This is a genomic window from Pyxidicoccus sp. MSG2 (genome assembly GCF_026626705.1).
In the GTDB taxonomy this organism is placed as follows: Bacteria; Myxococcota; Myxococcia; order Myxococcales; family Myxococcaceae; genus Myxococcus.
Map to the genome: position 1 here is coordinate 4,134,135 of NZ_JAPNKC010000001.1, position 57,343 is coordinate 4,191,477.

Sequence of the window (57,343 nt, forward strand, 5' to 3'; positions counted from 1 at the left end):
GCTGCGCCACGCATAGGCGCCCTTCAGCCGCTCCGCGCCCAGCCGCGCCTGGGCCCACGTCATGTCGCTGGTGCAATGCGTGGGCTGCACGCTCGCCACCAGCCCCGCCGCGCCCAGCCGCTGGATGTCCTCGAGCGTCAGAATCTGCGCGTGCTCCACCCGGTGCCGCAGCGCCTGCGTGCCCGTCTCCGCCGACGCGCGCAGCAGCACGTCCACGACCAACGTATTGGCACGGTCTCCAATGGCGTGGATGCACACCTGGAAGCCCCTCGCCATGAAGGCCCTCGCGCGCGCCTCCAGCTCCTCGGGCGGCATCAGCAGCAGGCCGCGCTGCCCGGCCTCGTCGCAGTAGTCCTCGTGCAGCGCCGCGCCCCGGCTGCCCAGCGCGCCGTCCGCCAGGAACTTCACCGAGCGCATCGCCAGCATCCGCCCCTGCCACGGGCCCTGCTCCAGGTACACGTGCCGCTCGTCACCCTGTCCCGCCGCCATCGCGTACACGCGCAGGGGCAGCTTCCCGGCCGCGTCCCACTCCTGGAGCAGGCGGAAGGCGTCCAGGTCCATGCCCGCATCGTGCACGCCCGTCAGGCCCACCTGCGCGCAGCGCTCCAGCGCCGCCCCCAGCCGCGTCTCCAATTGCACCCGCGTGGGCGGCGGAATCACCGCGGCCACCACGTCCATCGCGTTGTCCACCAGCACGCCCGTGGGCTCGCCGCGCGCGTCCTTCAGGATGCGGCCTCCGGCGGGGTCCGGCGTGTCTCGCGTGATGCCCGCGCGCCGCAGCGCTTCACCATTCACCCACGCCGCGTGGTGGTCCACCCGCGTGAGGAACACCGGCGTCGTGGGGAAGCACGCGTCCAGTTCCGCCCGCCCGGGGAACGCGCCACCGGGCCACTCGTTCTGGTCCCACCCCTTCCCCAGCAGCCAGTCACCCTGGAAGCTGGAGGCCGGAGCCTGAGACAACCGGCGCACCACCTCGTCCACCGAGGGCGCCTTCTCCAGGCGCGCCGTCGTCAGACTGCGCCCCAGCCCGTGGATGTGCGCGTGCGCGTCCACCAGGCCCGGCACCACCGTGGCCGGCCCCAGGTCCACCTCGCGCGCGCCAGGCCCCGCCGCGGCCTGCACCTCCGCGCGCGTGCCCACCGCCAGGAGTTTCCCGTCGCGCACCGCCAGCGCGCGCGCCAGCGGCCGCTCCGCGTCCAACGTCCAGACCCGCTCCGCCAGGTAGACCGTGGTCTCCACCGTGCTCCCTCCGGTTGTCCTTCGGCGCACCCGTGCCCGGGCGCCGAGCGCGAACCGTGCCCGAGCCGGGCGGTGGTGTCACGAGCGCGGTTGGAGACGCGAGCCGGAGCGCTACTCCGTCTCCGACGGGCCGCCGCTGCCGCCGTCCACGTCGGGCAGGGGCCCGACGGGCCCGGCCGGTTCGGCCGGCACGTTCTGGATGGGCTCGCGCACCTCGGTCGGGCCCTGGATGGGCTCCTGGTTCTCCGCCCCGGGTGGCTGCGTCGTCTTGCAGGCAAGCGGGATGGCGGCCAGGCACAGTGCAATGAAAACGACGCGACGCATGGAGCCTCCAATATCAGGTGGAGGGCCGAACCCTGGGAAGCACGCCCTCCAGCCACAATCTGCGGCGTGGGCCCAACGTCCACCAGCGGATGCGCGTCCCGCCAGCCAGGCCCTCGCTCCGCGCGTCCGGCACCGACCCACCACCGGAAGAGTCCGGAAGCGCTTTCGCACCATGCGCACCGTTTCCTCGGAACGCACTTCCTCCCGGGGAGCAGGGTCCATGCTGGACGTCGTGGATGTCGGCAAACGCTCACTCGCGAACTACCGCGGCGTCGCTCCCGACTGGCAGCTCGATGAGGTGCAGCACCTCGCGGAGCGCCTGCGCGGCGCGCGCTGCATGCACCTCAACGCCACCTCCTACGGCGGCGGCGTCTCCGAAATCCTGCGCTCGCTGGTGCCCCTCTACAACGACCTGGGCATCACCACCGACTGGAAGCTCATCCACGGCGACGAGGCCTTCTTCCAGGTCACCAAGCGCATCCACAACGGACTCCAGGGCGCCCCCGGCGAGCTCACCGAGAAGGACAAGGCCATCTACCTGGCCAACGCGCAGCTCAACGCCAGCCGCCTCATCAGCGACTCCGAGGACTACGACTTCATCTTCGTCCACGACCCGCAGCCCGCCGTGCTCGCCGCCATGTCCTCCCTGCGCGATTCGCGGTGGATATGGCGCTGCCACATCGACACGTCCCATCCCAACCCCAGCTACTGGGACTTCCTCTCGCCGTACCTGCGCGCGTACGACGCCGCCGTCTTCACCCTCGACGACTTCATCCCCCCGGGGCTGCCCATCCAGGACGTGCACGTCTACGCGCCCTGCATCGACCCGCTCAGCCCCAAGAATCACCCGCTGCCGGAGGCGCTCGCCAAGGACGTGCTGGAGTGGATTGGCATCCGCACCCACCGGCCCCTCGTCACCCAGGTCGGCCGCTTCGACCGGTGGAAGGACCCGCTCGGCGTCGTGCGGGCGTACCAGCGCGTGCGCCCCCATGTGCCGGACCTGCAGCTCGCGCTCGTCGGCTCGCTCGCCCTGGACGACCCCGAGGGCTGGGACGTCTACGAGGAGGTCCGCGCCGTCACCGCGGGCGACAGCCTCATCCACGTCCTCACCAACCTCGTCGGCGTGGGCAACGTCGAGGTCAACGCGCTCCAGTCGTTCTCCAACGTCGTCATCCAGAAGTCGATACGCGAGGGCTTCGGCCTCGTCGTCTCCGAGGCCACGTGGAAGGGCACTCCCGTCATCGGAGGGCGCGTGGGCGGCATCCCCCTCCAGCTCCCCGAGGGAGTCGGCGGCGTCCTCGTGGACACGATTGAAGAGTGCGCCGAGCAGCTCCTGCGCCTGCTGCGCCAGCCGGAGGAGGCACGGCTGCTCGGTGGTCGCGGGCGCGAGCACGTCCGCGAGAACTTCCTCATGCCCCGGCTCCTGAGGGACCACCTGTTGCTGCTCGACCACCTGGCCACGGTGCGGCCCCTGCCCGCGCGCGAAATCATTCCCGCCGCCTTCGCCCCTGCGGCCCTGCAGGGGGTGTGACATGCGGACGCGCTCTCAACACAGACTCCACGGGGCGGCGCTGCTGGGCGCCCTCGCCCTGGCCCTGCTCGCGGCGGCGCCCCCTTCCGAGACGCCGGTGGCATCCGCGGGCGCGCGGCCCACCGTGGCCCGCTGCGAGCTGGATGGCGTGGTGGATGCGGGCTCCGGCGGCTACCTGAAGGACTGCGTGGCGCGCGCGGAGGCGGAAGGGCACGGCGCGCTGCTGGTGCGGCTGGACACGCCGGGCGGCTCGCTGGAGTCCACGCGCGTCATCGTCCGGGCCTTCCTCGCCTCGCGCGTGCCGGTGCTCGTCTGGGTGGGGCCCTCCGGCGCGCATGCCGGCAGCGCGGGCGTGTTCATCACCCTCGCGTCCAACCTCGCGGCCATGGCCCCGGGCACCAACATCGGCGCGGCGCACCCCGTCGTCGGAATCGAGGGGCAGGACCCGGAGGCGGCGGGCGGCAAGCAGATGGCGCGCAAGGTGGAGAACGACGCCGTGGCCTTCGCGGAGGGCATTGCCCGGCAGCGCGGGCGCAACGTGGCGTGGGCCGCGTCCTCCGTGCGCGACAGCGCCAGCGTTCCCGCGGAGAAGGCCCGCGAGCTGCGCGTGGTGGAGCACGTGGCCCCCACCGAGGCGGAGTTCCTCACGTGGGCCGACGGGCGGAGCGTGGAGGTGGCGGGCGGTGACAGCGTGCGGCTGGCCACCGCGAAGGCGTCCGTCGTCACCCTGACGCCGAGCCTCTCGCAGCGCACCGTGCATGCGCTCGCGCACCCGTCCGTCGTCTACCTGCTGTTCCTCGTGGCGGCGCTGGGGCTGGTGGTGGAGATGTCGCATCCGGGCGCCATCGCGCCGGGCCTCATCGGCGGAGTGGCGCTGGTGCTCGCGCTGGTGGCGTCCTCCGCGCTGCCGGTGCGCACCGGGGCACTGGTGCTGCTGCTGGTGGGCGCGGCCCTCATCGTCGCGGAGCTGTTCGTCACCAGCGGCCTGCTGGGCGCGACGGGCGTGGTGCTGCTGGCGCTGGGCGGCCTGTTCCTCGTGGACCGCTTCGACCCGGGCTGGTTCGTGGACCGCTCCTTCCACCTGGGATGGGAGTGGGTGGTGCCCACCACCGTGGTGCTCGCGGGGGCCGCCGCCTACGTGGCGTACCGGAGCGCGCAGACGCGCCGGCTGCCGCAGCAGGGCGGCGACGCGGGCCTCGTGGGCGAGCACGGCACCGCGCTGGCCTCCGTCAACCCCGAGCAGGGCGAGGTGTTCGTCCACGGCGAGCGCTGGCGCGCCACGTCCCCCGCCCCCATCCGCCCCGGCGCGCCCGTGGTGGTGCGGCGCGTGGAGGGGCTCATGCTGTTCGTCGACGAGGTGAAGACATGATCAACATCACCGGGCTCATCGGAACGCTCATCCCCGTCGCCATCGTCCTGCTGCTGTTCCTCTCCGGGGTGCGCATCGTCAACGAGTACCAGAACGGCGTGGTGTTCCGGCTCGGGCGCTTCGTGGGGCTCAAGCGCGCCGGCTTCCGCTGGCTCATCCCCTTCGTGGAGCGCATGGTCATCATCGACCTGCGCACGGTGGCGCGCGACGTGCCCCCGCAGGACGTCATCACCCGCGACAACGTCAGCGTGAAGGTCAGCGCCGTCGTCTACTTCCGCGTCATCCACGCCGACAAGGCCGTGCTCCAGGTGGAGGACTTCCTCTACGCCACCAGCCAGCTCGCCCAGACGACGCTGCGCGCGATTCTGGGCCAGGTGGAGCTGGACCAGCTCCTCAGCGAGAGGGACCGCGTCAACCGCGACATCCAGCGCGTGCTCGACGCGCACACAGACCCGTGGGGCATCAAGGTCTCCAACGTGGAGGTGAAGCACATCGACCTGCCGGTGGAGATGCAGCGGGCCATTGCACGACAGGCCGAGGCCGAGCGCGAGCGCCGCGCGAAAATCATCGCCGCCGAGGGCGAGCACCAGGCCGCCGAGAAGCTCGCCATGGCCGCCGACGTCATCAGCCGCAACCCGGCCACGCTCCAGCTGCGCTACCTCCAGACGCTGGTGGAAATCACCACCGGCGGCAACCACACCATCCTCCCCATCCCCCTGGACCTGCTGCACATGGTGGGCCTGCACCGGCCCGTAACGGGCATGGCCGGGCGTCCGGGTGACGGCCAGGGCGCCGAGGAGGAGGAAGGGCCTTCACTCGGGGGAATGTCCTCCTGAGCCCGGGCGCGGCGCTTCAGTCGGACGGGGGCGGCTCCGACTCCTTGAACAGCTCCCGCCGCTCCAGCGCAATCGCCCGCCGGCCCAGCCGCACCGACGCGAGCGCGAGCAGCGCCATGCCCCCGAGCAGCACCACGCCCACCGAGAAGGACACCATCGGCAGCATCTCCGGAACCTCGGTGTGACGCTTGGCGAGGTACAGCATCGACGTCACCACGAAGGACAGCAGCGCCCAATAGGTGATGCGAATGGCCCGCGAGAGGATGGCGTGGCGCCGGTCCAGGATGGCCACCTGCTCTCGCAACATGGCGCGCCTCGGGTCCCCTTCTGGCAGCAGCCGCCAATCGCGCACCATCTCCCGGACGAGCGAGGACATCCGCGCAATCTGGTTGTCCAGCCCCGACACCAGGGTGCCGCAGGCCGACACCATCACCGCCGGCGTCACCGCCATGCCGATGAGCCGGATGGACGAGAAGTCCAGGCCTTCCGAGCCGCCAGTCATGCCCTCCCCTGTTCCACCCCTCCCCCCGGCGGCGCAACCCCGCCCGCCGCCGGCTCGCGGCTTCTCGACAGTAGGAGGGGCCCCATCCCGACAGTAGGACTGGCGAGGCCCGGGACGGAAAGAGCTGGAAGACCACCTGCCAGCACGACCGACAAATAGACAGTGATAACTTGACACCAAAACTGTCACCTCTTACTGTCCAGGTTGTGAGCACGCCCAAGACACAGACCGAATGGAAGTTGGCGGAGCTGGCCGAGGCGGCGGGCGTCTCGCCGCGCACGGTTCGCTACTACGTCCAGCGGGGGCTGATTCCCGCACCGCCCTTCCGGGGGCCGGACACCGTGTACGGCGAGGAGCACCTGCTGCGGCTCAAGGCCATCCGCGTCCTCCAGGCGCGGTTCCTTCCCCTGGACGCCATCCAGGTGGAGCTGCAGCGCCTGTCCGCCGACGAGCTGCGCAGGCTCGCCGAATCGGACACCACCCCGACACCCCCGACGTACGGGCCCGCGACGCCCGGCGTCATCACCGACGTGCGGGTGCTGACGCCCCCGGTGGTGGGCTCACGACAGGCGGTCATGTCACGCTACCAGCGGTGGGAGCTGGCCCCGGGGCTGGAGCTGCACGTGTCGGAGGGGGCCGACGCGAAGGTCCGGGCGCTCGCCGAGAAGGTGCGCGCCCTCATCGAAGAGTTCCAGGAAAGGGAGAGGTCATGAAGACGACGGAGCAGGCCGGGCTGTACACGCGCGAGGGCGCGCAGGTTCCCCTCCAGGGCGTCGAAGTAACGGGTGAGCTGCTGGGAGGCCATGCGCGGGTGCGCGTGCGCCAGCGCTACCGCAACGATGAGAAGCGCCCGGTGGAGGCCGTCTATACCTTCCCGCTGCCTTCCGACGGCACCCTCTCCGCCTTCTCCATGACGTGCGCCGGGCGCCGCGTGGAGGGCGTGGTGAAGGAGCGCGAGGAGGCCTTCCGCACCTACGACGACGCCGTCACCGCCGGCCATGGCGCCGCGCTCCTGGACCAGGAGCGCCCCAACGTCTTCACCGCGCAGGTGGGCAACCTCCTCCCCGGCGAGGAGACGGTGGTGGAGGTGGAGTTCCTCCAGGCCGTCACCGCCGAGGAGGGCTCCGTGCGCTGGATGCTGCCCACGCTGGTGGCCCCCCGCTACATCCCCGGCACCCCTTCGGGGGACCGCACCGGCCACGGCGGCATGGACCCGACGAGCCGCGTGCCGGACGCGGACCGCATCACGCCGCCCATCGGCGAGGTGCACTACGGCCTGCGGATGGACCTGCTGGTGGACCTGGGCCGCGAGGTGGTGGTGGAGAGCCCGTCGCACACCATCACCGTCAACCGGGAGAGCGGCACGCGGATGCGCGTGGGCTTCTCGCGGGGCGAGGTGTCGCTGGACCGTGATCTGGTCCTGAGCCTGCGCAGCCCGGACTCGAGCGCGGTGTTCACCCCGCTCGTCACACACCGCAAGGATGGCGCGGAGGCGGGCACCTTCGCGCTCACGGTGATTCCGGACCTCTTGGCCATGGCGTCCGCGCCGCCGAAGCAGGAGGTGGTCTTCGTGGTGGACGTCTCCGGCTCCATGGCCGGTGAGTCGCTGCCCCAGGCCCAGGCCGCGCTGCGGCTGTGCCTGCGCCACCTGCGCGAGGGCGACCGCTTCAACGTCATCGCCTTCGAGAGCAGCTACCGCTCCTTCAAGCCGCAGCCGGTGCCCTTCACCCAGCGCACGCTGGAGGAGGCGGACCGGTGGGTGGCGGCGCTCCAGGCCGACGGCGGCACGGAGCTGCTCCAGCCCATGCAGGCCGCGGTGCGGACCGCGCCGGACGGCGTGGTGGTGCTGCTGACGGACGGGCAGGTGGGCAACGAGGACGAAATCCTCAAGGCCGTGCTGGCCGAGCGGAAGACGGCGCGCCTGTACTCGTTCGGCATCGGCACCAACGTGAGCGACGCGCTCTTGCGAGACCTGGCGAAGCAGACGGGCGGCGCGGTGGAGTTCATCCACCCGGGCGAGCGCATCGACGACAAGGTGGTGGCGCAGTTCTCCCGTGCGCTCGCGCCGCGCGTCACCGAATTGCAGGTGAGCTTCGACGGCGTGGAGGGCACGGAGCTGTCCCCGTCCGAGCTGCCGCCCATGGTTGACGGTGTGCCCTGGACGCTCTTCGGCCGCTACCCCACGCCGGGCACCGGCAAGGTGACGCTGCGCGGGCGCTCGGGCCGTGAGCCCTTCGCGCTCACCGTGCGCGTGGACTTCCCCGCGCTGTCGGACCGGCCGGCGGTGGAGAAGTTGTGGGCGGCGGAGCGCATCCGTGGCTGGGAGGCGGCGGGGCTCACCGGCCGCCGCGCCGAGTCCATGAAGAAGCGCATCGTCGACCTGGCCGTCGCGCACCAGATTGTCACCCGCTACACGTCCTTCGTCGTGGTGGAGGAGCGCACGGCGGAGCGCCGGGCGTCGGGACAGCCGGAGACGCGCGTCGTCCCGGTGAATGCGCCGGCTGGCTGGGACATGTTCGGCACGGCGAAGCAGGAGGAGGCCGCGGACGGCGGCGCCGTGAATGTGCGCCGCCGGGGCGGTCCCCTGGGCAGGACCCAGGGGGCTGCCATGCCCTCCAGGCCCGGGGGCAGGCCGATGCCCGCGCCCGCCTCGGCCGGGGCTGCCTTCGCGCCTCCGCCTCCGCCCGCCATGGCTCCGGCACCCTCCCCCGCGAGGGCGGCGGCCTCCGTCGCGCCCATGAAGGAGATGAAGGACCTGAGCAAGTCCGCCCCCGCGAAGAAGCGGAAGGGCGGCTTCCTCTCCGGCCTCTTCGGCGGCGACGCCGAGGCGGAGCAGGGCACCTCCCTGCGGCAGTCCGTGTCAGCCCCGGAGCCCATCATGATGGAATCGGCCTACAGCCAGGACGACGACGAGCGGGAGGACACCGGGAGCAGCCTGCCGATGCTCGACGGCCTCTATGCGGCGGAGGCGCCCGCGGCCCTGTCCCGCGACGAAGGCGGCGTGGGCGTGGAGGCGCTGCTGGGGCGGCAGCTCGCCAACGGCCTGTGGGACGGCGCCGGGGCGGGTCCGGAGCCGGTGCGCCAGGCGCGCGCCACGGCGCTGGCGCTGCTGGAGCTCTTGCGCGAGGGCATCACCAGCAGCCACCCGCTGCACGGCGCGCAGGTGAAGAAGGCGGTGGAGGCGCTGCTGTCGCTCGCCGCCAGCCTTACCGGTGAGCCGCAGGTGGCGGAGCTGGCGCTGGGGGTGGCGTGGCTGGCGGCGGCGGGCCCGCGCACCCGCGGCCGAATCGAGCAGGCCGCGAAGCCGCTGTCCGGCCTCAGCGGCCGCATGGGCAACGAGGTCGCCCTGCGGCAGCACGTGGACGCGCTCGCCGCGCGCTGAAGCACCGGGGCGCGGGGGGCCCTTCCGGGCCACCTGACGCCTCGCGTCCGCGGGCCCCGGCCCCTTCGCACGGAGTTGCGCGAGGGGGACGGGGTCCTCGCATAGAGTGCGCGCCCGATGACGCTCACCACGCTCCTGCTCGTCGCCCTCTCCGCCGCCCAGGCCACGCCCTCCACGGACGCGCCCCGGGACGCCGCCACCGTCACCGCGCCGCCCCTGGTCCCCACCCCCGAGGCGTGCCCCGCCACCGCCGAGGCCGACTACACGGAGGGCTTCGATGCGCTGGTGGATGGCAGGGACGAAGAGGCGCTGGAGGCCTTCCAGCGCACGCTGGCCGCGTGTCCCCAGCACCCGTATGCCACCGAGCTGGTGCGGCTCACGCGGGCGCGGCTCGCCCCGGGCGGACGGCTGGCGCAGGCGGCGGTGAGTGAGCTGGGCCCCGAGGGCCGCTCGGACGCCGGGCTCGCGGCGATGACGGTGGTGCAGACGCTGCACGGCGCGGCGCAGGGCGTCCTCCTGTGCGCCATCGCCGATTGTAGCGGGCAGGGCTACGCGGCCGCGTCGCTGCTGGGGGCGGGGGCGGGCGCCGCCGCCACGCTGCTGCTCGCCCGGGAGGACGGGGTGACGTCCGGGCAGGCGGCGGTCATCAACTCGGGCACCATCTGGGGCTTCTGGTTCGGCGTCTCCTCGCTGCTCGCATTGGATTTGGGGGGTGACGACGCCATCGGCGCGGCCATGCTGGGCGGCGCGGGCTTCACCGGCGTGGGCATCCTCCTGGCCACCACCGTGCGCCCCACCTCGGGCCAGGTGTCCATGGCCAACTCGGGCGGCCTGTGGACGGGCGTGGTGACGGCGCTGCTGCTCGCCACGTCCGACAGCGACGACTCGAAGACGTTCTTCGCGGTGGAGCTGGGCGCCACCGCCGTGGGCATCGCCTCGCTCGCGGCGCTGTCCACCCAGGTGCCGGTGTCGCGCGGCCGCATGCTCATCATCGACGCGGGCGGCATCCTCGGCGGGTTGCTGGGGGCGACGGCCACCTTCATCGTCGCGGGCGACGACGCGGGAGACTCCATCCTCGTGGGCAGCGCCGCCGGCGTCCTGAGTGGCCTGGGGCTCGCCACGTACCTCTCGCGCGACTTCGACGTGCGCGGGGCGCCCCAGGCGGTGCTCACCCCCACCCTCCTGGGCCGCGACGGCGCGGGCGTGGCGCTGCTCGGCCGGTTCTGACTCCACGCGAGCGCGGGCCGTGGCGGCGCTCAGTCCCGGGACAGGCCGTAGAGGGACATGACGAGCGCCTCGAAGGCGCGCGAGGGCAGCATCCACTTCGCCATCACCGCCGCGCGCTGCACCAGCTTGCCCACCGAGTAGCGCACGCGCACGGAGCCGTGCTCCAGCAACTCCAGCACCGTGCGCGCCACGTCCTCCGGGGGCACGCCGTCCCGCTCGTCGGCTTCGATGGTCTTCAGCGTGGTCTCGAAGGGCGCGCGGTACGCGGAGCCGGGGCCGGACTGGCTCGCGAGCACGCGGTTCTCCGTGATTCGCGTGTGCACGTCACCGGGCTGCACCAGGGTGGCCTGGATGCCGAAGGGGGCCACCTCCTGGCGGAGGCTCTCCGTCAGCCCCTCCAGCGCGAACTTGCTGGCGCTGTAGAGCCCCTGGAAGGGCAGCCCCACCGCGCCGCCCAGGGAGCTGATGTGGATGAGGAGGCCGGTGCGGCGCTCGCGCATGGACGGCAGCACCGCCTTGCACACGCGCAGCACGCCGAGCAGGTTGGTTTCGAACTGCTGCCTCGCCTCCTCGATGGAGGTGTCCTCCAGCGAGCCGGCGAGCGCGTAGCCCGCGTTGTTCACCACCACGTCGATGCGCCCCTCCGCCGCCAGCACCGCGTCCACCGCGCGCCGCACGGACTCGTCGCGGGTGACGTCCAGTTCCAGCCAGTGCCAGCCCTTCGGTGCCTCTGTCAGAGGCTGGCGGCTGGTGCCGTAGACGGTGTGCCCGCGCTCGCTCAGCAGCTGCGCGCAGGCCCTGCCAATTCCGGAAGAGGCCCCGGTGATGAGTACGACCCTGCCCTGGGATGCGACCATGTCATTGCTCCGCAATCCCCCCAGAGCCCCGCACAAACCATGGGCCTCGCGTGGGGACAAGGCACTGGAATGAACTGAAACGAGGACGCGGAGTATGGGTTCGCCAGCTGCGACAGGGCCGGGGGCTCGTCCGTTCGGTGGGTGGAAGGGTATAGAATTCCCAGGGCCCCCCTGTCCCGCCTGCTCCCGCTGTTGTGTCGGGTCCTGCTCGCAAGCCCGCGGGCCCGCGCGGAGGACACGTCCGCGTCGCGGCGCGGGTGAAGCCCTCCATCGTCCAATGGGAGGCACTGGGGCCGGCTTCCGGAGGAGTCCCGGAACCGAGGGCTACACGGACTTGCGCACGCTGGGAGGCAGGCGCGAGCGCCCCTCCTCGTCCAGCGGCAGGCCGTCCGTGGCCTTCCACGGCTGGTGGCGCTGCACCTCGCGCACCATGAAGAAGGCCGCGGCGGACAACACGCCGACGTCGTCCAGCCAGCCGAGCACCGGGATGAAGTCCGGGAGCGCGTCGATGGGCGACACGAAGTAGACCACCGCCAGCACGCCAGCGAGCTTCCGCCAGAGCGACACCCGCGGGTCGCGCACGTAGCTGAAGAAGCGGGTACTCATGCCACGAAGGCCTGCGATGTTCATGCCCACCTCTACGCGTGAGGGGCCCGGGTGATTGCAGCCCCGGCCCGTACCCAGCGTACGACGGTTGCTCGGCCGAAGGGCAGCCGGCCTCAGTCCGGACTGTCCTCCAGCACCACCGCGCGGCCCACGACTTCCAGCCGGGCCCGCGAACCCGGGCGCAGCGGCAATTCGGGTGAGCCGCGCACGGTGAGCTCCATGCCGCCGCAGGCCACGGTGTACTCGGCGCTGGCGCCCTGGAACTCGCGCGCGAGGACTTCCGCGCGCAGGGCGCCGCCCACCGCGACGGTGTCCGTGTCCGGCACCAGCCGCAGGGCTTCCGGCCGCAGCGACAACAGCACGTTGCCCTTCGCGTGGCCCGTCACGGGGAGGATGCCGAGCATCGTCCGCGCCCCGTTGCCGAAGCCCACGCCAGGCAGCAGGTTGGTGCCGCCGAGGAAGTACGCCACGAAGGCGGTGCGTGGCGTGGTGTAGACGGCCTCGGGCGTGCCCACCTGCTCCACCCTGCCGGCGCGCATCACCGCGAGCCGGTCCGCGAAGGCCATGGCCTCGCCCTGGTCATGCGTGACGAAGAGCACCGTGGTGCCCAGCGACTTCAGGGCCCGCCGCACCTCCACGCGCGTGGAGGCACGCAGGGTGATGTCCAGGCGGGAGAAGGGCTCGTCCAGGAGCAGCACCCGCGGCCCCGGCGCGAGCGCGCGCGCCAGGGCCACGCGCTGCTGCTGTCCGCCGGAGAGCGCGTGCGGCATGCGCGGCTCGAAGCCCTCCAGGCCGAACAGCTTCAGCAGGGCACGGGCGCGTGCGTGGGCCTCGGGACGCGGCAGCGCGGTGAGGCCGAAGGCCACGTTGTCGAGCACGGACAGGTGCGGGAAGAGGGCGGCGTCATGGAACACCATGCCCACGCCGCGCTGCTCCGGCGACACGAAGGTGCCCGGGCCCGCGAGGGTGCGGCCGTCCAAGGTGAGGGAGCCTGCGTCGGGGCGGTCGAAGCCGGCGACGAGGCGCAGTGCCGCCGTCTTGCCGCAGCCGGAGGGGCCGAGCAGCGCCACCACCTCGCCCGGCTCCACCGCCAGCGTGAGGCCATCCACGGCAGGGGCACCGCTGGAAGTGCGCAGGGAGAGGGCGTCGAGCGAGAGGAGGGACATGACGGAGCGCGGCGCACCCTACCGCGTTCCCTGATTCGAGCGTACCGGCGCGCGGCGGGATAGCCTCCGCGGCCGCAGCCCACCCGCCGTCGCGGAGACACGCCATGCTTCGCCCGCTCATCGCAGCCTGTGCCGCCGTCCTGCTCGTCGCCCCGCTTGCCTCGGCGCAGCAGCCCTCGCAGCCGCCGTCCGCGCAGCAGCCACCGCCGAAGCCGCAGGCCGCGCAGCCGCAAGCCGCGCAGCCGTCACCGCCGAAGTCGCAGGCCGCGCAGCAGCCGCCGCCCGCCGCGACGGACACCACGCGCCCCAACTCGATGAAGACCGCGGGCGAGCGCACCCAGGCCGCGCTCCAGCAGGCGCCCACCGCGAAGCCCGAGGACGTGCGCTCCGTCGCGAGCCTCATGGCCGCGCTCTACGACGTCATCAGCGGCCCGGCGGGCCAGGCGCGCGACTGGCAGCGCTTCCGCTCACTGTTCTATCCGGGCGCGAAGATGATTCCCGTCCGGCGCCCGAAGCCCGGCGCCGCGGGGCCCGGCATCTCTCCCATCACCCCGGATGACTACGCCACGTGGGGCGTGGACTTCTTCAACAAGCACGCCTTCTACGAGAAGGAGACGCACCGCGAGGTGTCCGGCTACGGCGACCTGGTCAACGTGCTCAGCGCCTACGAGACGCGCGAGGCCGCCAACGGCCCGACGACGTCCAAGGGCGTCAACAGCCTGCAGCTCGTCTTCGACGGCCAGCGGTGGTGGGTGCTGAACATCGCCTGGATTGACGAGAAGACGGCCGGGACGCCGGTGCCGAAGGACTTCGCGCGCAAGGAGTAGAACCCACCGCATGAGCCCTCGCGCCTCGTGTGACGTGCTCGTCGTGGGCAACTACTGCCACGACCTGCTGCGGCTCGGGCCGGGCCGGGAGACGCACGCGCTCGGGGGCTCGTCGGCGTACATCTCCTCGGTGCTGGAGGCCATGCGCGTGGACTACGCGGTGGCCGCCGTCGCGGGAGAGGACTTCCGGTACGCGGACCACGTCCGGCATCCCCCGCGAATCGTCCCGGGCACGCGCACCACGCAGTTCACCGCGGAGCTGGGCCAGGGCGAGCGGGTGCTGCGAGTGAGTGCTCGCGCGGAGCCCATCCGACCCGAGGACATCACCGTGGACGCGCGCGTGGCGCTGGCCTGCGGCGTCATGGGGGAACTGCTGCCGGAGACGCTGGTCCGCGTCTCCGAGCGCTCCCGGCACGTGGTGGCCGATGCCCAGGGGCTCCTCCGGGCACTGGATGGCGAAGGGCGCGTGCTCAACCAGCGCATCGAGGCGACGCCGTATGCCGCGCTCCTGGAGCGCATCCACGTGCTGAAGGCCAGTGAAGAAGAGGCGCGCGCGCTGGACGTCGAGCAGGTGCGGAGGCGGACGTGCCTCGTCATCACCCGGGGCGCGGACGGCTGCACGGTGCTCACCGAGAAGGAGCGCATCGACGTGCCCGCCCTTCCCGCCGAGGAGGTGGACCCCACGGGCGCGGGAGACTGCTTCCTCGCGGGCTTCGCGCTGGGCCTGCTGCGGGAGTTGCCACTCGCTCGGTGCGCGGAGCTGGCCAACTGGTTCGGAGCGCAGGCGGTGATGCAGGTGGGCGTGCCGAAGCTGGACGTGTCCGCGCTTCCGGCGTCGCTGCGCTGACGCGGCCGTCACGGTGAGCGGCGTACCGGGCTTTGCTGGTACAAATGCAACCCATGAACCTGGCCCGCCCCACCGTCCTCGCGCTGCTGCTGGTGTTCGTCCTCGTTCCCACCGTCTCCGCGCACGCCGCCACCGCCATCGTGAAGAGGGGTGACGGCTGGCAGCTCCAGGTGGATGGAAAGCCCTACCTCGCCAAGGGCGTCACCTTCAGCGGCAGCCGCTCCGCGGACTACGAGAAGGACTGCGCGCGGCTCGCGGCCCTCGGGGTGAACACACTGCGCACCTGGGGCACCGGGACGGAGACGCGCGTGCTGCTCGACGCCGCGCACAAGCACGGGCTCAAGGTGCTCGTCGGGCTCTGGCTGCGGCAGGGCCGCCCCGGCGCGGAGAGCGACGACTCCTTCGACTACCTCCACGACTCCAAGGGCATGAAGAAGCAGTTCGCGGACACGCTCGCCCAGGTCCGCGCCTTCAAGGACCACCCCGCCGTGCTCGCCTGGGGCATTGGCAACGAGGTGCTCCTCAACTCGCCCGATGACGCCTCCAAGGAGGCCTATGCCCGCTTCCTCGAGCAGGTCGTCCGCGAGGTGAAGAAGCTCGACCCGGGCCATCCCGTCATCTCCGTGGACGCGTGGACACTCGGCGTGCCGTGGTGGATGAAGTACACGCCGTCCCTCGACGCGTACGGCCTCAACGTCTACGGCGGCGGTATCCACGTCCTTCCTGGCGAGCTCCAGAAGGCCGGTGTCACCAAGCCCTGGCTCATCACCGAGTTCGGCGCCCAGGGCGAGTGGGACGCTCCCAAGGATGCGAATGGCATTCCCCGCGAGCCGGATGACACGCAGAAGTACGACGCCATCGTCGACGGCTGGAACAAGGCCCTCGCGCCGTACGTCCAGGAGGGCCGCTGCCTGGGCCTGTTCGTCTTCAACTACAGCGCGTCGTTCGACCACACCGGGCTGTGGCTCGGCATGATGTCGGGCACGTCCACCCGGCCCGCGTGGCACGCGGTGCGCGAGGCCTATACCGGCCAGAAGCCCGCCACGGCGCTGCCCGCCATCACCCGCATCACCGTGGGCGAGGTGAAGCGCGAGAAGTCCGGCACCTTCGCCCAGGTCCAGGTCGAGGCGAAGGACGCCGAGGGCACACCGCTCGACGTCTCCTTCGCCTACAACTTCCGGGGCGCCGCCACGCGCCACGAGCGAGACGAGGTGGTGCGGCTCCAGGCCACCCCCAGCCCCACGCCCGGCGCCTGGCTCGTGCGCCTGCCCGCCGTGAAGGGCCCCATCAAGCTCTACACGCTCGGCAAGGACCGCGCCGGCAACCTCGCCGTCGCCACCACCTCCGTCGCCCTGCCCTCCGTGCCCTGATTCGAGGCGCGGCGGCCCTGCGCGCTGCGCCGGAGGATTCGCGGAACGAACATTCCTTCCACTGCAGCCGGCGACCGGGCGGGCAGTCCGGGCCCGTGCATCCCGCATCTGCGGCATGACACCTCCTGCTGGGGATTCGCGGAAGGAGCATTCCTTCCACCGCGACCGGAGACCGGGAGGGGACGGCCCGGGTCGGTTCATCCCCCGCAGCCCGTCAATGCTGCCCGCCCCTTCGGGACGATTCGCGGAACGAACATTCCTTCCACCGAGACTGGCGGCCGGCAGGGAGGCCTGGGCGACTCACTCCGTGCATCCCGCCTCAGCGGCCTGCCTCTCCGTTCGGGAGGCTTCGCGGAAGGAGCATTCCTTCCACCGAGACTGGCGGCCGGGAGGCAGGCCCGGGTCCGTTCATTCCGCGCAGCCCGCCCCCGCGTCCGGGATGAGAACGCGGCTCGGCGCTCGACGCACGCGCACCCACGGATGGCCCACCCATCCCGGCCAAGGAAAAACGCCCCCTCCCAGGTGGGAGGAGGCGTCGTTCACTTCAGCCGTCCCGTCGCTCAGCCCTCTTCTTCGGGCGACTCGGGGCCAGCGGCGCCAGTGTCTTCCGGCGTCCCGGGCTCCTCCGACGAAGCAGGAGCCTCGGCCGCCTCACCCTCCGCCGAGGCACTGGCCTCGACCGGGGGCGCCGCTTCCACCGGGGACACCGTCTCCTCGTCCTCGGAGGCCTCGCCCTCGGGGAGCTTGGAGATGGCCATCACCTTCTCCTGCTCGTTCTCCAGCGCAATCAGCCGCACGCCCTGCGTGTTGCGGCCGATGACGGAGATTTCCTTCACCCGCATGCGGATGAGCATGCCGCCGTTGGTGACGAGCATCACCTCGTCCGAGTCCTTCACCTGGAGCAGGCCCACCACCTTGCCGTTCCGCTCGGTGGTCTTGATGTCGATGATGCCCTTGCCGCCGCGGCCCTGCTGCCGGTATTCGGTCTCCTGGGTGCGCTTGCCGTAGCCATTCTCCGTCACCGTGAGGATGGTCGTCTCCGGCTCCACCACGTCCGCGCCCACCACCTCGTCGCCGTCCTCCAGCGTGATTCCCTTCACGCCGTAGGCCTGACGCCCCATGGAGCGGACCTCCGTCTCCGGGAAGCGGATGCTCATGCCCGTGGCCGTCGACAGCAGGATGTCCTTGCTGCCGTCGGTAATCATCACCGACACCAGCTCGTCCCCGTCGTCGATGCCCAGCGCGATGATGCCGCTGGAGCGCACGTTGGCGAACGCGCTCAGGTCCGTGCGCTTCACCACGCCCTTCTTCGTCACGAAGAAGACGTACCGGTTCTCCGGGAAGTCGCGCGTCACCAGCACCTGCGCCAGCCGCTCGCCCTCGCCGAACTGCACCAGGTTCACCATGGCCTTGCCGCGCGACGTGCGGCTGGCCTGCGGAATCTGGTGCACCTTGAGCGAGTACAGCTTGCCCTTGGTCGTAATCGGCATCAGGAACGCGTGGGTGCTGGCCACGAAGAGCTTGCTGACGAAGTCGTCCTCCTTCGTCGCCGCCCCCGTCTTCCCACGCCCACCGCGCTTCTGCGCCCGGTACTCCGAAAGCGGCGAGCGCTTCACGTAGCCGGTGTGCGAGAGCGTCACCACCATCGTCTCCTCGGCGATGAGGTCCTCGCTCGTAATCTCATCCACCGCGCCGGTGATTTCGGTGCGGCGCTTGTCGCCGTAGCGCTCGCGAATCTCGAGCAGCTCCGCCTTGATGACGCTGAGCAGGCTGCGCTCGTTGGCGAGGATGTCCTGCAGCCGGGCGATGTCGCGGATGAGGTCGATGAGCTCGCGGAACAGCTCCTCGCGCTGCAGGCCGGTGAGGCGCTGCAGGCGCATCTCGAGGATGTTCTGCGCCTGCTCCTGGCTGAAGCCCGCGCCCTCGTACTTGTGCGCCAGGCCCTGGTAGGACGGCTCCTCGTTGCGGGCGCGCGAGACGAGCAGCTCCATCTGCGCCTTGGCCGCCGCATAGTCGATGCGGTCCAGCTTGCCGAAGCGCTCGTGCTCGTACAGCGCGGGCGACAGGATGTGCATCAGGCCCCAGCGCGCCTCGTCCGGGTCCTTCGACGCGCGGATGAGGCTGACCACCAGGTCGATGAGGTCCTGCGCGACGAGCAGGCCCTCGACGATGTGCATGCGAGCGAGCGCCTTGCGCAGCTCGTAGCGGCTGCGGCGCGTCACCACGTCGCGGCGGTGGGCGACGAAGCGGTCCAGCAGCTCCTTCAGGTTCAGCGTGCGCGGCTGGCCCCCGTCGATGGCGAGCATCACGGCGCCGAACGTCGTCTCCAGCGGCGTCATCTGGTACAGGTTGTTGAGCACCACCTGCGCAATCGCGTCACGCTTCAGCTCGATGACGATGCGCATGCCCTGACGGTCGCTCTCGTCACGGATGTCGCTGATGCCCTCCAGCTTCTTCTCGCGCACCAGCTCGGCGATCTTCTCGATGAGCCGCGCCTTGTTCACCTGGTACGGAATCTCCGTGAAGATGATGGCCTCACGGTCCGCCCGCTTCGACGTCTCGATCTCCGAGCGCGCGCGGATGGTAATCTGGCCGCGGCCCGTCTCGTAGGCGCGGACGATGCCCTCGCGGCCGGTGATGATGGCGGCGGTGGGGAAGTCCGGGCCGGTGATGAACTCCATCAAGTCCCGGACGGTGCAGTCCGGGTTGTCGATGAGGTGCAGCGTGCCGCTGACGACCTCGGTCAGGTTGTGCGGCGGGATGTTGGTGGTCATGCCCACCGCGATGCCGCTGCTGCCGTTGACCAGGAGGTTGGGGAACTTGGCGGGGAGGACGAGCGGCTCTTCGAGCGAGTCGTCGTAGTTGGGACCGAAGTCGACGGTCTCCTTCTCGATGTCCGCCAGCAGGTCCTCCGCCAGCCGCTCCATGCGCACTTCCGTGTAGCGCATGGCCGCGGGCGAGTCGCCGTCCACCGAGCCGAAGTTGCCCTGCCCGTCCACGAGCAGGTAGCGCAGGCTCCATTCCTGGGCCAGGCGCACCATGGCGTCGTACACGGACGCGTCGCCGTGCGGGTGGTACTTGCCGATGACGTCGCCGACGACGCGGGCGCTCTTCTTGTACGCGCGGTTGTGGGTGTTCCCGAGGTCGTTCATCGCGAACAGCACGCGGCGATGCACGGGCTTGAGGCCGTCGCGGACGTCGGGCAGCGCGCGCCCGATGATGACGGACATCGAGTAGTCGAGATACGAGCGGCGCATCTCGTCTTCGATGTTCACGGGGATGAGCTCCCCGGCGCTGCCAGGAGGCGGAGGCGCGGGGGGCGTTGCCGGCTTGTCGGTAGTGTCGTCAGCCATGAGCTCTGGAAGTGTCTGGGAGGGGCCCTCCGAGGGGCCGCCGTCCGGTGGGTGAGCGTTCGTAACCCCTGGATTTCCCTACGTCAACAAGGGAAACGAGGGGGTGTCGGCCTGGATGCCCGGATGGTTGGAAAGGGGGTCTGGAAAGGGCCTTCCGGCGCTCCATTCTGAACGCTCGGGAAGGCCGTTTTCAGCCCATGAAAACAGCTCAGGCGGAGCGTGCGGAGCCCTGGGGCCGCAGGGGGGCGGCCAGCCGTTCGGCCTCGATGCCGATGGCGCCTTCCGGGTCCTTTTCCCTTGCCTTCTCGAAGGCCGCCAGTGCGCCCTCGCGGTCGCCCTTGAGCTTCAGCGCCACGCCCACATTGAGGTGCGCGGAGGCGAGGTCGCGGTCCATGGACACGGCCTCGCGGAAGAGCGTGAGTGCCTGGTCCACGTCACCCGACAAGAGCGCCTCCTTGCCGGCCTGCACGCGCTTCTCCGCGTCGTTGACCAGCTCCACCTGGAAGACGCTGCCGCCCACCACGTTGGCGATGAGCATGCGGAGGATGCCGCCCCAGTAGAAGGTGAGCCCCTCCGCGGCCACCACGGCGGCCAGCGGCAAATCCGGCAGCAATTGCTTGCCGCGGAACTTGAAGCGCACCCGGGTGTAGCGGCCCTTGTTGGCCCAGTGGACCATCTCCCCCTGGAGCTTGCGCAGCCCCTCCTCCATGCGCTTCGGGTCGATTTCGAAGGGCAGGACGCGGCCCCCCGCGGGCTCTCCCGCCGGCAGGGCCTTGCGGGACCCGGCCATGGGCTCGGAAACGGGCTCGGTGTCGAGGACGGGCTCCGCCTCCAGCACGGGCGGGCGCGGCTCGGACTTCGGCGCGGGTGCCGGGGCCTGGCGCGCAGTGGGCGTCTTCGCCGGAGCGGCGGGCTTCTTCGCCTTCGCGGGGGCGGCGCGGGCCGCGGACTTCTTCGCCTTCGCCGGGGACTTGCGGGAGGAGCTCTTGGCCATGTCTCCACCTTAAACGAGCCACGGCGCTCGCGCTTGCATGACCCGGCCACTCCGGGCCTCCCGGAACACTTCTTCGCACTCGCACCACACGACTTCACGCCGGGGCCGTGCCCCGCGCGGGCGACCTCGGGGAAGATGGAGGCACCCTCCTCCCGAAAGGACCTTCCACCGCATGACGCGCGCCCGGCCCGTGGTGCTCTCCGCCCTGCTCTCCTCCGCCTGCCTCTGGGCACCGCTCGCGAGCGCCGCCGGTGGCGCCGACATCGCCAGCCCGGAGGCCTGGCCCCGCATCCGCAAGGAACGCATCCAGAAGCTGCTGCCCCAGGCCATGGCCCGCGCCAACGTGGACGCCTGGGTGCTCCTCTGCCGGGAGAACGACAACGACCCGCTGGCCGACCACGTGGGCGGTGAGAATGCGGGTGGCACCGCCGCCTTCCTGTTCTTCCGTCAGGGCGACGGAGTGCGCTCGCTCGCCCTGTCCCCCGCGGGCGAGGCCACGGCGCTCAGGGACGTGGGCCCCCTGGACGAAGTCGTCCCGCTGGAGCGAGGGACGGACCTCTACGCGCAGGTGGCGGCGCGGCTGGCGGCGGCGAAGCCCGCGCGCATCGCGGTGAATTCGTCGGACAACGTCACGGTGGCGGACGGGCTGTCCGCGTCGCAGCGCGCGGCACTGGAGAAGGCACTGTCGCCCGCGCTGCGAAAGAAGCTGGTGTCCTCCGAGGACCTCGTCTCCGAGTGGCTCTCCGTGAAGCTCCCCGAGGAGGTGGACATCCTCCGCAAGGCCGCCGCGCTGACGTCACAACTGGAGGTGGAGGCCTACCGCGCGGTGGTGCCGGGCAGGACGCGTGACGTGGATGTGGCTCGCTTCCTCAAGCGGCGCATGGCGGAATCGGGCGTGGAGGACGCGTGGGCGCCGGACCAGAACCCCAACGTGCAGAGCGGGCCCACGCGGGGCCACTCGCACGCCACCGAGCGAGTGATTCAGCCCGGGGACTTCATCCAGACGGACTTCGGCATCCGTGTGGGCGGCCGGTGGGTGACGGACATCCAGCGCTTCGCGTACGTACTGGCCCCGGGCGAGACGAAGCCCCCGAAGGAGGCGCTGGAGAGGTGGGAGAAGGGCAAGAAGGGCAGCCGCATCGCCCTGGCGGCGCTGAAGCCCGGTGCGCGCGGCTGGGACGTGGACAAGGCCCAGCGCGACTGGATGCGCGAGGCCGGCTCCGAGCCCGTCATGTGGGGCACCGGCCACCCCGTGGGCTACTGGGCGCACGACGTGGGCCCGGCGCTCTCGGGGGCCCAGAAGGACCAGCCCGCGAAGGGACAGGCGGCTCGCGTGGTCCGCCCCGGGCAGGTGTTCGCCTTCGACGGGTTCTTCGCGTGGAAGGACGGCGGGCCGGACCTGATGCGCATCGTCTCCGTGGAGGAGATGGCCGTCGTCACGGACACGGGCGCGGAGTACCTCATCCCACCGCAGGAGGACCTGGTGCTCATCCCCTCCCCGGCCCCGAGCGGGGGGCCGTCCGGACCCGGCCCTACGCGGTGAGTGGGGTGCCCCTGTCGGCAGCGCCCCGGGGGCTCGGCTAGGATGAACGATGAACGAGCTCTTCTGGAGAACCCCGCGATGCTGACTGTGCTCGTAATCGACGATGACCTCTTCGTGCTCACGATGGTGAGGGACATCCTCCAGAGCGCGGGCTATCGGGTCGTCACCATGCAGACGCCGGAAGAGGCGTTCAAGACGAGTGTGACGGACGTCTCCGCCATCCTCTGCGACTACAACATGCCGGGGATGACGGGCGCCGACGTGCTGACGGCCATGCGCGAGCTGCAGAACTGCCACGTGCCGTTCGTCTTCCTCACCGGGCACGAGGAGCTGGACGACATCCTCCCCGTCGCCATCCGCTACGGCGCGGAGCTGCTGCCCAAGCCGATTCAACCCGTCGAGCTGATACGGCTGCTCGTCAAGCAGCTCGGCACAGCGGCGGCCTGAGACTCAGCCCAGCAGCGCGAAGAGCTGGTGGCACTGCGCCAGCAGTTGGCCGTCCTCGGTCCAGAGCTGCTGGGAGTCTTCCGCGTAGCCACCGGCGGCATGGCGCGAGCGGCCGGTGCGAAGGAAGTGCGCATCCTCGCGCAGGCCCGGACGCGGCAGCGCGTGGAAGAAGTCCACCCGAAGGTCCACCGTCGCCGCCGCCTGGAAGCCGTCCACACGCGTGAGCGCCGACGGCGGGTACGCATCCATCAGCCCCACGCACAGCGGCGCGTCCAGCAGCAGGTGCTCGCGGGGGCGAATCCAGCCGCCCGTCTCCGCCACGGGCCCGCCGGAGTACGGGGCTCCGCCAAGGCAGAAGCGGTACTCGAAGAACTTGCAGAACGTCGGCATGGGCACGTCGTCCGGCACCACTGGCACGTCGTGCGGCGGAGGCACCTCCGGGCGCGGCACCTCGAAGTACTCCATCGTCCCGCCGCGTGCCGCGCCGAAGGTGGCGCTGGCCACGCACACCACGCCCGACGCGTTCTCCACCCGCGCCGTGGCATGCGTGACGAGCTTCCCCGCGCGCTCGATGCGCGTCTGGATTTCCGCCTCGCCTTCCACGGCGGGCGCGCAGAAGTGCGCGGTGAACGAGCGCACCGGCCTCCCCGCCGCGCCCACGTGGTGCTCCAGCGCACGCAGCGCCGCGCCCGCCACCACGCCTCCGAAGGCACCACGTCCCTGGTACCAGGGCGCGGTGAAGTGGATGCGATAGCGGCCAGGGGCGAGCGGCTCGGGCGAGGTGGCGGCGAGGAAAGCAGCGGTCATGTCGCGGCGCACCGTATCAAGTGGCCGGGCCTCGCGGACCCCACCGTGCGCACGGCCATCGTGCGGTGCTTTTCACTCAGCGCGAAGCGGCGGTGTCCGCGGCGAGTCCCACCGCGGAGAGGGCGACTTCGTACAGGTCTCCCTGGCCGTTGCCCGGAGCGCGCAGGCGGGCGTCGAACTCCTCGGTGGTGTACGGCGTGGCGCGCGGCTCCACCTGGAAGGGAAGGCGTGACGCGTACACGAGCACTCCGCGTGCCGGCACCACCACCGGTGTCAGCACGTCGCCCCGGTTGACGGCCGCGCCCAGGTTGCGCGGCGTGCGCCAATTCGTGCCCTCGCGGAAGGACACCCAGAGGTCGTACGTGCCCAGGCTGCCCGGCCGGCCCTCCGAGCTGAACAGGAGGTAGCGCTCGTCGGGGGCGATGAAGTGGTTGCCCGCGCCCTGCTCCGTGTTGATGGGCGCGGGCAGCTTCTCGCCCGGACCGTAATGGCCGTCCTTCCACGGGTAGCGATGGATGGCGCGCTTGCCCCCGGGCGTTGCCGGCATGCGCGTGACGTAGAGCGTGCCGTCCGCGGTGACGGAGGTGTTCGTCTCCGTGTCGTCCGTGCTGACCTCGGGCACGTGGCGCGGTGCACTCCAGCCCGGGCCTTCGCGCTCCACCATCCAGACGTCGAAGTCCTTCCGCACCGGCTCGCCTTCGTTCACGGGCCGGTTGGACGCGAAGAAGAGCCGCCGGCCGTCGGGGGACAGCGCCGGGTCGATGTCCCTCCAGCGTCCGGAGAAGGGGGCAACCTCCGGCTTCGTCCAGCGCCCGCCCCGGAAGTGGCTCACCATGATGAGCTGGAAGGTGTAGCGCGTGGGGTCCGCGCGGTTGAAGTAGACGGTGTTGCCGTCCGGCGAGAAGGCGGCGCCGAACTCCTCGTGCGCGGTGGACACGACGTCGGAGGCGAAGACGCGCGGCGCCTGGGGAGCGGCCGGCGCGGCGGACAGCGTGGCGAGCAGCGTGAGTGATGCGACGGCGGACATGGCTCTCCCGTGCGCCCCGTGTCCTCGGTGAGAGGCCACGGGCGCGAGTGTGGTGGTGCAGGGCTTCAGGAAGGACGGCGGCGCAGGCGCGATGCGGTACGAGCCGATGGCAGCGAGGGCATCAGACCCGGCACCGCATGAGCCCGGTGGCGGTGCGCCTGCTCAGGCCCGGCGCAGCACCAGCATGGGAGTGGACGCGAGCATCAGTCCCAGGCCCACGCCGATGACTCCGGACGCGCCATAGAGGACACAGGTGAGCGCGCCGCACAGCGTGGCCAGCACCCCGGCCGCGAGCACGAAGCGGGCGCGCCCCTCCACCGGTGCCGCGCGGGTGATGAGAACACCCGCCAGCACCCCACCGCCCACGCATGCCCAGAGACAGAAGGCCCGGCAGCCCGAGGCACATACGTGCCCGGAGGCCACCACCAGCGGGGGCACCAGCAGCGGCATCACCCCGCCCAGCACCCCCGGCACCACCGCGCGCCCCAGCACCCCGCCCCACCAGCCGTACCCGATGAGCAATGCCGTGAAGACCGCGCCCAGGGCCAGCGTCCCCGGGCCCACGTTGGAGCGCAGCACCACCGCGCACAGCACCAGCACCACGCCGTAGCCACCGAGCGGCAGCGCCCGCACCAGCCGGCCCTTCTCGTACGCCCACCTCGCGCGGCGGGCGAGCTCACTCGACTCCATGTCTCGTCCTCCAGGCGGCCCTCAGCCGCGTCATGGCCCGCTCCACCCGCTTGCGGAAGGTGGCCGGCGGCACCGCCGGGCGTTCCGCCTCCCCCATGGCCGCGGCGAGCGTGGCCACGTCCTCGGGCTTCAAGTCCTCCAGCACGTCCCGCAGCACCGCGGCGAGCTGCGCCCCCGCGAGCCGCGCCTCCGGCCCCTCCGCCGCGTCGGCGAAGTCCTCGTCCGGGGGCGCCTCCTCGCGCCGCCGCTGCCGCGCCTTGCGGTACGTACGGCACTCGTACGCCGCCAGGGCCAGCACCCAGGGCAGGGCCTCTCTCGAGGCATCGAAGTCCGACGCACGGGTGAACACCTTCAGCAGCGCCGCCTGCGTCGCGTCCTCCGCGTCCGCCCCGTCCGGCAACAGCCGCGCACAGAAGCGCGCCACGAGCGGGTGCAGCACCCCGAAGGCTGGAGCGAACGCACTCCGGTCGCCCCCGGCGAGCCTCGCCATCCACTGCTGCAACGCCTGTCGCGCCGCGGAGTCCACGTCCGTGTCCGCCTCGTCAGCCTGCCCTGTCAGCCTCCCACCCCGCCCGCTCCCTCATTAGGCGCGCGCCAGGAAAGCGTGACAGGGCCCCCCGATTTCGAGGCCCCGAGTCACCCGCCACCTCAGGCGGAGAGCTTCCAGTCCACGGGCGGGCGTCCCTTCTCCTCCAGCGCCTCGTTCACCGTCGAGAAGGGGCGGCTGCCGAAGAAGCCGTTGCTCGCGGACAGCGGCGAGGGGTGCGTGCCCTCAATGACCACATGCCGCTTCGCGTCGATGAGCTTCTTCTTCTTCTGCGCGTAGCGGCCCCACAGCAGGAACACCACCGGGTCCTGCTTCGCGCTCACCGCGCGGATGACCGCGTCCGTGAAGTCCTCCCAGCCGTGGCCCGCGTGGCTGTTGGGCTCGGCCTGCCGCACCGTCAGCACCGCGTTGAGCAGCAGCACTCCCTGCTTCGCCCAGGGAATCAGCGAGCCGCTTTTCGGGCGCGGCACCTTCAAGTCGCTCTCCAGCTCCTTGAACATGTTCACCAGCGAGGGCGGCGCCGGCACCCCGGGCTGCACCGAGAAGGCCAGCCCATGCGCCTGTCCCGGCCCGTGGTACGGGTCCTGCCCCAGCAGCAACACCTTCACGTCCCGGTACGGCGTCAGCCGGAACGCGGAGAAGAGGTCCTCCTCCGACGGGAAGACGGTGGCTGACTTCCGCTCCTTCTCGACGAAGCGCTCCAGCTCCAGGAACGACGGCGACGCGAGCGCCGCGCGCAGCTCGTGCTTCCAGTCCTCGGGCAACCTGTCCGCCAGCATGGCTTCCTCTCTCCCATCCGGGGGTGGGGGTATTGAAGCACCTACCCGGCGCGTAGGCCCACTGCTTTCGCGGCGAAGGGGGACGGCGATTGCGACCCGGGGGGGGGCCGGGCCCTCCCGCGAGGGGCCTCGTGGGGGGTGGAGGGTCTCCGCCAAGACGGGCGGCGGCCGGGCAGGCAGGGTGGGTTCTTGGGGCCCACCGGCCAGGCGCGCTAGCCTGGGGCCCGCCATGACGATGTACACCGAGTCACTCCGCGCCTTCCTCAAGCCCGTCCTCGCCTACCTGGACGACGAGGCGGTGTCGGAGATCATGATCAACGGTCCGACGGACATCTGGATTGAGCGCAAGGGCAAGCTCACGCGCACCGATGCCACCTTCACGGAAGAAGGTCTCCTCGGCGCCGCGCGAAACATGGCCCAGTTCGTCGGCCGCCCCCTCAACGACGAGCGCCCCCGCCTGGACGCGCGCCTGCCGGATGGAAGCCGCATCCACGTGGTGATTCCGCCCATCGCTCGCATGGGCACCACCATCTCCATCCGCAAGTTCTTCAAGGAGAAGCTGACCGTCCAGTCGCTCATGAAGTTCGGCTCGCTGACGCCGCAGATGGCGCGGCTCATCGAGGCGGGCATCGCCACCAAGCTCAACATGCTGGTGGCGGGCGGCACGGGCTCCGGCAAGACGACGCTGCTCAACATCGTCTCCTCCCTCATCCCCGACGAGGAGCGCATCCTCACCATCGAGGACTCGGCCGAGCTCCAGCTCAACCAGTCGCACGTCGTCGCCTTCGAGAGCCGGCCGCCCGACAAGTTCGGCAAGGGCGGCGTGGACATGGGCGACCTGCTGCACTCCGCCCTGCGTCTGCGTCCCGACCGCATCGTCGTCGGCGAGGTGCGCGGCGGCGAGGCCTTCCACCTCATGCAGGCCATGAACACCGGCCACGGCGGCTCGCTGGCCACGACGCACGCGAACACGCCCACGGACACGCTGCGGCGCATCGAGTCGCTGTGCCTCATGTCCGGCGTCGAGCTGCCCATGGTGGCGGTGCGCGCCCAGGTGGCCAGCGCCATCAACTTCGTCATCTGCTGCGAGCGCCTGCACGACGGCAGCCGCAAGACGATTGCCCTCTCCGAGGTGCTCCCCCTCAACGAGAAGGGCGACTACCGCACGCAGGACATCTTCGTCTTCACGCCCGTGGCCAAGGACGAGGACGACCACATCCTCGGCTACCACGCGCCCACCGGCATCATCCCCAACTTCGTCGCCAAGGCGCGCGCGTACGGCTTCCCGGACCTGGACGAGTCCTTCTTCGACCCGACCACCTACGGCCTGCCGCCACCGCCCACCTTCCATGTCGGCGAGGCCTACCAGGTGCGCTGGGCACCCTCGCTGAAGCACCGCCAGGAGGGACGACCGGACCCCTCGCACTTCAAGGAGGAGTGGGCCGCCTTCGAGCAGAAGCTCAAGCAGGAGGCCCGCGACGCGAAGAGTGGCAAGCCCGCCGCGCCCGCCCCCGCGCCCGCGCCCGTACAGGTGCAGGTGCCGGCCAATCACCCCGCTCCGCATCCCGCCCCGCGCCTGCGCCCGTCCGAGCCCGTCGGCGCGAAGCCCGCCGCGCCCACGCCCCCCGCTGGGATGAAGCCCGCGCCGCGCCCGCCCCCTCCGTCGTCGAGCATGGGCGATGACGACAAGACGCCGCCGCCCAAGCGCAACCCCTTCGCCGGCCCGCCCGAGGACACCCACGCCGCGCCGGTGTCCGAGTCCAACGTGGAGGTGGACGCGGAGCTGCTCACCGAGGCGGGGGGCTCCCGCCCCATGCCCGCGCGCCGGCCCCCGCCCGCCACGCCGTCCGCCCGGCCCGTGCCCAACGCCGTCTCCGGCATGCGCCCGTCCACGCCCGTACGCCGGCCCCCGCCCTCGACTCCGTCACATGCGCAGGAAGAGGAGGACGAGGACGAGGACGCGACGGCCGGCTCCGCGGAGCGCAGCGGCGGCTCCGAGAAGACGCAGATCCGCCCCGCGCCCGAGCGACCCCGGCGCTGATTCCAGACGGCGTTCCCGCCGCGCGGAGGTGTCCGGGCCTCCCGGCTCCGGCCTGAACGGAAGCGGAGCCGCCGCGGATTCCAGACGGCGTCCCCTCCCCACCGAGCGCGGGTGCCGAGTCCCACCGGCACCTGCCCCACGGGGCTCGCGCCCCGGTCGGTGGGCTGTTCTCCCACCGCGCCATCCGTGGAGCGCGCGCCCTCACCGCGAGCGCAGACGGCGATTCCCGACCTTGCGAGGAGCGCGTGTCAGGGGGAAAGTGGCCACCGTGTGGATCTCCCTCCTCGTCGCGCTCACCCTGGCCGCTCCGGCACCTGCCGCGTCCCCGCAGGCGCCCATCACCGTGATGGTCGCTCCGCCTGACGCCGCGGGCGCCCCGCCCCACGTCATCGAGTTCGCCCAGGAGCACGTGTCCGAGCAACTCAAGTCCCGCGGGCTGAAGGTGGTGCGCATCGAGGACGTCACCCGGACAATGCCCTCCTCGCGACGCCGCGCCCTGCTGCGCTGCAACCGCACGGAGCCCGCGTGCCTGCGCTCGCTCGGCGCGGCGGGCAAGGCGGAGGTCGTTCTCGTGGCCGAGCTGGGCCAGTTCGTCAGCGGCTACCGCGCCGGCGCCCGCATGTACAAGGCCACGGACGGCACCCTCATCACCGAGCACCTCATCCCCGGCGTCAACGAGGACCAGCTCCTCGACGCGCTCACCAAGGCCCTCGATGTGGTGGTGCCCCGCACGCGCACCGCGCTGCGCGGCGCGCCGTCCATGCCCTCCATGCAGGACGTCCCGCCGCCCGTGGGCACCCGCCCCTCCGAGACGAAGCCCCCGGAGGCGAAGCCCCCGGAGACGCAGCCGACGACGCCCCGGGTCCAGACGCCGGAAGTCACTTCCGGGAAGGAGCCCGCGCCGCGCGCCTACCCGCTGCGCCGCTGGGCCTGGCTGCCCGCCGCGGGGGGTGTGGCGCTGGCCGGCGTGGGGACGCTCTTCTACCTCCAGGCCGGCGACAAGTACGACACGCTGAACCAGGGCGGCACCACGGGGCCCACCGTCGCCGACCCGGACGGCGTCGCGGCGGACGGCCGCCGGGCGCAGACGCTCAGCCGCGTGGCCTACGGCCTGGGCGCGGTGGCCCTGGGCGCGAGCGTGGTGATGTTCCTGCTGCCCGGTGACGGCGACGCGAAGGTGCAGCCCTCGGCCGCGATTGTCCCCGGTGGGGGCATGGTGGGCCTGTCCGGGACGCTGCCGTGAATTCGAGGAGACCCATGCGGAAGACCTGGACGCTCGGCGCTACTGGCGCGGCGCTCGCTGCGATGCTCGCCGCGGGCGGGTGCTACGACTTCGACAAGGCCACGGAGCAGTGCATCCAGGACGGGCGCTGCGAGCCGGAGGGCGTCACTCCGGACGCCGGTGACGCGGGCGACGCCGGTGACGCGGGCGACGCCGGCTTCGACGCGGGCTGCACGCCCGTCCCCGGCGTGGACCTGCCGGACGACGCCTTCGCCGACACCGACTGCGACGGCGTGGACGGCCAGGCCGACGCGGGCCTCTACGTCGACCCGGCGAACGGAAGCGACCAGGGCGCGGGCACGCGCGCGTCGCCGCTGCGCACGCTGGGACACGCGCTGGACCTGCTGCGTGCGGCGGACGGCGGCGGGGCGACGCGGCTGTACCTGGCGGGCGGCGCCTACGACGAGGCCGGACTGGAGCTGGACCTGCCGGTGTCGCTGCATGGCGGCTACGTCCGGGGCACGGGCGACACGTGGGCGCGCGCGCAGGCCAGCGCCGCGCGGCTGAACGGCGGCAAGGTGGGCCTGACGGTGCGGGGCCTGACGGATGCGGGCATCGTGCTGGAGTACGTGCACGTGAGCTCCACGGACGGAGTGCAGCCCGGTGAGCCCTCCATCGCCCTGCGCATGCTGAATGCCTCGGGCGTGGCACTGCGCCACGTCACCCTCGAGGCCGGCCTGGGCGCCAGCGGCGGCGATGGAGGCTCCGGCACGGCGGGCTCGGGAGGGCGGGAGGGCGGCGGCGGTGCCTCGGCGACGACGACCACCACGGGCGAGGGCGGGCAGGTGCAGCCGACCCTCTGCGGGTCCAGCGACCGCTCGGGAGGCCCCGGCGGGGATGGCGCGTTCGGCCGCAAGGACGGCAATCCGGGCGCGATGGGCCAGCCCGACGCGGGTGGAGGCAAGGGCGGCACGGCGGGGACCTTCGGGGCGAACTGCGCGGCAACGCTGCGCTGCAACTGCAACGGCTTCCCCGGAGACGAGGGTTCGCCGGGCGTCCCGGGCGCGGATGGCCCCTTCGGTCCCCCGGGCGGAGGGCGGGGGGAACTGGACGTGACGGGTGGGACGTGGCGGCCCAACCAGTCGGGTGGCCCGGGTGACGACGGCCTCCCCGGTGAGGGCGGTGGCGGCGGTGGCAGCGGCGGCACCTGCGTCGGCACCACCCGCACCGTGGCGGCCAGTGGGGCGGGCGGCGGTGGCGGGGGCGGCGGCTGCGGCGGCACGAGTGGAGGGGGCGGCAGCGGTGGCGGTGCGTCCATCGCGCTGCTGCTCATCAACTCGCAGGTGGCGGTGGGCGCGGGTTCGGAGTTGCGCACCCGCGGCGGAGGCCCGGGCGGCGCGGGTGGACCCGGCGGCGCGGGCGGCGGTGGCGGCAACGGCGGCGGTGGCGGAGACGGCGGTGTGTACGACGTGCAGGAGGTCCCCGTGCTGTACTCCACCACCGGCGGCAAGGGTGGCACCGGCGGCAGGGGTGGCGACGGCGGCACGGGCGGGCCGGGCGGCGGCGGTGGCGGCGGCCCCTCCGTGGGCGTGTGGTGCGGGCCGCAGGCGCAGGTGACGCAGGAGCAGGGCGGCGTCACCTACACCCTCGCCAACGGCGGCGCGGGCGGGTTCAGCACCGGCAACCGTGGCACGGAGGGCGAGCGGCGGGAGACGGTGGACTGCACCCCGTAGGTCACCGTGTGTTGTCCGACGTTGGGGGGGCATGTCAGGGCGACTCGGCGTGCGGTGCTTGACCGCCTGCTGGGTCGCCGGTCCCGGCACATCGCGTCACGGGTTTCGACCTGCTACGCTACTTCCCCTGGTTGAGATGGCATCCGAGCTGATCTGCGAGACCTGCGGTCTTTCCGTTCCTCCCGACACCGCCGTGTGCCCGCGCGACGGGACGGTGGTGCTGACGTCGTTCCATCTTCCCACGCCGGCCCCCGTGCTGGAGGAGCCCAAGGTCGTGGTGCACGCGGCGGACGCCCGGTCCATGGACACCGGCCACAGAGACCCGCTCGTCGGCCTGCGGCTGGGTGAGTACGAGCTGCGCACCCGCGTGGGCGTGGGTGGCATGGGCCTGGTGTACGAGGGCATCCAGCCGCTCATCGGCAAACGAGTGGCGGTGAAGGTGCTGCGCCCGGAACTGGCCCACTCCACCGAACAGGTGGAGCGACTGCTGGCGGAGGCCCGCGCGGTCAACGCCATCCGCCACCGCGGCATCATCGACATCTTCGGCTTCGGGCAGGTGCCGGACGGGCGGCAGTACATCGTCATGGAGTTCCTGGACGGCCAGGCGCTCGACGCGGTGCTGGCGGAGAAGAACCGGCTGCCGGTGCAGGAGGCCCTGTCCATCCTCGACGAGGTGCTCGCCGCGCTGGCGGCCGCGCACGGCGCGGGCGTGGTGCACCGGGACCTCAAGCCCAGCAACATCTTCCTCGTGCGCCAGCCGGACGGCTCGCGCTACGTGAAGGTGCTGGACTTCGGCCTCGCCAAGCGCGCGCAGACGCCCACCGGCCGCAGCGCGCAGACGCGCACGGACATGGTGGTGGGCACGCCGGAGTACATGGCGCCGGAACAGGCCCGGGGCCAGGAGGTGGGTCCGATGACCGACCTCTACGCGCTGGGTGTCGTCACCTTCGAGATGGTGACGGGCCGGCTGCCCTTCATCGGCACCTCGCCGGTGGACCTGCTGATGAAGCACGTGGAGGCGCGCCCGCCACGGCCCTCGGAGTTCGTCTCCGACCTGCCGCCCGCGCTGGACGCCTTCATCCTGCAGATGCTCACGAAGGACCCGGAGACGCGTCCCGGCTCGGCGGACGCGCTGCGCCAGCAGCTCCACAAGCTGCGCCGCACGCTGCGGTCCTCCACGCGCTCCAACCCCAGCGCGCTCGCCCCCGTCGAGAAGCCGAAGTCGAAGGACGACGTGGACTCGCGCCGGCCCACCACTCCCGTGCCCGTGCCGCCGGAGCTGAACGCGGAGCTGTCGTCGCAGGAGCTGCGCGCCGCTGGGGTGTCCCCGCCGGGCCGCCGTCGCATGGTGCCCATGGCCGCGGCCATCGGCGCCGCCGTGGTGCTGCTGGGCGGAGCCGTGGCCCTCATCAACCGTGACTCGGGAGACAGCCCGACGCCCGCGCCGGTGGCCGGCACGGGCGCCGCGAGCGGCACCCCCGCGAGCGCCGCGGCCGGCGCCATCGCCAACACCGCAGCTGGTGCCGCGAGCGGGCCTGGCGCCATCGCCAACACCGCAGCTGGCGCCGCGAGCGGGCCTGACGCCCTCGCGAACGCCGCGCCCGATGTCGCGAATGGCTCGGGCGCGGCAACTGGCACCAACGCCGCACCCGGTGCCGCGAACGGCGCGGTCGCGACAGCTGGCGCCATCGCGCCCGGTGGTGCGAGCGACTCGAGCGCCACCACCGCGAAGCAGGCAGCCCCGACGACGGAAGTGACTGGAAGCGCGACGTCGTCGGGAGCCCGGGGAGAGGCGCTCGCGGCGCGTACCACTCCGTCCTCGGCCGTGGCCCGGGCCGAAACGCAGGCGTCCCACAGGGGGGGTCGCGACAGGGCTAACAAGACCACGCGGGACTCGACGGCCCGGGAGCCGCGCGCACTTTCGGAGGACGCGCTCGACCAGGATCCGCTGCAGCGGCGCATCAAGTGGCTGGAGAGCAAGATTTCCGACCGCTCGGTCGCCGGAGAGCTCGAGGACGCCAAGGCGAAGGTGGCGTACAACATGCTGGACCGGTACCGCGCGGACGCCCGCTCGGCGAACAACGCCCAGCGGAAGGAGATCTCCGAAGGGCTCGATTACCTGGAGCGCACCTACCTCAAGCACTGAGCGGTGCAGGCCCGCTGCTCACCCTGCTCACAGGGAGCGGGTGCAGAACACGGGCTGGGCCATGGCGTTGCGCGCCCGGTCCTCGCTCACCAGCTTCCAGCCGGCCAGGTCCTCCAGCAGCATGTTGCGGTTCTGCCGGATGACCGTCGGGTTCTTGCAGACCTTGAGGTCGCCGTAATAGCCGAACGGCGGCAGCGCGAGCTGCAGCTCCGCCAGCTCCGCGAGCTGCAGCTCCCCCATGTCACGCCCGAAGAGCGACCAGGACGCGTCCTCCACGCCGACGATGCCGCGCTCGAAGTAGATGATGGCCAGGTCGTACGCGATGAGCTGGTCCTTCTGCATGAAGGAGTGCAGCCGGTGCGCGGCCACCGACTGCTGCAGCGGCCCCTGGATGTTGAGCGCACTGGCGATGCGCATGGCGAGGATGCGCTCGCACCCACCGTCCCCCGGCGGTGCCCCGCCCGTCGTCACGCCCGTGAAGAGGCGCCAGGCCCACGCGGGCCCGTCCTCGCGCGGCGTCTGGAAGTACCGCGGGCAGCCCATGTGGCGGATGTAGAGCGCCACCAAATCCTTGGGCAGCCGCGAGAAGTCCGGGGGCCCGAAGGTGATGGGCCGCGGGTTCTTCTCGTACTGGCCCGCGCGGAGGCTCATCCGCTCGCCTTCGATGCTGTGCTTGAGCTGCTTCTGGACGTCGAACTCGCTCTCCAACGGCGGCAGCTTGCTCGCCGTATAGAGATACGTCAGCGGAATGACCACGCCGGCCAGGCCCAGAAGGAACAGCACTATCCAGAAAAGACTCTTCACAGCCCCAGGTTACCAGGGGACGCACTCACCCGGCGCAACGGGTTAAAACCGAGCCCACCATGCCTGACTGGCACCCGGCCACCGTCTCCGACACCTCGCCCGCCGCTGATGGCCTCACCGACCTCGTGCTCGACATCCAGGGGACACCCCTGGTGGGTACCCACGCGCACCCCGGGCAGTACGTCCGCCTGCGCCTGACCGGGCAGGAAGAGGGCATCTTTGCCATCGCCTCCCCGCCCGACCCCCGGGGGACGCGGTGGGAGTTCCTCCTCAAGGACGGCAGCCCGCTACCCGACGCCCTCATCCGCCTGCGGCCCGGCGCCCGGGTGGACGTGACACCGCCCGAGGGCAAGGGCTTCCCCCTGGAGCGCGCCCGGGGGCATGACCTGCTCCTCTTCGCCACCGGCTCCGGCATCTCCGCCATCCGCTCCGTCATCCGCAGCATCCACCGTGAACGAGGCGCCTACGGCCGCGTGACGCTCTACTTCGGCGCGCGCACGCCGAGCGCCTTCGCGTACTCGGATGAGCTGCACGAGTGGGAGGCCGGCGGCGTCCGCGTGGTGCGCACCGTCAGCCAGCCCGGCGCCAGCGGGTGGCAGGGCCTCACCGGCTACGTGCAGGCGCACCTGGGCGAGGAGCCCCCGCGGGACGTGGTGGCCTTCCTCTGCGGCCAGACGGAGATGGTGCAGGGCGTGAAGGCCACGCTCCAGGCGCGCGGCGTGCCGAAGAGCGCCATCTACCTCAACTACTGAGGCGGGGCGGCGGCGCCCTCGATGGAGGGCTCCGCGTAGCGCACGCCGAGCAGCACCGCGGCCGGGTCGCTGTCCCCGCTGCTGCTGGCCACCTGCGGCGTCCACGCGGCCACGCCCACCTGGCGCCCGTCCGCGCTGAAGCGCACCCGGCGCACGGACCAGTCGAACACGTGCTCGGCCCGCGCGGCGTCGGCGCCCTCCGTGAAGAGGTACACCTTCTTGTCCCAGCCACCCGTGGCCAGCGAGCGCCCATCCGGGGAGATGGCCGCGGAGGACACCACGCCCCGGTGCAGCGGCCACTTGTGCAGCACCTGCCCCGACTGCGCATCCACCAGCGCGCCCGTGTTGAAGGGCCCCTGCGGCTCCTCCACGTGCTTGCGCTCGCGCTCGTACACGGTGCGGTTGCGCTCGGGGAGCTGCTCCGAGAGGCCCACGCCCAGCCGCTGCCCGCGCGCGTCCACGGTGACGTCACTCACGTAGGCCGGGAAGGTGAAGTCCGAGCGCGTCGACAGCACCAGCGCTTCCACCGGGCGCGTGGGCTCCACCGGCGCGCCGCCCTTCAGCGTGAGGACGGCCTCCTGCGTGACTTCGTCGAAGGCCACGTCCACGCGGTCCGTGAAGGTGCTGCCCAGCACGCCCTGGCTGCCCTGGGGCACGCACGAGTCGCACACCGCCACGTCCATGCCCTCCAGCAGGAGCGACTTGAAGCGCAGGGACTGGTTGCGCGCCAGCCGCGCCGCGGTGGTGCCCAGCGCGCCGGGGAGGTTGAGCGTCTCCTTGAGGAAGGCCACGTCGATGCCCGCCGCGGTGGCCGCCGCGCTGGTGAGGATGAGCGCCGGCGCGCGCGCGTCCAGCGACAGGGACACCGGTGCCTTGTCATTCACCGTCGCACCCAGCACCGCGGAGCCGCCGCGCCGCTCGAAGTGCACGCGCGCCACGCCCGGCTTCAGCGCCTCCACGCCCGTGCGCCACGCGCGCAGGTGCTTGTCCCAGCCACCCGAGTACAGCGTCCCGTCCGGCGCGAAGGCCAGCGCGCTCACCACGCCCACGTGGCCGCGCTCCTCGGAGGCGTACTCCAACCCCGGCACCGCCAGCACCGTCAGCAGCCCCTTGAGGCTGCCCACCACCAACCACTTCCCGTCCGGGTGGAAGGCCACCGCGCCCAGCGGCTCCTCGGTGCGGCGCTCACCGCGCAGCGCACCGGTGGCCGCGTCGAACAGGCGCACCACCCCGTCCTTCCCCGCCGTGGCCACGAGCGCTCCGTCCGGAGAGAAGGCCACGCCCTCCACGTCGAACTCGTACGGATTGATTTGGGGATCCGCGAGCAGCTTCGGCGGAGGCCCCAGGGACCAGAGGGACAGGAAGTAGAACTTGGAGCCCAGCCGCGTGTACGCCACGCGCCCGCCCCGGGGCGAGAAGGCCAGGCCCCAGATGAAGTCCTGCCGGTTGAGGACGGCGTCCACCTCCCACCCCACCACGCTCCCGGAGAGGTAGCCGCCCGGCGTCGCCGTCAGCCGCGCCTCCACGTCCGGCGCCAGCGTCGGCGGCGCATGCACGCAGCCCGCCCCCGCCGCCAGCCACCCGAAGGCCAGCAGCGCCACCGCCCTCCGGCCCGGCCTCATGAACCCGAGCCTCCCGAGGCCGCCTTCTCCTTGTCCACGTTGATTTCGGTGATGCCCTTGTTGTCGATGGACAGGAGGAACAGCTGCTTCACCGCCTCGCGCTTCTCGTTGAAGGAGGTGCGGCCGGTGGCGCCGTCGAAGTCCTTCAGGCCGGCCAGCGCGTCGCGCATCTCCGCGCGGGTGCGCGGCGCGCCCTCCTTCTTCTCAATCAGCTGGCGCAGCATGCGGCCGGAGTCATAGCCGATGGCCTCCAGCAGCCCCGGGTCCTTGCCCGTGTCGTCCTTGTACTCGGCGCGATAGGCCTGCACGAAGCGGCGCGTGGCCGGGCGCTGCGAGTCCACGAAGAAGCCGTCCACGTACACCGAGCAGGTGACGAACTTGCCGCCGCGCTCCACCAGCTCCGGCAGCCCCGAGCGCCCCTTCGGGCTGCTCCACTGGTTGGCGCCGAAGAGCGTCACCGTCTTCAGCTCCTTCTTGCCCGTCGTCTTGCGGATGCGCTCCAAATCGCGCGGGTCGCACGCGTTGGTGACGATGTCCTCCACCGCGAGCGCCGGGGCGACGAGGCTGACGCGGCGCCAGTCGTCCGGCATGAAGATGGCGTCGAAGTCGATGATGGGCTCCACGCTGGCCTTCACCTTCTCCAGCGCCTTGCGGCGGCGGTACGCGTCCAGGTTCTCCCCCTGCACGTCCCGCACGCCGCCCACGTAGTCGCCGCGGTCCTCGAGGTAGTAGCGGCCCACCAGCTTCTTGGCCTCGGTGGTGAAGGTCGTCTGGTCGTGCGCGTAGCGCTCCGCGCCGCGGATGGTGCCGCCGCGCTCCACCACCTGGTCCCAGAAGGTGTCCGCCAGCTCCACGCCGTAGGGGATGTTCGGGTACAGCACCGCGAAGCGCTTGTAGCCCTTCACGTTCATCGCGTAGTCGGCGATGGCGGCCGCCTGCGCGGTGTTGGTCAGCATGTTGCGGAAGACGTACGTGCCCAGGTCGGTGACGCCCTCCTGGCGGCTCATGGTCAGCAGCGGAACCTGGAGCTCCTCCGCCACCAGCGCCGCGCGCTTGGTGTCGTCCGCGAGCAGCGGCCCCAGCACGGCGATGGCACCGTCGTCGAAGGCGAGCTGCTCCATGGCCTGGCCCGTCTTGTTGACGTCGCCCTGCGTGTCCTTCACCACCAGCTCCACGTTGCTGCCCTCCAGCCCCAGCTGGATGCCGCGCAGCACCGCCTCGCCAATGGGCTGGTAGCGGCCCGTCATGGGCAGCAGCACGCCCACCGTGCGCGGCTTCGCCTCCACGCGGCGGGTGGCGCGGGCCAGCAGCTCCCGGGCCTGCGGAGCGAACGCGTGGTTGGGCGCCTGCGCGAGGAAGCGGTTCAGCGTCTCCTCCAGCCGCGTCCAGTCGCGCAGGTGGTAGTAGACGCGCGCCAGCTTGAAGGTGATGACGGGCCACGCCGGATTGGACGTGGACAGCCCCTCCGCCACGCGGGCGATGTCCACGAAGTCCGCGCGGCCCTCCACCAGCGACTCCACGCGGGCCACCGCGGCGGCCTGCTCCTCGGCGCTCCGCGCCTGGCCGGCCTGCTCCACCGCCAGCGTCAGCGCCTGCCCGTACAGCCCGGCGCCCGCGGCGGCGCGTGCGGCCTCGGCCTGGAGCTGCTCCTTCTCGGCGCCCTCGGCACGCTCGGCGAGACTGGAGAGCGTCTGGTACGCGTCGCGGTACGCGCCCACCTCCATCGCGGACACGCCCAGCTTGTGCTTGGCGTCATCCGCCTGCGGGTAGAGCGGGTTCTCGAAGAGCAGCTCGTTGAAGGACTTGCGCGCGTTGACGTAGTCCTTCGACTCGAAGAAGAGGACGCCCGCGCGGTAGAGGGCCTCCTGGCCCGCGGTGGTGGCGGGGTACGCCTTGCGCACGGACAGGTAGGCCTCGGCGGCCTTCTTCTTGTCCGGGGCAGCCTGGGCCGTCTGCGCCGCCTGGGCCAGCGCCGCGTCCGCCGAGGCGTCCTTCTTCGCCTCCACGGTGGGGCGCGTGGGGAACTGGTCGCCCGTGGGCACCTCGTCCCCCGTGCCGCCACCAGGGGGCGGGGTGCGGGTGGAGCGGGGGCAGGCCGTCAACGACAGGGCCAACGCGACGACGAGCGAGCGGCGCAGCAGGGAAGAGACGTCCATGGCAGGGGCGTGCATAGCAGTGGGGTGCGCCTCCGTCGACAACGGAGCGGGGGGAAGATTCCTCTGGGAAACCCCTCCCCCTTGCAGCCCCCGTACCCGTGCCCGCCAGCCGCGCGGACGTCAGGTGCTTCACGCTTGCGAGGCCCGCCGGACACGCCTGGCGCGGCCCGATGCCCACGTCACGTCCTCAGCCGAACAACTCCTTCACCTTCGCGAAGAAGCTCTTGGACTGCGGGTGGGCCTCCTCGCCCGCGGCCTCGGCGAACTTCTCCAGCAGCTCGCGCTGCTTCGAGCTCAGCTCCGTGGGCGTCTCCACCACCACGCGCACGTGCTGGTCTCCCCGCTGCTGGCTGTGCAGGTGGGGGATGCCCTTGCTCTTGAGCCGGAACACCTTGCCGGACTGGGTGCCGGACGGAATGGTCATCTTCACCTTCCCGTCGAGCGTGGGGACGTCGATCTTCGCGCCCAGCGCCGCCTGGGTGAAGGAGATGGGCACCTCGCAGAAGACCTCGTACTCCTCGCGCTGGAAGAGCGGGTGCTCCTTCACGATGACGGTGACGTAGAGGTCGCCGGCCGGGCCGCCGCGGTCTCCGGGCTCACCCATGCCGCCCAGGCGCACGCGCGTGCCGTTGTCCACGCCGCCCGGAATGGCCACCTCGATGACCTCTTCGGAAGGGACCTTGCCCGAGCCCTTGCAGCGCGGGCACGGGTCCGGCACCACCGCGCCGGTGCCGCCGCAGTCACCGCACGGACGGGACACCGCGAAGAAGCCCTGCGTGTAGCGCACCTCGCCCGCGCCGCCGCACGTGGAGCACGGCCGCGGGCCGGCGCCGCTCTTGCTGCCGCTGCCCGTGCACGTCTCGCACTTCTTCGGCCGCGGAATCGTCACCTTGGGCCGGCAGCCGAAGGCCGCCTCCTCGAAGGTGATCTCCAGGTTGTAGCGAAGGTCGGCGCCCCGCGCGCTGGTCCGGCGGCCACCCCGGGCGCCCCCGAAGATGTCGCCGAAAATCTCGCCGAAGATGTCGTTGATGTTGACGCCCTGGAAGCCGCCCCCGGCGCCGCCGAAGCCCTCGAAGGGGTTGCCCGAGTGCCCGAAGCGGTCGTACTTGGCCCGCCGCTCGGGGTCGCTCAGCACTTCATACGCTTCCGAGGCCTCCTTGAACTTCTCCTCGGCCTCGTGGTTCCCCGGGTTGCGGTCCGGGTGGTACTGGAGCGCCACCTTGCGGAACGCGCTCTTGAGCTCCTGCGCGGAGACCGCCTTCTGGACGCCCAGGACCTCGTAGTAGTCCCGCTTCTGACCCGCCGCTCCTGCCATCGATTACAACCCCTGGAAATTGCTGTGCTTTTCGCTGACGCGTAGAGCTCTGAGCCACTATAACGCAGCGAAACGCACCAGCAATCCAGGGGCGCAACCTAGACAGTCCAGACGCGGTTGGCCGTCAGCTCCATTCGGGCCAGCCGGCGTTTGAGCCCCGGGTCGACGGGTCCGTTGGCGGCCCACTTGGGCACCACGAAGTGCAGCTCCGCGTTGTAGAGCTTCGCGGCGCTGGCCAGCAGGCTCCAGCGGTTCTCCGCCGTCGGGTCGTCCACCATGTGCGGGGTGACGATCTCCAGGATGATGGGTGTGCGCGCCGAGTCCGACTGCCGGCACGTGAAGTCAGGGCGGTGGTCCTCGATGGTGCCCGACAGGATGGGCGGTGGCATGAAGCCGGGAAGGCGGGCCTTGATGTCCGTGTACCCGATGGTGCGGAAGTACTCGGCCATGAGCCACAGCAGCCGCCGGCGCTCCTCTTCCTCTACCACCGGCTCACAGCCCGGATTGAACAGGGCCTCTTTTTCGTTATTGGTTTCCATGGCTCCCATGAAGCTGTCCGCAGGGATGGAGGGGGGCAATGGAACTGGGCTGCCTGCTCTCGGCGGCAGGTGGCAGGGCAGGCGGCAGGGCATGAAAGAAGGTGCCCCTCTGGCCTTGGACGTCGCGGCGACTCGGTGACAGAGTCCGCCGCCGAACAGTGGCTCCCCGTCCTTCTCCCCACGTCTACCGCCGACTCCTCGGCTACCTGCGTCCGTACCGCCCGCTGCTCGCGGCGGGAGTGGGCGCGTCCCTCGTCGCCGCGGCGGCCACGTCCGCCTATGCCTGGGTGGTGGGCCCGCTCTTGCGAGCGGTGCTCACCGGTGAGCCGATCACGGTGGCCGGGGTGTCACTGCCGGGAGACGCGCTGCTCGAGCGGCTGCCCCTGCTGGTGGTGCTGGTAGCGCTGGTGAAGTCCACGGCCCAGTTCCTCCAGGGCGGGTTGATGCAGCGGCTGGGCCAGCGTGTCATGGCGGACCTGAGAGGCTTCCTCTACGGCCGGCTGCTCGGGCAACCGCCCGCGTTCTTCGAGCGGCGTCACTCGGGAGAGCTGCTCACGCGCTTCACCTCGGAGGTTCCGATGGTGGAGTTCTCGGTGACGCAGGCGCTCACCTCGTACATCAAGGATGGGCTGCAGATTGTCTCCCTGCTGGTCACCTGCTTCCTCATCGATGGAAGGCTTTTCCTCTTCACGTTCATCGTGGTGCCCGTCACCGTGCTGCCCATCAACCGCTTCGCCCGCTCGCTCAAGAAAGTGGCGGCGCGCTCGCAGCAGCGGCTGGGGGCGCTGACGGCGCTGACGGCGGAGCAGCTGCAGAACCTGCCGGTGGTGCAGGCCTATGGCGGACAGGCCCGGGCGCTGGAGACGTTCGAAGGCGAGGCGGAGCGCTACCTGACGGAGATGCGCCGCTCGCTGTTCCTGCGCGGCGCGGTGAGCCCCACGGTGGAGCTGCTGGGCATCGCCGGGGTGGCCATGGCGGTGGCGTGGGGGGCGCGCGCGGTGGCGGCGGACCCGGCGCTGGCAGGAAGGCTGCTCTCCTTCATGGCCGCGGCGCTGCTGCTGTACCAGCCGGTGAAGTCGCTGAGCGGCACGTTCTCCCAGGTGCTCACGGGGCTGGCGGCGGCGGAGCGGCTGTTCGCGCTCGCGGACGAGCCCGCGCCGCCCGACGTGGGCGAGCCCGCGCCGCCGCTGTCGCAGGCGCTGGTGCTAGAGGGCGTGCGCGCCACGTACCAGGACGGGCGCGAGGCGCTGCGCGGCGTGGACCTGGTGGTGCCCGCCGGGAAGCGCGTGGCGCTGGTGGGGCCGTCGGGCGCGGGGAAGACGACGCTGTTCTCGGTGCTGCTGGGCTTCCTGCCCACGTCGGGCGGACGCGTGCTGTGGGACGGGGCGCCGCTGTCGGGGCTGAAGCCGTCGAGCGTGCGCGGGCAGATGGCGTGGGTGCCGCAGGAGCCGGTGCTGTTCTCCGGGACGGTGCGCCACAACCTGCGGCTGGGCCGGCCGGAGGCGACGGACGCGGACTTGTGGGAGGCGCTGCGGCTGGCGCACGCGGAGGACTTCGTGCGCTCGCTGCCGGGCGGGCTGGATGAGCCGGTGGGTGAGCGCGGCAGCCGCCTGTCCGGAGGCCAGCGTCAGCGGCTGGTGCTGGCGCGCGCGTTCCTGTGCAGGCCGTCGGTGCTGCTGCTGGACGAGCCCACGAGCGCACTGGACGCGGCGAGCGAGGCGGCGGTGGGCGCGGGCCTGGCGGCGCTGATGAAGGGGCGCACGGTGCTGGTGATTGCACACCGGCTTTCGACGGTGCGCGACGCGGATGTGATTGCCGTGGTGGAGGGCGGCCGGGTGGTGGAGGCCGGCACCCACGCGGAGCTGCTCGCGCTGCGCGGGCGGTACACGCAGCTGCTCGGTGAGGGCGCTGTCGCCGCCTGACGACTCGCGGGGTTCTCCAGGCAACGGCGGCACCTCCGTCCTTGCCTCACCCTCCCCGCTCTGCCACCGTCGCCCCCGTCCTCATGCGTTTCCGGGAGCCCCTGTCCCTCAACGCGCTGCTGCTCGTGCCCGCGCTGGCGCTCGCGGCCCTGGCGTGTGTGGCCGTCTCCGCCCGCCACGTGGAGCTGGCCGTCGCGGCCACCCTCACCCTCGTCCTGCTGCCCGTCGTCTTCCGCCTGTGGACACGCACCTGGTACCGCGGCCTCGTGCTGCGCGGCGTGGGCGTCTTCCTCCTCGGCATGCACGTGTCGGTGCTGCTCGGCGGCGCCCTCGAACACGGCCGCATCGGGTGCGCCCAGGGCGGGTGCCCGAAGCTCTACCTGTTGGGTGTGCTGGTGTCACCCGTGGTGGGAGCCCTCGCCAGCGTCGTCTACTGGCTGGTCGGTCGTCCCCCGGTCTGAATTCACAGATTTAGCCGGAGAGACTACTCTCTCTTGAAATGCTCGTTCCATTGCGGCTCCGTCTCGCGCCCGGGCTCTCCGTGGCGTCGGCCGTGCCTGTCACGGTGTTCCTGTGGTGCTTCACACTTGCGCCACTGATGCACGGCTCCGCCGAGCTGTCGCACACCGTGGACGCGGCCGGCCCGTTCGCCGCGCTGGTGGCGCTGGCGCTGCTGGTGGAGCTGCCGCTGTTGTCCCTGGCGCTCGCCAGCACCAGCATGGAGCGCAAGGTGCCGCTGCCCGTCATGCTCGGAATGGCCACGCTGCCGTGGATGCTGGGGTTGATGGGCACGGAAGTCCTCGTCGAGCGCGCCACCGCCGTACTCCCGCACCTGGATGAGATGGAGGCCGGCCTCGCGCTCGCCTCCAGCACCGGCCAGGCCATGGCGCCGCGGCTCCTGGGCGCCTTCACCAGCGCGGCGCTGCTGCTGGGACTCTCCCTGGGGCTGGCGCTGGCGCGCTTCGGCCCCACCCACGCGACGAGGGCGGAGTGCACGTGCCACCGCGCGCGCGGCCTGCTGCTGGCCAGCGGCGTCTGCGCGTCGCTCGCCTCGGTGGCACTGGTGGGCGCGATGGAGGCGCGGCACCTCTTCGAGCTGCTCACGGGGCTGGCGCACGTGCCCGAGTCGGGACGCCAGGAGTTGGTGACGGCGGGTCTCGAGGTGGCGGCGACGCTGCGCACCGTGCGCTGGGCCTGCACCGGCGTGCTCGCGGTGCTCGGCTTCACCCTGCTCGTGCGCCGCACCGCCGGTGACGGGCACTCGCCGCTGGGCTGGTCCGCGCGGCTGGTGCCCGCCGCCGCGGTGGCGGCCCTGCTGGTGCTGGACGCGCACCCGGTGAGCTCCGTCACCGCGCGCGCGCCCGTGGCCATTCCCGCCGGACAGGGCGTGCACCTGCCCGGCTTCGAGGCGCCGCGTCAGCCGAGCAGGATGAACGCGAGGATGGCCAGCCCCACCAGCACCCCCACGCCGAGCACGGCCACCATGACCAGGCCCTCGGAGTTGCGCACCACCGGCGGCAGCACCTCGTCCGGCAGCGGCTGGCCGAACGCGAGCTGAACCGGCGGCGGCGCGGGCTGAAGCGACGGCAGCGTGGGCTCCGACGGACGCTGCCCCGGGGTGATTCCGCCGCTGGCCATCTCCAACCCCTCGCGCGCCAGCGCCAGCACGCGCTGCATGTGGATGATGTAGCGGTCCTGCCCCGTGTACGTGCCCATGGCCGACGCGGCCTTGAGCAGCCGCTGCGGGACGAGCTCCGGGTCTGCCTTCACCACCACCGCGGGCCCGGCCTTCTGCGCGCCTCCGCGCTCCAGGCTCCCGGTGCGCACGCCCTGCCCGCTGGCCCAGATGTAGTGGTCCTCCAGCAGCGTCAACTCCTGCCGTTGCACGCGCCCGTCCACGTCCACCAGCGACAGCAACTCCGCGCCGTCCGGGCACAGGTGCCACACCGTGCGCAGCCCGTTCTCCCCCGGGGGGCCCTCCACCGCGTGGACGCGGTAGAGCGCCTGTACCGCGGTCCTCAACGTCTCCACCGAACTGTCTGCCATGTGGAGCCGAGACTAGGAGCGACAGGCCGGAAACGGAAGACGGCCTGGCCCTCGGCTGCCTGGCGCCACACGCTCCTCTCCTGTACGGCGCCTGCCTAGGTTTGCTGGAGACAGGAGGACCCTGGCCGCGTGTGGCAGCGGACATCCGCGCGCGCCGGGCCTCCTCGGAGGCAGCCGCCCATGGCCATCATCATCCCCGAAGAACCCATCGACGCGCCCTTCACCCTTCCCGCCAACCGCCGGGCGGTGACGGAGGAGGACTCCGAGGACTTCCTGCACGGCCAGGTGAGCTGGGACGGGCAGGCCGCGCACGGCGGCGGCCACGTGCCCGAGGACTACGCGTGGCCCACCAACCCGAAGGAGCACCAGGACGCGCTGATGGGCGAGTGGCCCACCGGACACTGAAGCTTCGTGCGCCCGCTCGCCCGGTGTGGTTAGCGTCCCCTCCACCATGAGCCGCTCCCGTGACAGAGGTGCTGACTTCCAACGCCAGTTCGAGGGCGCGCAGACGCTCGACGGACTGCTCGACCTGGCCGGCAGCCCGCTGGACAGTGCCGAGGTGCTCGCCCGCATGCAGGCCGCCCGGGCCGATGGCACGCCCTACAGCGACCTCATTCCCACCTTCTTCGAGGAGGAGCCGCACTTCCCCTCGCCTGAAATCGCCCGGCGCCTGTACCAGAACCTGCTGGGCCTCTGGGACCTGGTGGAAGAGGGCAAGGCGGTGCGGCTGGAGGATGACGGCCCGCGCCCGCCGCGCCCGAAGAAGGTGAAGGCCACGCCGCCCACGCCCTTCCACCCGGCGGAGCCCACGGCCGAATTCGTGGAGGCCGCCTGGCGTTACCTGGAGGACGACGAGAAGTCGCGCACCCGGCTCACGCATTCCTTCGAGAACCGCCAGGACGCGCTGCTGGGCGCGCTTGACGCGGCGGGGCTCACGGACGAAGGATACGGAGTCGCCCGCCACCTGCTCTTCGAGCTGTACGCCATGCTGGAGCTGGGGTGGCCGCCGGGACTCACCGCGGTGAGCCCTGCGGCGCTGGAGGCGGACACGGACGCTCCACCGCTGCCCCAACCGCTGCAAGCCTACGCGGACGAGGCGCTTTTCGAGGCGGAGCAGGACGAGGAGCAGCCCCTGTCCTCCCAGGAACTGGAGGCGGTACGGCGTCTCGTCCGTCGCGGACTGGCGGCGCTGTGGAGCGCGCGCAAGGGGAGATGAAGGATGGCCAAGGACAAGGACGACAACGGCGGCGGCTTCTCGGGGAAGCGCAACAAGAGCTGGCGCGAAATCGACGCGGGGCGCGGCAAGGGCAGCAAGTACGCCTCCCGCCAGGATGACCCCGCGCAGCAGAAGCTCGAGCGCAGCGCGAGCTACCAGAAGTACAAGGCCGCCGCGGACGCGCTCTTCACCGGCGGCGAGCTGCCCGAGGGCCTCGCCAAGACGTTCGACCCGGAAGGCAAGCGCAAGGCCCAGAAGGCGGCCATGCAGAAGGTGGCGGACTCCGAGTCCCGCGCCGACTGGGTGAAGGCCGTGGTGGACTACCTGGAGAAGTACCCGGAGCTGCCCGAGGACGCGTACTTCCTCGACAGCCTCCTGGACCACCCGCGCGAGCGCATCGTCGACAAGGCGCTGGCGAAGCTCGAGCTGATGTCCGAGGAGGGCAAGCTCAAGGTGAAGGTGCCGCAGAGCCTGGATCAGCGCCTGAAGTCCGTGGAGCTGACCAGCATGGACCCCGACATGCAGGGCCGCGCCAAGGTGCTGCGCGAGAAGCTGCGCGCCTGAAGCTCAGGGCGTCGCGGGCGTCGAGACGGCGGCCACTCCCCGCCGGTACACGAGCACCACCGCGCGCAGTCCTCCCGCGCCGGGCTCGTGCACCACGCGCAGCTCCTCGCCGGAGCGCGTGAAGATGCCCGACTCATCCTCGACACGCTGCCAGCCGTGCTGGGCCAGGGCGCGCGCGTAGAAGGCGTCCACGTCCGCGCCGGACAGGGGGACGTGGAAGGCCATCGTCCGTGAGCTCTCGCTGCCCACGCGCAGCACCTGGCTCGCGCCGGGCGGCAGGGGCGCGAAGTCCCCCGCGGCGACGGGCTCGCGACGCAGCATGTGGTTGGCCTCACCGAGGTAGAGCACGGTGGTTCCGTCCGGCTGTGGCTGGAGGATGGCGGTGTACGTAATCCGCCGGCGCATATCCACGGCGGTGAGCATCACCGCGCCGCTGGCGAGCTGGGGCTGCTCGGGGCCCGGTGGAACGTGGAGCCCGCCCTCGTGGAACGCGTCCGCCAGGCGCTGCACCACTTCGGGCAGCCGCTCCTTCACGCGCACCGCGCGCAGGGCGACCGGGATGCCAGCGGCCTCGATGATTTCGCTCGATTCGACGTACTCCAGCACCTGGAACCGGGGCCATGCGAAGCGCGGCGCACCGGCGTTCTCGGGAGGTGGAGGCTGCACCCTCCGGTCCGTGGACGACGCGCCCGACGCCGCCGCGCCTTGAGCCAGAGTGCCTGCCGCCGGGCGTGCCGGCGCCGCCGGGCCCGAGGACGCCCTGCCCGGAATGAACGTTCCTTCCGCCGCACCGCCGCGAGCCGGGGGCGCCGCGCCGAGGAGCCACGCTCCACACAGCACGACAGCAACCCGCCTCACCGGGGCATCCCGAGCCAGTGGTTCCCCCGGCCGGCGTTGTAACTGGGCACGTTCGGCGCCTGGAACGGCGTCGTCTCCCAGCGCGCCTGTCCTCCCGCGTGCGTGGAGCCGAGGTTCTCCTCGTAGTCGGCCTCCGCGCCCCGGAAGCTCATGAAGAACTGGTCCTCATTCACGGACTCCGCCCCCACCAGCCCCGCGAGCGCGGACCCCGCGCCACCACCACCGCCGTTGGCCCGGTAGATGCGCTCCGTCCACCGGTAGTAGTCCACGTTGGCGCACTCCGCCCCGCTGTCGATGCTCAGCGGGCACGAGCGCCCCTCCGCCACGCCCGACAGTCCCCAGTCATCCAACAGCATCGTGAAGCGCCCCGGGCACCTGCCATTGTTCGCGCGCCCCGCCGCGCACACGGTGAAGACCGTGGCCGCGCGGCGGTGCGCCTCCTGGAAGCGCTCCTCCATGAACCGGCCCACGCGAGAGCCCCGCATCCGCGAGGACGCCGTGCACGACATGCCCTCCGTGCCCACGCTCATCGCATCGCCCAGGGGGGAGACTCCGGGTGACACCTCCGCCGCGCTCGGAGGAAGGCCCTCCACGCGCCCGGCCAGGGCCGGCCTGCAGTCGACCTGGATGGCCTGCGCCCGCGCAATCGCCTGTTGAATCGGCATGCCCGTGCCACCCATCCGCTCGCGCCCGTCGAAGTCCACGTAGCGCGCGGTGGCCTCGGCCTCTGCGTCCGCCACCACGCCGCGATGGCCCCAGTCGCCTCCCGCCGGGTTGTGCATCACGCGTCCGGTGGCGTCCCACATCGCGAAGTTGGCGGCCTCCTGCACCTTCAGCGTCAGCGCCCCCACCTCCGCGAAGTAGATGCCGAAGACGAGGATGGTGACGAACACCATCAACGCCAGCGCCGTCTCCACCAGTGCCTGTCCGCGTGCATGGCGCGAGCGCATGTCAGTACCCCCTCCCGCCCGGGCCACCGCCCCGGTAGCCCTCGCCCACCAGCCGGCGCAGCGCCCGCGCGTGGCCGGTGAAGCCCGCCCCCCCCAGGCTGTCCGCGGGCCGGTCGTCGACGGAGCCCTCGGGGCTCGCCAGCGTCGCGCGCCAGAAGGGGTTGAGGAAGTTGGGAGGCTCGTTCCAGCCGCCCCCCACCGCCGCGGGGCGGGGCCGGTGGTAGTAGACAAGGCCGGCGGACAGGGCCACCTGGTTGCGGTGCACGTCCTCGCGCCCGGTGGGGCCGACGCGGCCCAGCGGGCTGGCGTTGTCGAACTCCGCGTCGCTGTCCTCCGTGAAGCGGAAGCGGAAGAAGAGGTTCCACGGGTCCGGGTGCGCCCGCCGCCGGGGGCTGGCGTAGTCCCGGTAGAGCATCGCGTACAGCTTGGGCTGGCCGTACTGGTTGGCCGCTCCCCGCTGCAGCTCGGCCGTGTTGTAGCTCATCGAGAACGGCCAGATGCCCGGGCAGACGACGCACTCGCCCAGCGTGTGCATCTCCCAGACGGGGTTGGCATTTTCAGGCGCCTGGCCCGGGGGCGCGCGGGCGCCGTACACGTGCTGGTCCTCGTGTGTCTGCCGCTCGTCGGACATCACCCATGCGTCGTTCGCGACGGGCAGCACGGGGGGCGGCGTGGGACAGAGCGCGGGCGTCACGGTGCGCCCATGGTCATGCGCATTCGAGTTGCGCCCGGAGACGGTGTCATACCGGGACGAGTCCATCTGCGCCGAGGAGTTGTAGTGCTTGAAGCCGGTGGACACCGCCGCACCACCGGTACCGAAAGCCGCGCCGCCTCCCGGACGGTTGTGCACCCACGTCCAGCCCATGCTGCCCATGGTGGCGTTGAGCGCGGCCTTGCTGCCGCCGGACGGGCACACCGCGCCGTCCCCGACGCCGCAGTTGTTGGTGCCCGACAGCATCGCGTTGATGACGTCGTCGCGCGTGCGAATCGCATTGTTGCCGTTGAGCTCGGAGAAGCTCTTCTCCGCGCCCGCCGGCGGCGCCTCCAGCTCGGGGTTGACCGCCTCGGCGACCCGCTTCGCGAGCTCCTGGCCCGCGATGTGGTCGCCCAGCAGCTTGATGTAGAGGGCCATGCCGCCCCGGTACATGTTGCCCGCCTGCCCCTGCAGGCTCAGCACCTGGGAGGCCGCCGCCTCGTCCGCGGTGAACCAGTCGCTGGGCAGGATTTCACCCGGGCACACCACGTTGTGCGCGGCGTAGTCCTGGCTGCTGTGGCTGATGAGCGCCTGCGTGCCGGCCATGGCCACCATGTGGGCCACCTGCGCGCGGTTCATCACCGAAATCGCATTGAACGTCCGCGCCGTGGCCACCGCCTGGCTGTAGGCCGCCGCGTCCGCCGCCATCTGGATTTCCACGCGCTCCTTCGCGCGCATGCCGAAGCCCAGCGTCATCAGCACCAGCACCGCGAGGAGCAGCAGCGTCAGTGCGAAGAGCACCAGCGCCTGTCCCCGCCGCGCGCGGGTCATGAACCGTGAAGGGCGCAAGCGGGGCCTCCCTGGAAGTACTCGGACATCACGGGCGTCATCATCCGCATGGCCGCATTGACCTGGATGGGGAAGAGGAAGTGCCCGTCGTTGCTCCAGCGCACCATGCGGGCGCCCAGGTCTCCGCCCGGCCACCTGTCGCGCCCAATCGTCTCGTCCGTCTCGCCGTACCAGGCCGCGCGCTTCTGCGTGGGCATCAGCGGGTTGGTGGCCGTGTAGCGCTGGAGCTGGAAGTGGGCCAGGAACATCCGGCTCATCACCCAGTTCGCGAAGGGAATGCGCATGTAGTACCAGGCCACCATCCGTATCTCCAACGTGCGCCGCCCCAACTCACGGGCGTTGTTGGTGGGCTGGTCGAACATCAGGTCCTCGTCGCCCACCAGCCCCTGCACCCAGCCGGCGTCCGGCGACTCGCGGACGATTTCAATCATCGGCTCGTTGAAGCGCTCGCCGGTGGAGCCGCGCACCCAGAAGTGGTTGTGGCGCCGGGGCGAGAAGGCGTCCGCGAGCCGCTCCGCGGTGTCCGTGCGCGCCACCGTGGGCAGCATCGTCACCAGCGCCGCGTGCGTCATCGGCAGGCAGTTGCCGTGGTTGAGGCTGCCCGCGCGCACCGCCCGGTACACCGCCACCTGCGCGAGGATGCGCGCCTGCAGCATCAGGAACAGCTGCAGCGTCCCCAGCACCAGGAACACCACCAACGGCAGCGTCAGCGCGGCCTCCACCGCCGCCTGTCCCGACTGTCGTGTCCCTACGGTGCCCCGGTGTGCCATGGCTATTACCGGATTCCTCTTTTCTGGTTGATTGAGGAATCGGTCAAATGGACGGGGCTCGCACATTGACGCACAGCACGACTGTTGCAGGTGCAGCCGGACTGTGCACGGCCGGGGAGGGGGACCCCGGCCGTTGAGGGGCGGACGTTGCACCGTCCGGCCCGAGCCAGCCGGTGCAGCGCCTGCCCCGAGCGTCAGCGATTGATGACGAAGCCGCAAGCGGAGTCGAGAATGACTCGCGCGCCCGCCAGCGCCTTGAGCAGCCGCTCGTAGTGGGTGCGCTCGGCGTCCAGTTGCGCCTCCACCGCGTCGGCCTTCAGGCCCTGGTGGGCCAGGGAGAGGCGCAGGCGCTCGGCCGCCGCGTCGCGCTCGGCTTCAATGGCCTTGCGCGCGCGGGTGGCCAGCTTCGCCAGGTCCGCCTCCGCGGCCTTCTGCGCCACCGGCACGGCCGCGTCCACGAAGGGGCCGAAGCCCGGGAAGGCGCGATTCACCTCGTCGCCCTTGAGCGCGCGGCCGTCGGTCTCCAGTGCGGGCAACACGGTGGTGTCCGCCTTCGGGCCGCTGGCGCCCTCCACCACCGCCACGTGCAGCAGCGTGCGCTCCAGGAAGCGCGCCAGTTGGCGGCTGGGCACGCGCGCGCCCGGGGAGGTGTCCTCCGGCTCCGGGAGCTGCACGTGGTACAGCACCTCCAGCCCGCGCGCCTTCATCGGCCCGCGCTTCTCGATGAAGCGGAACCCGCTGCGCCCGTAGGGGCCGTCGCGCAGGAAGCCGAAGAGGGCCTCCACCAGCGAGTGGCCGGTGGCGAAGTATTCCAATTCCTCCGCCTCCACCGCCGTGTCGCGCCAGAAGGTGCCCAGCAGCGTCCGGTCCTCCATCACGTCGATGCCCGGCAGCCCGTCCACCTTCAGCGCGTGGCCGAACTGGAAGGCCACCTGGAACGCCTCCACCTGCTCGTCCACGTCCACGCCGATGCCCACGCGGCGCGCCAGCTCGGTGACGCTCTCCTCCAGGCGCTCGTCGAGGTCTCTCGCCACGCCCCACAGGCCGTCCTCGACGCTCGGGGCCTCGCCGTCCTCACCCTCGTCCTCGTCGGCCTCGATGCCCATGCGCTCCTGGGCGCGCTTCACCAGCCGCTCCACCGCCGGCTTGTCGAAGCTGCGCACGTCCAGCAACGGGTCATACGCGCGCTTCACCTGCGCGCGCGCGGCCTCCACCTTCGCCTTCAACTCCTGGGCGTACGCCACGCGCGCCTCGCGCGGCAGCAGCGCCAATTCCGCGAGCCGGTCCTCCACCTCTTCCAGCACCGCGTCCAGGCCGCCCACCGTCTCGCCGAAGACGCCCACGGCATCCGCCAGCAGCATCAGCACGTCCGACGCCAGCGTGCCCGCCGGGTCGAAGACGTGGATCTCCACCGGGTGCGTCTGGCCGATGCGGTCCAGGCGGCCGATGCGCTGCTCCACCGTGGCCGGGCTCCAGGGCAAATCGTAGTGCACCAGGTGGTGCGCGAACTGGAAGTTGCGGCCCTCGCCGCCCACCTCCGTGCACAGCAGCACCTTGGGGCCCTCCGGATCCCTGAAGCGCGCCACCTGCCTGTCGCGCTCCACCAGCGGTAGCTCACCGTGGTAGCCCAGCGCCTCCACGCCCTCGCGGCCCAGCTCGGACTGGAGCGCGTCCAGCGTGTCGCGGCTCTCCGTGAAGACGAGCACCTTCGCCGCCGGCTCCGTCTTCCAGATGCCGCGCAGCACGCCGAGGAACGCGGTGAATTTCGCGTCGCGCGTGGGCAGCCGCAGCGCGTCCGCCCTGCCCTTGAAGACGGGATTGGCCTTCACCGCGCCCGCGAAGGCGGCGGGGCTGGACTCCAGCCGGCGCAGCACGTTGCCCAGCGGCGCGCCGCGCAGCGAGCCCTCGGCCAGCGTCGCCAGCGCGGCGTCACGCACCTTGAGCTCCTCGGCGGGCAGCTCCACCGGGTGCCGGTGCAGCCGGCGCGTGGAGAAGCCGCCCACCACCGCGCGGCGGTTGCGCACCAGCCTGTCGCTCAGGCTGTACGTCTCCGCGAGGTGCTGGAGCAGCGCGTCCCGGTCCTTCAGCGCCGCGAGCTTCGCGTCCTCGGGGAAGCGCTTCGCCAGCGCCTGCACGGCGGTGGAGGGCTTGCCGCCCTCCATCAGCGCGCGCACCGCGGAGGACAGCTCCTCCTGGCGCTTGAGCCGCTCCTCGAAGCCCGCCACCGTGGGCGCGGTCCCCGCGTCGATGAGCGTGAGCAGCCCGTGGTACTCCGCCGGATCCAACTGCATGGGCGTGGCGGTGAGCAGCAGCAGGCCCCACGAGTTGCCGGCGAGCACCTTCGCCGACTCGAAGGCCTTCTCGCCCTTGAGGTGGTGCGCCTCGTCGACGATGACCAGGTCCCAGAAGGCGTCCTCGCCGGCCAGCTCGCGGCGGTGCTCGGCGCTGCGCGACAGCAACTCCAGGCTCGTCACCACCAGCGGGAAGCGCGCCCAGGGGGAGACGCCGGGCGCCTCCTTGAGGGACTGCTCGTAGCGGTCCGAGTCCATCAGCGTGAAGAGCTGGTTGAACTTGTGGAACAGCTCCACCAGCCACTGCACGGTGAGGTGGCTGGGCGCCACCACGAGGCAGCGGCGCGCCAGGCCCGACAGCCGCAGCGCGCTGAACACCATGCCCGCCTCAATCGTCTTGCCCAGGCCCACCTCGTCCGCCAGCACGAAGCGGGGCCGGCGCGCGGACAGCACGCGCTGCACCACGCCCACCTGGTGCGGCTTCACCATGATGCGGCTGGCCAGCAGCGCGCCCAGCGCGTCGCAGCGGCGCTCGTCGTCCAGCACCAGCGCCTGCTTGCGCAGCATGAAGGCCTTCGAGTCGCCCACCCGCCCCTCGCGCAGCGTGGACAGGAGATCCGAGCGCGGCGGCAGCGCGCGCACCTCGGACTCGGGGAGCTCGTCCTCCTCGCCGTCATCCGCGTAGCGCAGCACGTAGCGGCGCAGGCCGCGCGCGCCCGGCTCCTCGCGGATGACCAGGGCCAGCCGTCCCTTGTACGTCAGCACCGGCTCGCCCGGCGGCAGCGCGTACTGGACCAGCGCGCCGCCCTTGGTGGACACCAGCACCGGCGCATCCTCCCGGGCCGGGAAGGAGACGAGCGCCTTGGCGCCCTCCTCCTGAAAAGACATCAGGTGTCCCACACCCCATTCGGGCTGCGGGAGGTAGCGGACCTTGGAACCTTCGACGAGGGACATGGGCTTGGACGCAGGGCCCCCTGAAATGGGGGGTTCGCCTCATAACCCCCTGGCATCACGAAGGCCATTCCGTCGACGGCGCCTCGCGAGCATCCAGGGGTGCCGCCCCGGGCTGATCACAAAGCTCACGGGTCGGATCCGCCCCGTCCAATGGGGTGATGTTTTCAGTGCTTCACATCGGTGATGCTGACCTTGCCTGCCGTACGGGGTTTCCCGGAGCGGCTGGGGGGGAGTGCCAAATGATGCGCCGTTGGACGTTTGCTCAGCGAGTAGGGGCAGGTCTGTCCGCATGCCTGCTGGCCGGGGTGCTGCTCCTCGGGACGCTGCTGTCAGCAGTCTACGGACACCTCATCACCCAGGAGGCCACGCCCGGCGCGCTGCCCCAGGCGCTGGTGGCGGGGCTGGTGGGACTGGCCGGAGTGGGCGCGCTGGGCTTCGTGCTCCACCGCTCCCTGGCGCCGCTCCATGCGCGGCACGAGCACAGCGAGCAGCGCCTGCAGCTCCTCATGGACGGCGTGACGGACTACGCGCTGTGCTTCCTCGACAGGGCCGGCCGCGTCACCGCGTGGAGCGCCGGCGCGGCGCGGCTGAGCGGCTGGTCGGAGGCGGACGTCATCGGCCGCGAGGCGGACCGGCTCTACCCGGAGGACGAGGTCGCCGCGGGTGTGCCCCGCGCGCACCAGGAGCGCGCCGCGCGCGAGGGGCGCCTGCTGGCCGAGGGCTGGCGCGTGCGCCGCGACGGCACGCGCTTCTGGGCGGAGACGCTGCTCACCGGGCTGCACGACGGCCGTGGCCGGCTGCGCGGCTTCGCGCAGGTGACGCGCGACATCACCGAGCGCCGCCGCATGGAGCGCGCCCAGTCCCTCTTCGCCGAGGCCGGCCGCGTCCTCCAGCCGCTGTCCGGCGCACGCGAGGTGGGCGAGGCCCTCACGCGCCTGTGCGTGCCCGAAGTGGCGGACGCCTGCATCCTCTTCGTCCCCGGTGAGGACGGCACCGTGCGGCCGCAGGCCGTGGCGTGCGCGGACATGGAGGCCGCCGGCCGCATCTGGGAGCCGCTCCTGCGCTGCCCGGATGACGGCGAGGTGGGTCCCTCGCGCGTGGTGCGCACCGGCCGCGGCGAGCTGCTGCCCGAGTTGGACGCGGCGCGCACGTCGCAGGCGCTGGCCGGCACCGCGTACGGCGAGCTGCTGCGCACGCTGGGCGTGACGTCCGCCCTCACCGTGCCGCTGGCCGTGGGCACGCGCGTGCTGGGCGCGCTGTGCCTCATGTCCACCGGCCCGCTCCGCCGCTTCGGCGAGGTGGACCGCGCCTTCATGGAGGAGCTGGCCGCGCGCGCCGCGCTCGCGCTGGACAACGCGCGCCTGCTGGCCGAGGCGAAGGACGCGCTCGAGCTCATCGGCGTGGCCGCGCACGATTTGGGCAACCCGCTCAGCTCGCTCCAGCTCCGGCTGCGGCGGCTGCGCATGCTGGAGGGCGCCAACTCGCATGACCCGCGCATGCGCGACGGGCTGGCCGGGGCGGAGATGGAGACGCGGCGCCTGGGCCGGCTGGTGCACAACCTCCTGGACCTGTCGCGCCTGTCCGCCGGCCAGATGGTGCTGGACACCGAGGAGCTCGACCTGGCGAAGCTGGTGCGCGAGGTGGTGGAGCGCCACGGCGACCAGGCCACCGCCGCCGGCTGCTCCCTCACCCTGCGCGTGGACGAAGACGCCACCGGCCTCTGGGACAGGCAGCGACTGGACCGCGTCGTCACCAACCTCGTCAGCAACGCCCTCAAGTTCGGCCGGGGCCAACCCGTGGAGGTGCGCGTCCACGCCGACAGCGACCATGCCCGCTTCACAGTGAAGGACGCCGGCATCGGCATCTCCACCGAGGCCCAGCAGCGCCTCTTCCGCCGCTTCCAACGCGTCCACGACGGAGGCCACCACGCCGGCACCGGCCTGGGCCTCTACATCGTCCGCCAACTGGTGGAGGCCCACGGTGGCTCCATCCACGTGCAGAGCCGCACCGGGGAGGGCGCGGAATTCACGGTTGAGCTGCCTCGGACGCCGTGCACCGAGGCCTGCCTGCCCACTGAAGCCCGAGCGTGACTTTGGAGCCCGACTTCACGCTCGGTCGCACGCCTATCCACCCGGCAACACTAATGGTTTGGATTACAGTGGATCTTTCGCCCCTAAGTTGAATCGCTCTGTTCATTGCAGATATTCTTCGTACGGCTAAAAAGGCTCGAACCGGGGAAACCCGGAAACGGGAGAGACCCCGCCCTCACCGCCCTTCGGGCGACGGGCCACAGGGTCCGCTGGCCGGGGGCGCCATGAAGGCGCCTTCAATCAACGTACGAGGAGATTCACCATGGGTGGTCTTGGAGCCCCCCGGGCGAGCCGCGAGCCGTGTGCTTCGCGCATGCCCTCCGTCCTGGCGACCTGCCGCGCAACCCTCCTCGCATCCCTCGCGAGCCTGATGCTCGCCTGCGGCGGTCCGGACGTTTCAGGCGATCTCGGAAGCGACGTCGGGTTGGAGGCGCAGGGGCAGGCGGTGACGGAGTCGGACGCGGAGCGGTCCGGCGCCATCAAGCCGGTGGCGCTCGCCCTGGAAGTGAACAACGGCGAGGGCAAGCTGGTGCGCGTGCGCGCGGGCGGCACCTTCTACATCAACCAGATCGACATCCGCGCCGTGGTGCAGGCCACCACGGACGAGGGCCTCAAGTCCCTGCGCACCGACAGCGACTTCGCGGGCCTGGGTTGGACGGGCGTGCGCGTGGCGGACCAGGAGTCCACGGGCCTGGGCGCGCCCTTCACCCGCCGCCGTTTCTACCGGGGCGCCGCCTGGATGGACGTGCCCAGCTTCTTCACGGTGGAGCCGGTGGACCAGCACGGCCGCCTCACCGGCGCGCCGGTGCTCGTGAATGCGGGCAGCGAGTACACGCGCCGCACGGAGAGCGACGACTTCTTCGTCCGCCGCTTCCGCGCCATCCAGACGGCCACGGGCTGCGCCACCAGGACGGACTGCTCGGGCTCCACGTCGTTCGAAGAGGAGGCGCTCGTCGAGCTGCGCAACGCGTATGACCACGCCAGGGCGCACACGCTCACCTTCCAGCCGAACACCCGCGCCCTGCGCCTGCGCTGGAGCCTGCGCCCGTTCGCGCCCTACGAACTCCCCGTCGAGCAGGTGAAGAACCCCGAGTACTCCTACGGTTTCAAGGTGGAGCTCGCGGCCCTCACCCCGCCGCGGCCGAACGGAACCTATGCGCCGGGCAGTGACATCACCTTCCAGCTCACCCTGCGGGACGGGGCGGGCAAGCGCCTGCACCCCAAGGGCGTGCTGCCGCCCTACAACGAGGTGGCACCGGACGGCACCGAGTCCGGCCTCCAGTACTACCGGGCCTTCTTCGACGCGACGACGACGTACTACCGCCGCAAGCACCGCGAGCGCATGTTGATGGCGCAGGTCATCGGTCCCGCGCAGAACATCCAGCCCATCCGCTCCATCGTCGGGCTCGGCGCGTTCCTCGACCCGGACATCGACGCGCAGGTGGTGGGCCTCCCGCAGCGCGACGGCGTCTACTCCCAGTTCACGACGTTCCCCTTCGCCAACGTCCTGTTCGGCGGCGCCTTCATCGACCCGAACCT

At 71.7% G+C, this 57,343-nt stretch carries 47 protein-coding genes (2 of these 47 only partly in view); 23 read left to right on the plus strand and 24 right to left on the minus strand.

The genetic code is table 11. The features are described 5' to 3' along the window. Together OV427_RS15640 and OV427_RS15645 are read right to left on the minus strand one after the other, a co-directional pair. Positions 1-1,239: the 5' portion of an amidohydrolase gene (locus tag OV427_RS15640; RefSeq protein ID WP_267856911.1), read on the minus strand. Its footprint begins 360 nt before the window's first position; the window shows 1,239 of its 1,599 coding nt (coding positions 1-1,239); its start codon is at positions 1,237-1,239; its stop codon lies beyond the left edge, outside the window. Between the two features lie 111 nt (positions 1,240-1,350). Next, positions 1,351-1,563, minus strand: coding sequence for a hypothetical protein (locus OV427_RS15645; protein ID WP_267856912.1), 213 nt, complete (start codon positions 1,561-1,563; stop codon positions 1,351-1,353). A 220-nt stretch (positions 1,564-1,783) separates the two neighbouring features. Between OV427_RS15645 and OV427_RS15650 the strand changes: the two genes are divergently transcribed. From OV427_RS15650 to OV427_RS15660, 3 genes are read left to right on the plus strand one after another with little or no spacing between them, the layout of a single operon-like run. Further along, positions 1,784-3,094, plus strand: coding sequence for a glycosyltransferase (locus tag OV427_RS15650; RefSeq protein WP_267856913.1), 1,311 nt, complete (start codon positions 1,784-1,786; stop codon positions 3,092-3,094). A gap of 1 nt (position 3,095) precedes the next feature. Beyond that, a complete protein-coding gene (locus tag OV427_RS15655) occupies positions 3,096-4,463 on the plus strand; it encodes an NfeD family protein (protein WP_267856914.1) in 1,368 nt (455 codons plus the stop codon). Beyond that, positions 4,460-5,299 (plus strand): slipin family protein, encoded by an 840-nt coding sequence (locus OV427_RS15660; protein ID WP_267856915.1) that lies wholly within the window; start codon positions 4,460-4,462, stop codon positions 5,297-5,299. The genes OV427_RS15655 and OV427_RS15660 overlap by 4 nt, the downstream gene beginning before the upstream one ends. A 16-nt stretch (positions 5,300-5,315) precedes the next feature. On the opposite strand, the gene OV427_RS15665 is transcribed toward OV427_RS15660, so the two are convergent. Further along, a complete protein-coding gene (locus tag OV427_RS15665) occupies positions 5,316-5,801 on the minus strand; it encodes a DUF2721 domain-containing protein (RefSeq protein WP_267856916.1) in 486 nt (161 codons plus the stop codon). Between the two features lie 206 nt (positions 5,802-6,007). Here OV427_RS15665 and OV427_RS15670 point away from each other — a divergent pair, with 206 nt between their 5' ends. From OV427_RS15670 to OV427_RS15680, 3 genes are all read left to right on the plus strand, one after another. Next, a complete protein-coding gene (locus OV427_RS15670; protein WP_267856917.1) occupies positions 6,008-6,514 on the plus strand; it encodes a MerR family transcriptional regulator in 507 nt (168 codons plus the stop codon). Next, positions 6,511-9,183, plus strand: coding sequence for a VIT domain-containing protein (locus OV427_RS15675; RefSeq protein WP_267856918.1), 2,673 nt, complete (start codon positions 6,511-6,513; stop codon positions 9,181-9,183). The genes OV427_RS15670 and OV427_RS15675 overlap by 4 nt, the downstream gene beginning before the upstream one ends. 117 nt (positions 9,184-9,300) lie before the next feature. Continuing rightward, positions 9,301-10,410 carry a hypothetical protein gene (locus OV427_RS15680; RefSeq protein WP_267856919.1) on the plus strand — a complete coding sequence of 370 codons (1,110 nt, stop codon included), beginning with the start codon at positions 9,301-9,303 and terminating at the stop codon, positions 10,408-10,410. A 29-nt stretch (positions 10,411-10,439) separates the two neighbouring features. Here the strand turns inward: OV427_RS15680 and OV427_RS15685 are convergent, their stop codons facing one another. The 3 genes from OV427_RS15685 to OV427_RS15695 form a co-directional block, all read right to left on the minus strand. Next, the gene (locus OV427_RS15685) at positions 10,440-11,267 is read right to left on the minus strand and encodes an SDR family oxidoreductase (protein WP_267856920.1); all 828 of its coding nucleotides are present in this window, start codon (positions 11,265-11,267) and stop codon (positions 10,440-10,442) included. A gap of 324 nt (positions 11,268-11,591) precedes the next feature. Then, on the minus strand, positions 11,592-11,897 hold the full coding sequence (locus OV427_RS15690) for a YkvA family protein (RefSeq protein WP_267856921.1): 306 nt from the start codon (positions 11,895-11,897) through the stop codon (positions 11,592-11,594). An 89-nt stretch (positions 11,898-11,986) separates the two neighbouring features. After that, positions 11,987-13,039 (minus strand): ABC transporter ATP-binding protein, encoded by a 1,053-nt coding sequence (locus tag OV427_RS15695; RefSeq protein WP_267856922.1) that lies wholly within the window; start codon positions 13,037-13,039, stop codon positions 11,987-11,989. A 104-nt stretch (positions 13,040-13,143) separates the two neighbouring features. On the opposite strand from OV427_RS15695, the gene OV427_RS15700 reads away from it, so the two are divergent. From OV427_RS15700 to OV427_RS15710, 3 genes are read left to right on the plus strand one after another with little or no spacing between them, the layout of a single operon-like run. Beyond that, positions 13,144-13,866 (plus strand): nuclear transport factor 2 family protein, encoded by a 723-nt coding sequence (locus OV427_RS15700; protein WP_267856923.1) that lies wholly within the window; start codon positions 13,144-13,146, stop codon positions 13,864-13,866. A gap of 10 nt (positions 13,867-13,876) precedes the next feature. After that, complete coding sequence (locus OV427_RS15705; protein WP_267856924.1) at positions 13,877-14,713, plus strand: PfkB family carbohydrate kinase; 837 nt, start codon at positions 13,877-13,879, stop codon at positions 14,711-14,713. Between the two features lie 53 nt (positions 14,714-14,766). Next, complete coding sequence (locus OV427_RS15710; RefSeq protein ID WP_267856925.1) at positions 14,767-16,083, plus strand: glycoside hydrolase family 2 TIM barrel-domain containing protein; 1,317 nt, start codon at positions 14,767-14,769, stop codon at positions 16,081-16,083. 560 nt (positions 16,084-16,643) lie between these two features. Here OV427_RS15710 and gyrA read toward each other — a convergent pair. After that, complete coding sequence (gene gyrA / locus OV427_RS15715) at positions 16,644-19,436, minus strand: DNA gyrase subunit A (RefSeq protein ID WP_267856926.1); 2,793 nt, start codon at positions 19,434-19,436, stop codon at positions 16,644-16,646. A 208-nt stretch (positions 19,437-19,644) separates the two neighbouring features. Next, on the minus strand, positions 19,645-20,430 hold the full coding sequence (locus OV427_RS15720) for a tetratricopeptide repeat protein (protein WP_267856927.1): 786 nt from the start codon (positions 20,428-20,430) through the stop codon (positions 19,645-19,647). Positions 20,431-20,602: 172 nt separating this feature from the next. On the opposite strand from OV427_RS15720, the gene OV427_RS15725 reads away from it, so the two are divergent. Beyond that, positions 20,603-21,973 carry a M24 family metallopeptidase gene (locus OV427_RS15725; protein WP_267856928.1) on the plus strand — a complete coding sequence of 457 codons (1,371 nt, stop codon included), beginning with the start codon at positions 20,603-20,605 and terminating at the stop codon, positions 21,971-21,973. A 78-nt stretch (positions 21,974-22,051) separates the two neighbouring features. Then, complete coding sequence (locus tag OV427_RS15730; protein WP_267856929.1) at positions 22,052-22,420, plus strand: response regulator; 369 nt, start codon at positions 22,052-22,054, stop codon at positions 22,418-22,420. 3 nt (positions 22,421-22,423) lie between these two features. On the opposite strand, the gene OV427_RS15735 is transcribed toward OV427_RS15730, so the two are convergent. The 5 genes from OV427_RS15735 to ung all read right to left on the minus strand — a co-directional run bounded on the left by OV427_RS15735 (position 22,424) and on the right by ung (position 26,270). Then, positions 22,424-23,227, minus strand: coding sequence for an acyl-CoA thioesterase (locus OV427_RS15735; RefSeq protein ID WP_267856930.1), 804 nt, complete (start codon positions 23,225-23,227; stop codon positions 22,424-22,426). 76 nt (positions 23,228-23,303) lie between these two features. Next, the gene (locus OV427_RS15740; protein WP_267856931.1) at positions 23,304-24,254 is read right to left on the minus strand and encodes a TolB family protein; all 951 of its coding nucleotides are present in this window, start codon (positions 24,252-24,254) and stop codon (positions 23,304-23,306) included. A 162-nt stretch (positions 24,255-24,416) separates the two neighbouring features. After that, entirely contained in the window at positions 24,417-24,944 is a 528-nt protein-coding gene (locus tag OV427_RS15745) for a hypothetical protein (RefSeq protein ID WP_267856932.1), read from the minus strand. Beyond that, positions 24,931-25,470, minus strand: a complete 540-nt coding sequence (locus OV427_RS15750) for an RNA polymerase sigma factor (RefSeq protein WP_267856933.1) — start codon at positions 25,468-25,470, stop codon at positions 24,931-24,933. The genes OV427_RS15745 and OV427_RS15750 overlap by 14 nt, the downstream gene beginning before the upstream one ends. 122 nt (positions 25,471-25,592) lie before the next feature. Beyond that, positions 25,593-26,270, minus strand: coding sequence for a uracil-DNA glycosylase (gene ung / locus OV427_RS15755; protein WP_267856934.1), 678 nt, complete (start codon positions 26,268-26,270; stop codon positions 25,593-25,595). Positions 26,271-26,499: 229 nt separating this feature from the next. Between ung and OV427_RS15760 the strand changes: the two genes are divergently transcribed. The 4 genes from OV427_RS15760 (at position 26,500) to OV427_RS15775 (ending at position 33,412) form a co-directional block, all read left to right on the plus strand. Then, a complete protein-coding gene (locus tag OV427_RS15760; protein ID WP_267856935.1) occupies positions 26,500-28,311 on the plus strand; it encodes a CpaF family protein in 1,812 nt (603 codons plus the stop codon). Positions 28,312-28,579: 268 nt separating this feature from the next. After that, complete coding sequence (locus OV427_RS15765) at positions 28,580-29,554, plus strand: SPOR domain-containing protein (RefSeq protein WP_267856936.1); 975 nt, start codon at positions 28,580-28,582, stop codon at positions 29,552-29,554. Between the two features lie 14 nt (positions 29,555-29,568). Next, complete coding sequence (locus OV427_RS15770; protein WP_267856937.1) at positions 29,569-31,266, plus strand: hypothetical protein; 1,698 nt, start codon at positions 29,569-29,571, stop codon at positions 31,264-31,266. A gap of 136 nt (positions 31,267-31,402) precedes the next feature. Continuing rightward, entirely contained in the window at positions 31,403-33,412 is a 2,010-nt protein-coding gene (locus tag OV427_RS15775; RefSeq protein ID WP_267856938.1) for a serine/threonine-protein kinase, read from the plus strand. A gap of 27 nt (positions 33,413-33,439) precedes the next feature. Here the strand turns inward: OV427_RS15775 and OV427_RS15780 are convergent, their stop codons facing one another. Then, positions 33,440-34,216: a transglycosylase domain-containing protein gene (locus tag OV427_RS15780; RefSeq protein ID WP_267856939.1), complete on the minus strand. Its 777-nt coding sequence runs from the start codon at positions 34,214-34,216 to the stop codon at positions 33,440-33,442. A gap of 59 nt (positions 34,217-34,275) precedes the next feature. On the opposite strand from OV427_RS15780, the gene OV427_RS15785 reads away from it, so the two are divergent. Then, on the plus strand, positions 34,276-34,968 hold the full coding sequence (locus tag OV427_RS15785) for an NAD-binding oxidoreductase (RefSeq protein ID WP_267856940.1): 693 nt from the start codon (positions 34,276-34,278) through the stop codon (positions 34,966-34,968). Here the strand turns inward: OV427_RS15785 and OV427_RS15790 are convergent. From OV427_RS15790 to OV427_RS15805, 4 genes are all read right to left on the minus strand, one after another. Next, on the minus strand, positions 34,962-36,590 hold the full coding sequence (locus OV427_RS15790) for a WD40 repeat domain-containing protein (protein ID WP_267856941.1): 1,629 nt from the start codon (positions 36,588-36,590) through the stop codon (positions 34,962-34,964). The two genes, OV427_RS15785 and OV427_RS15790, sit on opposite strands and share 7 nt — an antisense overlap. Continuing rightward, positions 36,587-38,746, minus strand: coding sequence for a penicillin-binding protein activator (locus OV427_RS15795; protein ID WP_267856942.1), 2,160 nt, complete (start codon positions 38,744-38,746; stop codon positions 36,587-36,589). Before OV427_RS15795 ends, OV427_RS15790 begins: the two co-directional genes overlap by 4 nt. Positions 38,747-38,933: 187 nt before the next feature. Next, a complete protein-coding gene (gene dnaJ, locus OV427_RS15800) occupies positions 38,934-40,061 on the minus strand; it encodes a molecular chaperone DnaJ (RefSeq protein WP_267856943.1) in 1,128 nt (375 codons plus the stop codon). Positions 40,062-40,159: 98 nt separating this feature from the next. Then, positions 40,160-40,600, minus strand: coding sequence for a hypothetical protein (locus OV427_RS15805; protein WP_267856944.1), 441 nt, complete (start codon positions 40,598-40,600; stop codon positions 40,160-40,162). Between the two features lie 158 nt (positions 40,601-40,758). On the opposite strand from OV427_RS15805, the gene OV427_RS15810 reads away from it, so the two are divergent. Then, positions 40,759-42,522 carry an ABC transporter ATP-binding protein gene (locus OV427_RS15810; protein ID WP_267856945.1) on the plus strand — a complete coding sequence of 588 codons (1,764 nt, stop codon included), beginning with the start codon at positions 40,759-40,761 and terminating at the stop codon, positions 42,520-42,522. 83 nt (positions 42,523-42,605) lie between these two features. Next, complete coding sequence (locus tag OV427_RS15815; RefSeq protein ID WP_267856946.1) at positions 42,606-42,983, plus strand: hypothetical protein; 378 nt, start codon at positions 42,606-42,608, stop codon at positions 42,981-42,983. Positions 42,984-43,938: 955 nt separating this feature from the next. Here OV427_RS15815 and OV427_RS15820 read toward each other — a convergent pair. Further along, the gene (locus OV427_RS15820) at positions 43,939-44,568 is read right to left on the minus strand and encodes a hypothetical protein (RefSeq protein WP_267856947.1); all 630 of its coding nucleotides are present in this window, start codon (positions 44,566-44,568) and stop codon (positions 43,939-43,941) included. A gap of 180 nt (positions 44,569-44,748) precedes the next feature. Here OV427_RS15820 and OV427_RS15825 point away from each other — a divergent pair, with 180 nt between their 5' ends. Genes OV427_RS15825 through OV427_RS15835 form a run of 3 tightly spaced genes read left to right on the plus strand, consistent with a single transcriptional unit; the run spans position 44,749 to position 46,348 of the window. Then, entirely contained in the window at positions 44,749-44,973 is a 225-nt protein-coding gene (locus OV427_RS15825; RefSeq protein WP_267856948.1) for a hypothetical protein, read from the plus strand. 46 nt (positions 44,974-45,019) lie between these two features. Beyond that, complete coding sequence (locus OV427_RS15830) at positions 45,020-45,784, plus strand: hypothetical protein (protein ID WP_267856949.1); 765 nt, start codon at positions 45,020-45,022, stop codon at positions 45,782-45,784. A 3-nt stretch (positions 45,785-45,787) separates the two neighbouring features. Beyond that, a complete protein-coding gene (locus OV427_RS15835; RefSeq protein WP_267856950.1) occupies positions 45,788-46,348 on the plus strand; it encodes a hypothetical protein in 561 nt (186 codons plus the stop codon). Positions 46,349-46,351: 3 nt separating this feature from the next. Here OV427_RS15835 and OV427_RS15840 read toward each other — a convergent pair whose 3' ends face one another. The 5 genes from OV427_RS15840 to OV427_RS15860 all read right to left on the minus strand — a co-directional run bounded on the left by OV427_RS15840 (position 46,352) and on the right by OV427_RS15860 (position 53,714). Then, a complete protein-coding gene (locus OV427_RS15840) occupies positions 46,352-47,014 on the minus strand; it encodes a hypothetical protein (RefSeq protein WP_267856951.1) in 663 nt (220 codons plus the stop codon). A 188-nt stretch (positions 47,015-47,202) separates the two neighbouring features. Beyond that, entirely contained in the window at positions 47,203-48,156 is a 954-nt protein-coding gene (locus tag OV427_RS15845) for a hypothetical protein (protein WP_267856952.1), read from the minus strand. Position 48,157: 1 nt separating this feature from the next. Next, on the minus strand, positions 48,158-49,681 hold the full coding sequence (locus OV427_RS15850; protein ID WP_267863429.1) for a pilus assembly protein: 1,524 nt from the start codon (positions 49,679-49,681) through the stop codon (positions 48,158-48,160). Then, positions 49,678-50,469 (minus strand): TadE/TadG family type IV pilus assembly protein, encoded by a 792-nt coding sequence (locus OV427_RS15855; RefSeq protein ID WP_267856953.1) that lies wholly within the window; start codon positions 50,467-50,469, stop codon positions 49,678-49,680. The genes OV427_RS15850 and OV427_RS15855 overlap by 4 nt, the downstream gene beginning before the upstream one ends. 194 nt (positions 50,470-50,663) lie before the next feature. Further along, the gene (locus OV427_RS15860; protein ID WP_267856954.1) at positions 50,664-53,714 is read right to left on the minus strand and encodes a helicase-related protein; all 3,051 of its coding nucleotides are present in this window, start codon (positions 53,712-53,714) and stop codon (positions 50,664-50,666) included. Between the two features lie 239 nt (positions 53,715-53,953). Between OV427_RS15860 and OV427_RS15865 the strand changes: the two genes are divergently transcribed. Together OV427_RS15865 and OV427_RS15870 are read left to right on the plus strand one after the other, a co-directional pair. Then, positions 53,954-55,804 (plus strand): sensor histidine kinase, encoded by a 1,851-nt coding sequence (locus OV427_RS15865; RefSeq protein ID WP_267856955.1) that lies wholly within the window; start codon positions 53,954-53,956, stop codon positions 55,802-55,804. A 262-nt stretch (positions 55,805-56,066) separates the two neighbouring features. After that, positions 56,067-57,343 carry the 5' portion of a cytochrome C gene (locus OV427_RS15870; RefSeq protein WP_267856956.1) on the plus strand. 559 nt of this gene lie beyond the right edge of the window, so 1,277 of the gene's 1,836 nt are visible here — the first part of the coding sequence; it begins with the start codon at positions 56,067-56,069; its stop codon lies off the right edge, out of view.

Coding starts and splice junctions, on each gene's coding strand:
- OV427_RS15645 (WP_267856912.1), bottom strand. CDS start 1,563: ATGCGTCGCGTCGTTTTCATTGCACTGTGCCTGGCCGCCATCCCGCTT.
- OV427_RS15650 (WP_267856913.1), top strand. CDS start 1,784: ATGCTGGACGTCGTGGATGTCGGCAAACGCTCACTCGCGAACTACCGC.
- OV427_RS15655 (WP_267856914.1), top strand. CDS start 3,096: ATGCGGACGCGCTCTCAACACAGACTCCACGGGGCGGCGCTGCTGGGC.
- OV427_RS15660 (WP_267856915.1), top strand. CDS start 4,460: ATGATCAACATCACCGGGCTCATCGGAACGCTCATCCCCGTCGCCATC.
- OV427_RS15665 (WP_267856916.1), bottom strand. CDS start 5,801: ATGACTGGCGGCTCGGAAGGCCTGGACTTCTCGTCCATCCGGCTCATC.
- OV427_RS15675 (WP_267856918.1), top strand. CDS start 6,511: ATGAAGACGACGGAGCAGGCCGGGCTGTACACGCGCGAGGGCGCGCAG.
- OV427_RS15680 (WP_267856919.1), top strand. CDS start 9,301: ATGACGCTCACCACGCTCCTGCTCGTCGCCCTCTCCGCCGCCCAGGCC.
- OV427_RS15685 (WP_267856920.1), bottom strand. CDS start 11,267: ATGGTCGCATCCCAGGGCAGGGTCGTACTCATCACCGGGGCCTCTTCC.
- OV427_RS15690 (WP_267856921.1), bottom strand. CDS start 11,897: ATGAACATCGCAGGCCTTCGTGGCATGAGTACCCGCTTCTTCAGCTAC.
- OV427_RS15695 (WP_267856922.1), bottom strand. CDS start 13,039: ATGTCCCTCCTCTCGCTCGACGCCCTCTCCCTGCGCACTTCCAGCGGT.
- OV427_RS15700 (WP_267856923.1), top strand. CDS start 13,144: ATGCTTCGCCCGCTCATCGCAGCCTGTGCCGCCGTCCTGCTCGTCGCC.
- OV427_RS15705 (WP_267856924.1), top strand. CDS start 13,877: ATGAGCCCTCGCGCCTCGTGTGACGTGCTCGTCGTGGGCAACTACTGC.
- OV427_RS15710 (WP_267856925.1), top strand. CDS start 14,767: ATGAACCTGGCCCGCCCCACCGTCCTCGCGCTGCTGCTGGTGTTCGTC.
- gyrA (WP_267856926.1), bottom strand. CDS start 19,436: ATGGCTGACGACACTACCGACAAGCCGGCAACGCCCCCCGCGCCTCCG.
- OV427_RS15720 (WP_267856927.1), bottom strand. CDS start 20,430: ATGGCCAAGAGCTCCTCCCGCAAGTCCCCGGCGAAGGCGAAGAAGTCC.
- OV427_RS15725 (WP_267856928.1), top strand. CDS start 20,603: ATGACGCGCGCCCGGCCCGTGGTGCTCTCCGCCCTGCTCTCCTCCGCC.
- OV427_RS15730 (WP_267856929.1), top strand. CDS start 22,052: ATGCTGACTGTGCTCGTAATCGACGATGACCTCTTCGTGCTCACGATG.
- OV427_RS15735 (WP_267856930.1), bottom strand. CDS start 23,227: ATGACCGCTGCTTTCCTCGCCGCCACCTCGCCCGAGCCGCTCGCCCCT.
- OV427_RS15740 (WP_267856931.1), bottom strand. CDS start 24,254: ATGTCCGCCGTCGCATCACTCACGCTGCTCGCCACGCTGTCCGCCGCG.
- OV427_RS15745 (WP_267856932.1), bottom strand. CDS start 24,944: ATGGAGTCGAGTGAGCTCGCCCGCCGCGCGAGGTGGGCGTACGAGAAG.
- ung (WP_267856934.1), bottom strand. CDS start 26,270: ATGCTGGCGGACAGGTTGCCCGAGGACTGGAAGCACGAGCTGCGCGCG.
- OV427_RS15760 (WP_267856935.1), top strand. CDS start 26,500: ATGACGATGTACACCGAGTCACTCCGCGCCTTCCTCAAGCCCGTCCTC.
- OV427_RS15770 (WP_267856937.1), top strand. CDS start 29,569: ATGCGGAAGACCTGGACGCTCGGCGCTACTGGCGCGGCGCTCGCTGCG.
- OV427_RS15775 (WP_267856938.1), top strand. CDS start 31,403: ATGGCATCCGAGCTGATCTGCGAGACCTGCGGTCTTTCCGTTCCTCCC.
- OV427_RS15785 (WP_267856940.1), top strand. CDS start 34,276: ATGCCTGACTGGCACCCGGCCACCGTCTCCGACACCTCGCCCGCCGCT.
- OV427_RS15790 (WP_267856941.1), bottom strand. CDS start 36,590: ATGAGGCCGGGCCGGAGGGCGGTGGCGCTGCTGGCCTTCGGGTGGCTG.
- OV427_RS15795 (WP_267856942.1), bottom strand. CDS start 38,746: ATGGACGTCTCTTCCCTGCTGCGCCGCTCGCTCGTCGTCGCGTTGGCC.
- dnaJ (WP_267856943.1), bottom strand. CDS start 40,061: ATGGCAGGAGCGGCGGGTCAGAAGCGGGACTACTACGAGGTCCTGGGC.
- OV427_RS15805 (WP_267856944.1), bottom strand. CDS start 40,600: ATGGAAACCAATAACGAAAAAGAGGCCCTGTTCAATCCGGGCTGTGAG.
- OV427_RS15815 (WP_267856946.1), top strand. CDS start 42,606: ATGCGTTTCCGGGAGCCCCTGTCCCTCAACGCGCTGCTGCTCGTGCCC.
- OV427_RS15820 (WP_267856947.1), bottom strand. CDS start 44,568: ATGGCAGACAGTTCGGTGGAGACGTTGAGGACCGCGGTACAGGCGCTC.
- OV427_RS15825 (WP_267856948.1), top strand. CDS start 44,749: ATGGCCATCATCATCCCCGAAGAACCCATCGACGCGCCCTTCACCCTT.
- OV427_RS15830 (WP_267856949.1), top strand. CDS start 45,020: ATGAGCCGCTCCCGTGACAGAGGTGCTGACTTCCAACGCCAGTTCGAG.
- OV427_RS15835 (WP_267856950.1), top strand. CDS start 45,788: ATGGCCAAGGACAAGGACGACAACGGCGGCGGCTTCTCGGGGAAGCGC.
- OV427_RS15845 (WP_267856952.1), bottom strand. CDS start 48,156: ATGCGCTCGCGCCATGCACGCGGACAGGCACTGGTGGAGACGGCGCTG.
- OV427_RS15850 (WP_267863429.1), bottom strand. CDS start 49,681: ATGACCCGCGCGCGGCGGGGACAGGCGCTGGTGCTCTTCGCACTGACG.
- OV427_RS15855 (WP_267856953.1), bottom strand. CDS start 50,469: ATGGCACACCGGGGCACCGTAGGGACACGACAGTCGGGACAGGCGGCG.
- OV427_RS15860 (WP_267856954.1), bottom strand. CDS start 53,714: ATGTCCCTCGTCGAAGGTTCCAAGGTCCGCTACCTCCCGCAGCCCGAA.
- OV427_RS15865 (WP_267856955.1), top strand. CDS start 53,954: ATGATGCGCCGTTGGACGTTTGCTCAGCGAGTAGGGGCAGGTCTGTCC.